Origin of the sequence: Coprococcus eutactus, from assembly GCF_001404675.1 — a bacterium.
Lineage (GTDB): Bacteria > Bacillota > Clostridia > Lachnospirales > Lachnospiraceae > Coprococcus > Coprococcus aceti.
This window is the reverse complement of record NZ_CYXU01000005.1, coordinates 173,015-216,166: the sequence shown is the minus strand read 5'-3', so window position 1 is coordinate 216,166 and position 43,152 is coordinate 173,015. Positions and strand designations below refer to the sequence as shown.

39 protein-coding genes and 1 pseudogene (1 of these 40 running past the window's edge) are annotated in these 43,152 nt (G+C 38.2%); 2 read left to right on the top strand and 38 right to left on the bottom strand.

Translation table 11 applies throughout. From position 1 onward, the window contains the following. On the top strand, positions 1 to 295 hold a 295-nt coding region (locus ARA78_RS14110; RefSeq protein WP_207641801.1), incomplete at its 5' end, for a hypothetical protein. 9 nt (positions 296 to 304) lie between these two features. On the opposite strand, the pseudogene ARA78_RS10985 reads toward ARA78_RS14110, so the two are convergent. The 34 genes and pseudogenes from ARA78_RS10985 to ARA78_RS10820 form a co-directional block, all read right to left on the bottom strand. Further along, positions 305 to 751: pseudogene (locus ARA78_RS10985) on the bottom strand (PCRF domain-containing protein); the annotation flags it as partial. Between the two features lie 23 nt (positions 752 to 774). Then, on the bottom strand, positions 775 to 1,797 hold the full coding sequence (locus ARA78_RS13920) for a DUF6273 domain-containing protein (protein ID WP_172674923.1): 1,023 nt from the start codon (positions 1,795 to 1,797) through the stop codon (positions 775 to 777). A 78-nt stretch (positions 1,798 to 1,875) separates the two neighbouring features. Next, entirely contained in the window at positions 1,876 to 2,403 is a 528-nt protein-coding gene (locus tag ARA78_RS10975; protein WP_055280539.1) for a DUF6273 domain-containing protein, read from the bottom strand. Positions 2,404 to 2,453: 50 nt separating this feature from the next. Continuing rightward, a complete protein-coding gene (locus ARA78_RS10970) occupies positions 2,454 to 2,858 on the bottom strand; it encodes a DUF6273 domain-containing protein (RefSeq protein ID WP_055280538.1) in 405 nt (134 codons plus the stop codon). Further along, entirely contained in the window at positions 2,845 to 3,351 is a 507-nt protein-coding gene (locus ARA78_RS10965) for a DUF6273 domain-containing protein (RefSeq protein WP_055280537.1), read from the bottom strand. Before ARA78_RS10965 ends, ARA78_RS10970 begins: the two co-directional genes overlap by 14 nt. Positions 3,352 to 3,427: 76 nt before the next feature. After that, positions 3,428 to 4,273, bottom strand: a complete 846-nt coding sequence (locus ARA78_RS10960; protein WP_055280536.1) for a DUF6273 domain-containing protein — start codon at positions 4,271 to 4,273, stop codon at positions 3,428 to 3,430. Between the two features lie 193 nt (positions 4,274 to 4,466). Then, the gene (locus ARA78_RS10955; RefSeq protein WP_055280535.1) at positions 4,467 to 5,009 is read right to left on the bottom strand and encodes a hypothetical protein; all 543 of its coding nucleotides are present in this window, start codon (positions 5,007 to 5,009) and stop codon (positions 4,467 to 4,469) included. Positions 5,010 to 5,122: 113 nt separating this feature from the next. Then, on the bottom strand, positions 5,123 to 5,845 hold the full coding sequence (locus ARA78_RS10950; protein WP_055280534.1) for a hypothetical protein: 723 nt from the start codon (positions 5,843 to 5,845) through the stop codon (positions 5,123 to 5,125). A 52-nt stretch (positions 5,846 to 5,897) separates the two neighbouring features. Further along, on the bottom strand, positions 5,898 to 7,244 hold the full coding sequence (locus tag ARA78_RS10945; protein ID WP_055280533.1) for a protein kinase domain-containing protein: 1,347 nt from the start codon (positions 7,242 to 7,244) through the stop codon (positions 5,898 to 5,900). A gap of 15 nt (positions 7,245 to 7,259) precedes the next feature. Beyond that, complete coding sequence (locus ARA78_RS10940) at positions 7,260 to 8,066, bottom strand: PP2C family protein-serine/threonine phosphatase (RefSeq protein ID WP_055280532.1); 807 nt, start codon at positions 8,064 to 8,066, stop codon at positions 7,260 to 7,262. A 33-nt stretch (positions 8,067 to 8,099) separates the two neighbouring features. Continuing rightward, entirely contained in the window at positions 8,100 to 9,644 is a 1,545-nt protein-coding gene (locus tag ARA78_RS10935; protein WP_055280531.1) for a penicillin-binding transpeptidase domain-containing protein, read from the bottom strand. Between the two features lie 30 nt (positions 9,645 to 9,674). Continuing rightward, positions 9,675 to 10,937: an FtsW/RodA/SpoVE family cell cycle protein gene (locus ARA78_RS10930; protein ID WP_172674922.1), complete on the bottom strand. Its 1,263-nt coding sequence runs from the start codon at positions 10,935 to 10,937 to the stop codon at positions 9,675 to 9,677. A gap of 123 nt (positions 10,938 to 11,060) precedes the next feature. Next, entirely contained in the window at positions 11,061 to 11,726 is a 666-nt protein-coding gene (locus ARA78_RS10925; RefSeq protein WP_055280529.1) for a hypothetical protein, read from the bottom strand. Positions 11,727 to 11,831: 105 nt separating this feature from the next. After that, complete coding sequence (locus ARA78_RS10920; RefSeq protein WP_055280528.1) at positions 11,832 to 13,439, bottom strand: helix-turn-helix domain-containing protein; 1,608 nt, start codon at positions 13,437 to 13,439, stop codon at positions 11,832 to 11,834. Positions 13,440 to 13,512: 73 nt separating this feature from the next. Continuing rightward, entirely contained in the window at positions 13,513 to 15,126 is a 1,614-nt protein-coding gene (locus ARA78_RS10915; RefSeq protein ID WP_055280527.1) for a hypothetical protein, read from the bottom strand. A gap of 81 nt (positions 15,127 to 15,207) precedes the next feature. Further along, a complete protein-coding gene (locus ARA78_RS10910; RefSeq protein ID WP_156329458.1) occupies positions 15,208 to 15,873 on the bottom strand; it encodes a hypothetical protein in 666 nt (221 codons plus the stop codon). Between the two features lie 266 nt (positions 15,874 to 16,139). Then, complete coding sequence (locus ARA78_RS10905) at positions 16,140 to 17,378, bottom strand: toll/interleukin-1 receptor domain-containing protein (protein WP_055280525.1); 1,239 nt, start codon at positions 17,376 to 17,378, stop codon at positions 16,140 to 16,142. A gap of 21 nt (positions 17,379 to 17,399) precedes the next feature. Continuing rightward, positions 17,400 to 19,853 carry an ATP-binding protein gene (locus tag ARA78_RS10900; protein WP_055280524.1) on the bottom strand — a complete coding sequence of 818 codons (2,454 nt, stop codon included), beginning with the start codon at positions 19,851 to 19,853 and terminating at the stop codon, positions 17,400 to 17,402. A 13-nt stretch (positions 19,854 to 19,866) separates the two neighbouring features. Next, complete coding sequence (locus ARA78_RS10895) at positions 19,867 to 20,775, bottom strand: hypothetical protein (protein WP_055280523.1); 909 nt, start codon at positions 20,773 to 20,775, stop codon at positions 19,867 to 19,869. Next, positions 20,772 to 21,086 (bottom strand): hypothetical protein, encoded by a 315-nt coding sequence (locus ARA78_RS10890; RefSeq protein ID WP_055280522.1) that lies wholly within the window; start codon positions 21,084 to 21,086, stop codon positions 20,772 to 20,774. The genes ARA78_RS10895 and ARA78_RS10890 overlap by 4 nt, the downstream gene beginning before the upstream one ends. A 34-nt stretch (positions 21,087 to 21,120) precedes the next feature. Further along, positions 21,121 to 22,389, bottom strand: coding sequence for a hypothetical protein (locus ARA78_RS10885; RefSeq protein ID WP_055280521.1), 1,269 nt, complete (start codon positions 22,387 to 22,389; stop codon positions 21,121 to 21,123). After that, positions 22,361 to 24,400, bottom strand: coding sequence for a hypothetical protein (locus ARA78_RS10880; RefSeq protein ID WP_207641800.1), 2,040 nt, complete (start codon positions 24,398 to 24,400; stop codon positions 22,361 to 22,363). The genes ARA78_RS10885 and ARA78_RS10880 overlap by 29 nt, the downstream gene beginning before the upstream one ends. Positions 24,401 to 24,669: 269 nt before the next feature. Next, positions 24,670 to 26,181, bottom strand: coding sequence for a hypothetical protein (locus ARA78_RS10875; protein ID WP_055280519.1), 1,512 nt, complete (start codon positions 26,179 to 26,181; stop codon positions 24,670 to 24,672). A gap of 39 nt (positions 26,182 to 26,220) precedes the next feature. Continuing rightward, the gene (locus ARA78_RS10870) at positions 26,221 to 27,090 is read right to left on the bottom strand and encodes a hypothetical protein (protein WP_055280518.1); all 870 of its coding nucleotides are present in this window, start codon (positions 27,088 to 27,090) and stop codon (positions 26,221 to 26,223) included. 8 nt (positions 27,091 to 27,098) lie between these two features. Continuing rightward, a complete protein-coding gene (locus tag ARA78_RS10865) occupies positions 27,099 to 27,605 on the bottom strand; it encodes a hypothetical protein (protein WP_055280517.1) in 507 nt (168 codons plus the stop codon). A gap of 20 nt (positions 27,606 to 27,625) precedes the next feature. Continuing rightward, a complete protein-coding gene (locus ARA78_RS10860) occupies positions 27,626 to 29,293 on the bottom strand; it encodes an Hsp70 family protein (RefSeq protein ID WP_055280516.1) in 1,668 nt (555 codons plus the stop codon). A gap of 419 nt (positions 29,294 to 29,712) precedes the next feature. Next, a complete protein-coding gene (locus tag ARA78_RS10855) occupies positions 29,713 to 31,329 on the bottom strand; it encodes a hypothetical protein (protein WP_055280515.1) in 1,617 nt (538 codons plus the stop codon). A 23-nt stretch (positions 31,330 to 31,352) separates the two neighbouring features. Continuing rightward, on the bottom strand, positions 31,353 to 32,291 hold the full coding sequence (locus tag ARA78_RS10850) for a DUF6273 domain-containing protein (protein WP_055280514.1): 939 nt from the start codon (positions 32,289 to 32,291) through the stop codon (positions 31,353 to 31,355). Positions 32,292 to 32,357: 66 nt separating this feature from the next. Further along, positions 32,358 to 32,666 (bottom strand): DUF6273 domain-containing protein, encoded by a 309-nt coding sequence (locus ARA78_RS14310; protein ID WP_278319469.1) that lies wholly within the window; start codon positions 32,664 to 32,666, stop codon positions 32,358 to 32,360. Continuing rightward, on the bottom strand, positions 32,641 to 33,090 hold the full coding sequence (locus tag ARA78_RS14405) for a DUF6273 domain-containing protein (protein WP_156329453.1): 450 nt from the start codon (positions 33,088 to 33,090) through the stop codon (positions 32,641 to 32,643). Before ARA78_RS14405 ends, ARA78_RS14310 begins: the two co-directional genes overlap by 26 nt. A gap of 184 nt (positions 33,091 to 33,274) precedes the next feature. Next, entirely contained in the window at positions 33,275 to 33,688 is a 414-nt protein-coding gene (locus tag ARA78_RS10835; RefSeq protein WP_278319470.1) for a DUF6273 domain-containing protein, read from the bottom strand. Positions 33,689 to 33,999: 311 nt separating this feature from the next. After that, positions 34,000 to 34,854: a DUF6273 domain-containing protein gene (locus tag ARA78_RS10830; protein WP_156329451.1), complete on the bottom strand. Its 855-nt coding sequence runs from the start codon at positions 34,852 to 34,854 to the stop codon at positions 34,000 to 34,002. Between the two features lie 168 nt (positions 34,855 to 35,022). Next, positions 35,023 to 35,910, bottom strand: coding sequence for a DUF6273 domain-containing protein (locus ARA78_RS14305; RefSeq protein WP_055280509.1), 888 nt, complete (start codon positions 35,908 to 35,910; stop codon positions 35,023 to 35,025). Between the two features lie 160 nt (positions 35,911 to 36,070). Further along, entirely contained in the window at positions 36,071 to 36,715 is a 645-nt protein-coding gene (locus ARA78_RS10820; RefSeq protein ID WP_172674921.1) for a LytR/AlgR family response regulator transcription factor, read from the bottom strand. Positions 36,716 to 37,165: 450 nt separating this feature from the next. On the opposite strand from ARA78_RS10820, the gene ARA78_RS10815 reads away from it, so the two are divergent. Then, positions 37,166 to 39,184 (top strand): hypothetical protein, encoded by a 2,019-nt coding sequence (locus ARA78_RS10815; RefSeq protein ID WP_055280507.1) that lies wholly within the window; start codon positions 37,166 to 37,168, stop codon positions 39,182 to 39,184. 48 nt (positions 39,185 to 39,232) lie between these two features. On the opposite strand, the gene ARA78_RS10810 is transcribed toward ARA78_RS10815, so the two are convergent. From ARA78_RS10810 to ARA78_RS10795, 4 genes are all read right to left on the bottom strand, one after another. Beyond that, positions 39,233 to 40,558 carry an MFS transporter gene (locus ARA78_RS10810; RefSeq protein ID WP_055280506.1) on the bottom strand — a complete coding sequence of 442 codons (1,326 nt, stop codon included), beginning with the start codon at positions 40,556 to 40,558 and terminating at the stop codon, positions 39,233 to 39,235. Then, on the bottom strand, positions 40,551 to 41,165 hold the full coding sequence (locus ARA78_RS10805; protein WP_055280505.1) for a PBECR4 domain-containing protein: 615 nt from the start codon (positions 41,163 to 41,165) through the stop codon (positions 40,551 to 40,553). The genes ARA78_RS10810 and ARA78_RS10805 overlap by 8 nt, the downstream gene beginning before the upstream one ends. A gap of 279 nt (positions 41,166 to 41,444) precedes the next feature. After that, positions 41,445 to 42,665 (bottom strand): tyrosine--tRNA ligase, encoded by a 1,221-nt coding sequence (tyrS, locus tag ARA78_RS10800; RefSeq protein WP_055280504.1) that lies wholly within the window; start codon positions 42,663 to 42,665, stop codon positions 41,445 to 41,447. A gap of 146 nt (positions 42,666 to 42,811) precedes the next feature. Beyond that, positions 42,812 to 43,152, bottom strand: the final stretch of a protein-coding gene (locus tag ARA78_RS10795; protein ID WP_055280503.1) for an O-antigen ligase family protein. It continues 1,441 nt past the right edge of the window; the window shows 341 of its 1,782 coding nt (coding positions 1,442–1,782); its start codon lies off the right edge, out of view; the stop codon is at positions 42,812 to 42,814.

Genomic DNA, 43,152 nt, shown 5'->3' with positions numbered 1-43,152 from the left:
TCAGCCCCTCTGGGATGTCAGGATACGAACCCGAATGATACAATTCAACACACATCATTTTAAACTCATAACTATAACGCATAAAAATGCCCTCCTTACTGGTTGTCCAGTAAAGAGGGTACATATCAGTGAACTTTCAGCCCATGTCGTTTTTATGTACGTTGAACTATATGGCTTTACATCCAGGACATCATTTGCCAGAAGCAGCACTCTGGTGGCTTCTGTATCAAGGACGGTCCATTCTACAGGCAGCCCGGCACATCTGCCCAATTTTATTATGTCACCTTTTTTGTAATTATGAAGTATACAACATGCCTGCCCAGTCACATGACTCAGTTCCGCCCTCTCCTGAATGAAGTGTGAGAACCGCATCACAGTCATCGAACTCATCCGTAAAAAGTAGACTGATCCTATATTCCTCAAACTCTTTCCTGAATAAATCTATCTGTTCTCCTATCTCCGGAATCAGACTCGAATCATGCTCATCTTCTGCCATCAATATAAGCGTGTCAATGTCAACATAATCATTCTCTAGTTTTCTGTAGTTATCCACAAGATCCTGCAGCCCCTTAAGTTCTCGGGACACTTCTCTCGGCTTATCAACATCATCCCAGAATCCCGGCTGTTCCATCTCGTAATTAAGTTTTGCTATTCTGTCTGTCTTGTTTTCAATATCAAGGGACGACTTGACCTCCTCCAGTGGCTCCCTGTAGGATGCCATCGCTGCCCTGAACTCATCTATCTCTATCACTCAAATTCTCCTGTAAAATCTGATCAGTCAATCTTGGCGCAGCAATTCTTGTACTTCAGTCCACTTCCGCAAGGGCAGATGTCATTTCTGCCTATCTTCTTAGCGTTTCCATCCACCCACATGGCAGGTCTTAATAGCCCTCGAGAACTTCCAGTATAACAGCCACCTTTAACTATAACTCCATCTGCGGATACATAAGCCGCATAGATATCATTCTCACCTGGCGTACGCAGCCACCACCATCCTGTACCTGTATTCGCATCTGCAAATGCGCCATTATTCTTTGCACTTTCAGTCACATGGCATTTTCTAGCTTGGTCACTGTTAAACATCATTTTTACTTCATCAATTGACAATAAGAACAACCGATCGCTCGTATCCTTGCCGCCTGATACTCCTGTTAAAACATTGTCATTAGTTTTAACACTTGTAGTTTGTATTAGTTTCTGTTCTTTTATGTCAAAACATTTACTAAAGAACTCATTATTTAGGTACTGCCGTATTGTACTTGTCTCCCATGTTACAGAACCACTCTTCGAATGATAGGCTTTCGCTTCAATACCACACTTCGACAACACAAGCAGTTCATTTCCTTTAACCTGTATGATCTGCCATTCAATTGGCATACCATCAAAACTTCCAATCCTTATAATGTCTCCGTATCTATAGTTATGAGTAGGCATCTTAAAGCTATTGTCAATCATTTTTTTATTATCTTTTATACTCTCTTTGTTAGTTTCTGCTTTTATTACACCATTATCAGCAACTATCATACCTAACTTCAATGCTGCCATCTTTTCATTTATTGCACATACCGGGCATTTTGACGCAATACTTTTACTGTATTCCACACCGCAAATCTGGCATATAACTTTGTTTCTACTTACTTTGTCGTGGCTATATTTTACTATCTCATTTTCAGTAAGCTTTGATATCGTAGCGTGTAGGATATACTCAGGCACAATTTCTGAAGATGCTATGTTGTTTGCAACATTTTGTTTATTCTGGTTTGTTTTATATATCTTATATCTACTTTTCTTGCTCATATATATATTTGTATGATAAATAGGTATCATACATTTCCTTTCGTTTTATCTTTGTATTACAAAATAAACTATTTTCTACTACAAAACATTTCCATCAACCCACATTGCTGGTCGTAATACACCTCGCAGGCTGCCAGCGTAACAGCCCTCTCTTACTATAGAGCCATTTGTTGTCACATATATCTCATAATTTTTCTTCTCTCCAGGTGTCCTAAGCCACCACCATACATTGCCTGTTGACTCATCTGAATATGCTCCTTTCCTCTTTGCCTGTTCTGACACCGCACACTTTCTCTCTTCATCACTGTTAAACATTGATTCTGCTTCTTCCAGTGATAACAGGAACAATTTATCAATTGTATTATTTTTTCCTTTATTACGTATCTCTGAGTCACATATCTTCCCCTGTTCTCTAGCATCAAAGCAGCTACTAAGGAATTCATTATTTAAATACCGTCTTATTGTGATCGTTTCCCAAGCTACAGGCTCACTTCCAGAATTGTATACTCTTGCCTCAAGTCCTTTTCTGGATAATATCACCGTACTTATAGTTATGCATTTTTTCTGAATTATTGTTCTCACTGTCTTGTTTTGTTTTATTTTCATTAATAGCTTCATTGTCTGACATCAGTTCTTTTTTTTAAAGTAATCATTCATTAAACTTTCATCCACAACGCGGGTCTGATACCGACAGAGGAATCATTCACTTTGAATCCACCAGCATTAATCCAGCCTGTCCCATCGACACACGATGCGAGTTTGCTATCAAAGCCTGGGGATCGCAGCCACCAACTGGCTGAATTAGTTTTATCATTGATAAAAAACTTTACAAACGATTCATTCACACGGGATTTTGCAAACTCTGTTGCTTCCGCCATTCTTTTTTTTATATCATTCTCTAGATATTGTTCTGTCTCATCTATGCTCAGGCAAAATATTCTGTCATACGTATCTTCTCCGCCATATGTTCTATTGTGTTTTCCATAATTTCTATTATCTACATTTACATTTTCTATCTGTTTGCGCTCAAGTGCTGAAAATACGTCTTCAATAAAAGCCATGATTCAGATATTGCCTAAGTGAGCTCGCTTTCCATGTAACAGCTCTATGTACAGAATTATATGGAATCACATCTAAAACATACTTTGACAAAAGCAGGACTTTATCCTTATCTGCCTTTAGAACGATCCATTCTACAGTTTTTCCAGCATATGAACCAAATCTGACGATATCACCTTTCGTATAGCTACCTCGCTGCTCAGACTGATCTAATCCTTGCGTTTCAGTCTTTGTCATTTCTGATAATTTTTGTGTCAAGATTTTATTTGTTTTTTTCAGTTCGCACATCGGACATGTCGAATATTTATTTTTATCATACTCAATATCACAAATGGGACACGTGGCTTTTCTTTTTGAACCACTGCGTTTTTCATATCTCCCTTTATCTGTATCACGCAAACAGGAGATTGTCGGATAACTGACAACCTCTACAGAATTTTGATATTCTATTTCCTGTATATCACATCCACATTTGGGACACTTATAAATCGGCATACTTGTTTCTCCAGTATTGTTTTTATATTTGAATACACTTCCAAATACATTTTTAAATAAAGTCACTTCTCATTCACTAAAACTTCATCCACAGCGCAGGTCTGATGCCACTAAACCAATAAGTATTATTAACGGCGCTGCCAACCTCATTAATCCAACCTGAACCGTCAACATGCATTGTAAAATCTTCATATATTCCAGGAGTACGCAACCACCATATGCCACCGCCTGTTCTACGTTTTACAAAACGCTTCTTTATATCATCAGCCTCAATTACAATCCGATCCGTCGGTACTGCAATTCTATCTTTTTTCCGTGGAAAATATTTTTTCACTTCTGAATAACTCAGACAAAAAATTTTGTCCTCTGTGCTCTTGCCACCGCTTCTGTCATTTAAAGTATTATTCCCACTTTCAACTTTTATTTTCGCTATACCTTTTTTTTCATCATTTGAAAAAACCGTTTCCAGAAAATCGGTATTAAGGTATCTTCGAAGCGAACAGCTTTCCCAAGTAACTCCACTGTTGTCCAAGTTATATGGTTTTATATCCAATATTTTTTTAGATATGAGCAAGGCTTTGTTATTATCGACGTCTAGTACCATCCACTCAACAGGCTGACCTCCATATTTACCGATTCGGATTATGTCGCCCTTTTTATATTCAGCACGCATATTTGCGGAACTCGTAACTTTATTTCGCTTTTCGCTAGCCAGCTCTCTCTCAAGCTCATTATATCTTTTTCTCAATTCACATTGCGGACATGATTCATATTTTTTGCTGTCGTATGAGATTTTACATATTTTACATAATGTCCTTCTCTTTGCCGCCAGACTTTCCTCGTACCTTTTTTTATCAACTGCGCCCAGTGCGGAAACCGTTGGATATATGAAAGTTTTATCTGAATCAGTTATTATCTCCATGTCATATCCCCTCACACCATACATTTATTGCTTTATACACGCTGTTATAAGTTTACTATATTTTCTTATATTTTTCATCACATTTGACAAATAATTTCAAGTAAATTTCAAGTGAATGTACAAATTATATTATTTCAGTTAATTTCTGATTCAACATGTGCCCAACTATGCTTTCTTATCTATATTATAAACTCTACAACCTCATTACCTTTCCGTTTCTGCAGCCATCAATATATTCTTCAAATATGTCACTTTCCAATGTATCCGGCTTACAAAGAACAACCTCGACGTCCGAATCGTTCAATAATTCATTAACCTCAAGCCTGTTCTCTCTCTGTATCACTATACTGTTAACACGTGGCAGATTCTCATCTGTAATATAATACAATCTTTTTTCATCATCACTTATCTCTTCAAGCATCTTAAAACCGATAAAAAAAACGTGACTCATATTATGGTCATCATATTTTTCACACACATCCCTGTAGCAAGGCTGCGTCTCACCATTTAATATTTCAAATTTCCTTACACCCATGAGTCCAGGAGTTTCATAGACATATGCCACATGTATTTCATTGTAATCTGTTATTTCTTCCTTTAACTTTTCAATCGTCTGGTATATCAGGCAGTTGATCCTGCTCTCTGTCCCACATCCTGGTTTTTGATTTATGCAAATTACAGTATAGAGATTTCTTTTCTCCAACTGAAATTCCTGTGAAAAATCACTTAGTGCCATATGTAATCCCTCTCTTCTTCAAAGTTATTCGTCTTTTATTTATCTGATCATATTTTTTAGCTGATTTTGCTTTATACTATTCTGGGTTTATTACGTTTTTCTGTTTTGCTATATTATGCACTTTGAATAATTTTTTTTGCCAGCACTTCTGCCATAATCAGTGTTCCTTCCTCGTCCTTGTCCAAAATATCCTGAATATCATAGTATGAGCACGTATTCACATTATTTTCTGTAAGAGAATATTCTAAGTTCACAATCCGAAGCTGTGGCATATAATCTCCGCCATTCGAAATGATAAATGCCTGCTGCAATCCATGGTTTGTGTAATCACCGTACACACCTGGTTCATTTTGTGTAAAATTCTGAAACTCCTTTCCTACAGCAGCCGCCGAATCTGTTAATATTATAAGCTGCTGAGAAACTGACACATTTTTATCCTGCTTACACACAGAGTCCATGTACTGGTTTATAGTCTTCAGCTGAAGATTTAACGCAGAATTAAGTTCTTCATGTCCATCATCACTTCCACCATAAAATGAGATATCTGCAAGGCTTCTGAGTACCTCATTCTCATCTTTTGAAATTGATCTTTTTCCGGAAAATCTCATATTTTCTGGTTTATCATGCAACAGAACAACACTGTAACTGATATCTATATCACATTTATCTTTCTTTAACTTTTTAAGATTGATAAGCAAATGTTCTATCAGATAATAAATCTGTCCATACACAACTGAAAAAGATAGTGTTGCATCCAGTACCACTCCAAGAACCAAAGCTTTTGTTTTATTTTCACCCGATATAACCTTTGTATGTATTATTTTATTATCACCCATTCCAGTCACCTTCCTGCACTAATCACATTCATTGTTTTCTTCTCAATTTATACTATCTGATCGTAAGCTCAAATGCTGCGCCGTCACACACGACCTTATCTCCGTCTTTTATCTCCATTTTCAAACTTTTATGGCTGTCACTGCCTTTTTCGCTATCAGCTCCGATTTCCTGTCTGCTGCATATATCAATATCTCGTCCCGGCAGCGGTATTACTGTGATTTTATTTTTATAATTACATACTGAAAACATAATTTTTCCATCCCAGATTATATCCCGCACAGAAGCTTCATAAAGCGGGCTTCCTGTTTTTTCGCCATCTGGATTCTTGCATACAACCATAATGTGTTTTCTTTCTTTTACTGACTTTTCTTCGTGAATCAGTCTTGATTTTCTTAACTCAAGCTTTGTTTCCAATAGATCCCATGAGCCATTGCACTGATCAAGCAGAAAACTCTGCATATCCGAGATTATGTCTGACACTTTTGTATAGCACTCATTTGTTTCCGGATTGCAGCACATCTTTGCCAGAATATCTCGCAGTGGCGCATATTTTTTTCCAAGATACTTCTTTTTGAACCTGTCCTTATTTGCCTTAATTCCATAGCCGATCTCTTTATCCATGCAATATATCGTTGAAGAAAGTAAATTCTCATGCTTTGTTTTTAACTGTTCATCGGTAAAATACTCCCGTCCATTTAACCAGAAGAAAAACAATCTTCCAGCAGAATATACATCCGTGGAAATATCCCACTCTGTTATTTTCTTATCTGTGAATATTGCAGGCGACGTATAGCCATTGCTAAAACCTATGTCCCACCCTACGACATTCATCGTTTTTTTACTGCCTGCAATATGTGAAAAATCAAAGTCCACAATGACAACATCGGAATTTCTATCTGAGATCATAACATTTTCCGGCTTGATATCCCTGTGCAGATAAGCCTGCCTGGAATATTCCGTATAATATTTCATTCCATATAAAAATTGCATCATCTGGCGATAAACAAGCCACTCTGCCTGTTCTTCTGTGATCTCATCAAATGCGATCTTTTTTTCCAAATCAAAGCGAAAGTCCTTCAAAGTCTTTCCTTTGACAAATTCAAGTTCCACCCCATATATCTTTTCACCACTTGGAGTTACCCCCGTAAAATTGCCATATACATGCTCTATATAAGGATGATAGAAACAGAAGGCCCCTTCTCTCTGCAGATTGTTCAGTTTATACGCGTCATCCGTAGTTTCCACAAATTTCAGAAGACAGTCCCTGTTTGTCCTGGTTTCTACCGCCCGTACTACATAATATTTGTCATTGTATCTTGCAGGAGTGGCAAGAACATACAGCTGTTTACCATTATCGTCTGTGATGTAATCTCCTGTTTCAAAAAATAAAGTATTCATACGCCCCTCCACCTGCTATTCGGCTATACACAAAAAAGCTGTCTGGTCATCATCCTTGTCCATCCTTGCCAGTGAAAAAATCTGATTGAGCAGAAATCCCTCTTCCTGTGTGCTGCATTCATTCATTATTCTTCCAAGTATTTTCTCATTCATATGTCCAAAACATCCATCTGAACCTGTAAGGATTGCATCTCCACTTTTTAGATTTCCAATTGAACTAACATATATGTCATCTTCCAGTATTTTATCATATTGTCCCAGGCTACAGTATAATATATGATCATTTCTATAGTATTCTGGAGAATACCGTTCATACGCACCTGCAGCAACTGCCTGCTCTGCAACAGTCTGGAGTTTCGACATCATCTTCATCTTTTTGGCAGTTTTTCTGTATAGGTATATTGGAGAATCTCCAACATTTGCAATCACAGCACAGTCATCAATCAGACAAACCGCACTGATCGTAGAACCAGTAGCTTCGAATTCATCCGCTCCATCACACACTTTTCTGTTTGCAGCCTGAATTGCTTTTACCATAATTTTTTTTATATCACCAATACTGTATTTCAGTGAAAATTCCTCCATATCCGAGCTCATATACTGCTCCATAACATCCACGTAAAAAGTATTCATAAAACCTTTTACTGCGTTTTCAGAGGCTCGTCTGCCCTCGCTAAGACCTCCCATTCCATCCGCAACAACGATCAGCTGTATTTTTTTATCTTTCATAAAGGAAAACTGTGAATACATGAAACTATCTTCATTTTCACGATGATTTTTGTCAGCAGCTTTCTCTGTTTCTGAATATATTCTATAATCCATAAACGCTCCTATCTTACATATTTCTATGATATTTTATTCTTCAAATTCCGTAAACAGGTAATTATATATATCTGCAACTATAGGTATCATATCACTGCCTTCCTTACCGCTTACCTTGCACTGATTTGCAACCACAACATATCTTGGATCATCATATGGTGCAAAGCTTATATACCATGCATTCATAGTATTATCAGCATCACCCGTTTCAGCAGTTCCTGTTTTTCCAGCCACACCGTATTCATCAAACACTTCTTTTTCATATTCCAGGCCATGAAGAGAGCAGCACTCCTGCGCAGTGGATCTCATATAATCTACAAGTATTCTTGAAGCCCTCTTACTCGTGGCACGTCCCATTTTCTCTGGTTTTCCACTGTATACTGTCTTTCCGTCTGCATCTATAATTGAATCAACCATGTAAGGCTTCATCAGATTTCCATCGTTTGCAACTGCCTGGGCTATCATTGCAGCCTGAACAGTTGTTATCTCTGTCTCCCCCTGTCCAAATCCTGTCTGTGCAAATATGTCTTCAGCAACATCTGTATTCCAGTTATATCTGACCTCACCAAAATCAAGAAGGAAGCCATCACCATCATTTGTAAGCATGAATTTTTCAGCTGTTTCATTAAGCCGGGCTTCTCCAAGAACCAAGGCAGCCTGTGCAAAATAAACATTTGAAGATATATTTAATGCCGTTTCCAGATCTATTTCATCACCATTTTCAACATCCAGAGTACTTGTCCTGTAACTGTAGGCGTCACAGATCCATCCACCATCCATCTGCAGTGAAGTATTCTTCACTGTGAAATCTTCCATATCATGATCTATAAGAGCCGCTGCAACCAGCACCTTAAATATACTTCCCGGTGCCTGCGGATTCTTATATGTTACCGGGTATCCAGGCTCTAATCCAGTGTTCTTCTGATCCTCAACCATTTTCTGCTGGGCTTCTTCCAGATTGTTAAAGTCATATGTAGGGAAACATACATCTGCAAGAATTGCTCCGGTTTCCACATCCATAACGATTGCTGAACCTATATCATCCGTTGAGCTGATGTAGTTACTCATTGCCTCATACACATGGTTCTGTAACCCATCATCTATAGTTAGAACAGCACTCTCTCCTTTTCTTCCGTCCAGATTAACCGTATTGTATATCGAACCGTCCTCGTCAAAATAATTTTCATCAAGGAATGCCATAAGACGTGCATCATTTCTGCTTCCGACTACATCCTCAGCAGTTTCTGCCAGTGGATAAAATACATGTCTTCCGGTGTACCCAAGCAGTTGTGCATAAGCCATGCTGTTGCTGTATACCGTCTTGACTTCGTTCTTTTCATCGCCGTCTACATAATCGGTAACAGCAAGAGCATTTCCATTTCTGTCATATATATCCCCTGGCAGAATCGATTCGTCATCCTTTTCCACTTTAGCATATACCTTGAGATTATCCGCACGCTTGTTTACCCCTTTTACTACGCCCGAGTTCATATACAGTGCGGCAATTTCCGCAATCAGCATGCTTCCAAGTATCATACATACTGCGCTTATTCTTTTGTTACTCTCATGTTTATTCATCTGGCATCCACCTTTCTATTCCGTCATTTCTTAGCTCAATGTCTCTTCTGATTCCAATTCAATTTTTGTTGAAATAACAAGCAGTATTGCTACCAGGCACATGCTGGTTACAATTGCTGAAAATCCCTGCGAAAGGAAATAAAGCGGTATACCTGTTATTGGAAGCAAAGCCATGTTGTAACCTATGTGAATGATACTCTCTACCGCTATCAGACACGCTATTCCAGCTGTCACTCCCTTACTATAGTTATTCTCGCACTTTTCTGCTATATACGTTGACCTCTTGACGAAGGCCAGAATAAAAATGATCAAAATAATTCCTATCGAAATTCCGCATGTTTCTATAATATTTGCAAATATAAAATCATTATTTGCTTCAGGAAGATCTATCCTGTGTCTTTCTGTTCCAATTCCGAACCACCCACCTGTTGCAATAGACATAAGTCCTTTTGTACCCTGATATCCATAATCATTCATGTATAATTCAGGATGAAAAACAGCTCCAAACCGTCTTACTATCTTTGATACAATGCCCGGCAGGGCACCCTCATTTTGTACCATGATTGGGAACAGGATCTTTGCACTCACTAACCACACGATCACAAATCCGGCTGCAGATACTATCTTCAAAGCTGCGGTCCATCTGTTGTGCGAGCCGAACAGGTGGAGCATGATAAGCCCTGTAATATAAACTATCATCAAAGTTCCGAGCTCACTGCACAAAACAAATACAATGCTGAGAATTGCTGTGTGTACAAACAATATAATGCCTCTGTTAATCTCCCATTTTATTATTTTTATAGTATCGCTATCCTTACACAACAGCCCGGCAGCTACAAAAATATACATGATCTTTACAAACTCAAATGGCGTTGTGCCTGCAATAGAAATTGTTGCCCCCTGGTCGCCTCTGTCACCAACAAGCTGTCCTAAAAACAATACTGCTATAGATATGCCATACTGGAGAAACATCATTCCAATTACTACTTTATCTTCAGATATCCATTTTGATAATCTTGAATATAATGCAAATGCTATAACAGCAGATCCTAGTACCACCACCAGCTTAATCAACGCTGATATCACAGCTCCGTTTCCTCTATCCTGGATATTCTGCACCAAAAATCCAAGATTTAAGAGAACTATTACGATTATGAACAGCTTTTTATCTGCCTTTGCAAATGTTGAACCTATACATCCAACAACTGTAAATAACATCATAACCAGCGAAACTGGAATATAAGAAACACCACATCCTTTATAAAGTGCCACAAGCATCATTCCAAGCTCCACAGCCAGAACTACCACTATGCTTTTAAGGTCAATATAAGCAAACAATCTTGAGCACATGCTCTTCATCCTGTAGTCTGTAAATCTTTCATTGGCATTTCCGTCCATGCTCTCACCTCCAAATCTCTAGTCTGCTTTGTGCATACAATTATACACTCTTGTTGGTTCAATTCTTTTTGTCGGTTCTGGAGCAGGCTTTGCCGATGCCACCTGCGTTTTGTCATTGTTCTCGTCACTCCTGTTTTCTGCTCCGGCACTCATCACAAGTCGCTCCGTTTTACTTGGCTTATGATTGTTCGTCGGGCATGTAACTATTATCTTGCTTTCTCCGATATAGAATACTTCCTTACCGTTAAGCTTCAATCCCCGTCTGTATCCTATCGTTTCATAGTCATTTATATCCTGGTTAAACCACTGAACCGGATTGTATTTTGACATATTTACTAACTCATAATAACTTCCGCTGTCCTGAGCGATTTTTTTTACAACTGCATGAACCGGTTCTGCAAACTCATCATTTAAAACGATTTCATTTCCATTGCCACTTCCAATTCTTGCACTCCTTGTAACAACTTTTATCTGTCTATACTCCACCTCCCCTGGACACTTAACACATACAACCGGACCGTTTGCAATCTTCACGTTCTGAAGATTCTTTATAGGTCCGCAAGAATTCAACGCTTTGTTTTTCTTATTCTTTACGTCCTTCCATACTCCACTTCCATGCGAAAGATACATCACCAAAAGTGCCACCAAAACAAAAAGTCCAAAACCAATTAAATAACCTAACATAAAAACCATCACCTTTCCTTCATTTGAATTTGTTGTTGTAATTGATGGTCTTATTATATGGTTATTTAATGGCCTGGACTACCAACCCAAGTTTTGGCATCGCCGCTACTTCTGATCTGCATTTTCCTGATCACTTAACTCAACAATTGCCTCATATATATTTTCCAGAGTTTCTCCAATATCTAAAGCTCTGGTTTTATTATTTAAAACATGGTTAATTACATAATATTTTCCTTTTTCATTTTCATATATGGTTTCCTCGCCTATAAAAATTCCAAATAATGTCGAGAAAAAGCCATATATAAATTTATTCAGACTTGTGTCTGTTCCTATTATTATCTTTGTTTCAAGCAAATCTTTGTCCATAAGTTTGCCCTCATATTTTTTATTGAGGAGCACGGAATAATACATCGCAACAAGAAAATGCATCAGCTGTATTTCATCTCGCGTTTTTACTCTGGTTATCTGTCTCTCATTCAGTTCCGTATATGCCTCATACCCTTCGCACTCAGTCTGATATAATCTATCATCAAGATAAACAGCGTCATTTTCCATGTCCATATATTCAGCCCACGCCCGATACCTCTCTGTTGCAGCAAACACTTTCCAGATATCTTCAAATTCTACATCCAAACTTTCTTCACCTGTCTTACATGAGTCTAATACTGTGCTGTAAAACATCTCGACAAGAGATGCCCCCTGATCATATATAGAAAATGATTCCAGAATCCGCCTAGCTGATACATATTCCGGCAATTCACCATGATCTTTCATATATCCACCTAAGATTAACATAATTATCAATTTGTCATTAAGGCTTTTTTCAGAAAAACTACGGCTATTATCCGCAACTGCCATCAACCCGCCTTCCGTAAAATATTTTTCTGAACTTTCATACTCCGATAACTGTACCATATGTGCAGATTCCAGCATTAATGAGACCTCTTCATAATTAAACCGCAAATGAACACACAGGTCGATCAGCCATTCTCTGGATATGAATGAACTTGAAAACATCCTTACATAACTATTCCGGTAATTTGGTGCAAGATTAACTATCGCCCGCTCCAAAGACACATGTTTATAATACCTGTCTCGTTGTTCATATATATTTCTGAACCTTACACCTATTGTTCTGTTCGACGATGCAAATGAATTTTTATGTACCACTGTTATCAAATTGATCAGTTCATCAACATTTCTTACCCTATTTAAGTCGGCGCTGATTGAAACAGTATTCCTTTCCATCGCATAAACATTTTTTTCTTCTGTTGAAAGTTCAATTTTACTCAGCTTACTTTCAAGTTCTTTCTCTAACTCCGGGACCTCTTTAAATTGTAAAATGCCGCGTGCGACCTGAATAAGCAGTGCATCATGCAGGTTTTTGCAATATAAATCCAATCGGAGCATTTCAAGGAGTCTTTTCCTCGCATGCTGGTATCTGCGGTTTCCAGACATGTTTTCGTCAGAGTCCACCTCTTCTTCCGCACTATACACAAAATGATCATACTCCCATAATGCAAGAGATAAAAAAGTCTCAATATCTCTTGGCATACTGGTTTTACCGTTTTCCCAGTTTCCAATCGTATTACGGTGTACTGTATCACATTCACTGCCATTCTTTTTAAATACATATATATGTTTACAGAACTCTTTCTGCCGCATCCCGTTTCTTAACTTTTTTACCCATTTTCCCGAATATTCATCCTGCATATATTACAAAATCTCCTCTATATTTCTTCTATGTTTCTTCTATATTTCCTCTATAGTTCTTCTATATCTCCTCTTATGCCCAATTTAATTCTTTTATCCTGCTTATAATACATGAAATAACAGGATCACCAACATTAACCGGCGCATAAGCTCCCAGCAAATGATCATTCTCCACCGCATCACATCCTGTGGAGCTGATACTGTGCCAGCTTATACCCTTTCCGTAATCTTTCTCAAACATATGAAGGCTGCTTCGCCCCAGCATTCCATAAGATTCCAGCATTTTCTCAGCCGCCTTACTTCTTCCGGCAATATCTTCTGCATCCACAGCAGATGTTTTCTCACGGCTGTATAACAATTCATCATAGTCGCTAGATAACTTGCCGCGCAGCAGATCACTTTTTGATACTACGCCTAAAAAGCGCTTATTAGATAAATATTCCGGATCTGCATATCTTCTATACATCGACACAACATGTTCATAAATCTTTAATGTCGGGATATAATTGCCTGCTTTTTCTTCTGTATCTCTATCATACCCTGATTCAAGTATTTTTTTTGCATTAACAACCATATCTCTGTTTTCTTTCTGATATTCAGCTTGCTCTGCCAAGGACATCGCACTGCATTTTTTGAACTGACTGTATCCCTTCATTCTTTTCAGGGATATATTTTCTATTCCCATATCACGGGGATCAAACAGGTACATATCAGCATAAAGATGATTTAGCAGTTGATTTCCACTAACACTAGTTACCGTATCCAACCGGTCAATAAAGCTGACAGGTTCATCATATATTCCTACTATTAATGTTTTACGGTCAGCACCTTTTCCATAATCTGCTCTGAGAAAAACCGGTACATTTTCACCACACTTTTCATTCACTGGACATTTTCCATTCTCAGTGCACATTTTTTCTGACTGTTCTGACACATATGCATAAATTGTATCTTTTTTATCTTTTTCAAAATGGGCTGGTCGTATTGACAATGATTCATTTTTCAGCAATACAGTCTGCGCCAGACTTTCCGCTTTATTGTTGAATAACGAATATAAAAAAGAAGTCTTTCCTGCACCATGTGATCCAAGCAGTGAAATGCCTATAAAGTCATCAGCCTCATTCCACCCTGCCGGCAGTCTGTTATGACAATATGGACAGCATGGTAAAGCATAAAATACCGGATCTGCTGCTTCATTCAAAAACGTACATAATCCATTTTCCGAAGAAAACTGTAATCCTGTTCCTGAAATTTCGCATGTTTTTAATCCTTCTGAATCTGCTTTAGTATCTGCTTTGGTATCTGTTTCATTCAGCTCAAAACGCATGCTATATATTCTTTTCATTTTATCCTCAAAGCTGTCTGAACTATGTTTCAAAATTCCTTCAACTTCTTTTTGCTCTTCATTTTCCCCGTTCTGAACAAGCTCTTTTAACAGCTCCAGGCCATTTTTACCATTTTTTTGTTGACCTGCCAGCAAGACTACATGCTGCTCTCTGTCCACAAACTCAAGATTTTTCTGACGTGAAACATCATTTTCCAATATATATGATCTGATTTTATTTGATATGACAGTCTCGTTCCTTACACGGTTCCAATCCCAACCATCTGCACATATTACCTCGTATGCAAGATTATTTGGATCTATCTTTTTTCCATCATACGGACAAAAATCTAATTTTCCCATAACTTATCTCCATATAATTTTCTCTGTATAAATTTCTTTATACTTAATCTGCGAATCACTCGTCTACTTTGAATATATACATCAGTCTTTTTCACGCATATTAAATAGATATCTCTCTAATCTTTTTCCATACTGCTGCACACTCTTATAAAGATCCTTCATGCTCCTCATATCAGATTTGATGCTCTTTCCGCATGTTCTCATATTCTTCACACTAAAACAGTCTCTCTGTTTTTTTATTTCAGACATCTTAATATATACTTCTGCTATATCTTTGCGCATTGCATGTATCCCCGCACGCTCTTTTTCTGAATAATCATTTTCTTTTTTTAATATTTCCTCAACGCAATAAGCGTAATTGCGTTTATATTTGTCATACTCTCTGTCAAAATTCTCTAACAGTTCACGAAAATACTGTGAATTCTTCTTATCTTTGTAAGCCCTCATAATTCCTATTACACACAACACCGTGAGCAGTACCGCTATAACTGCTATAGGCCAGTTAAGGTTTCGCCCGTTTTCGGTAGCATTTTCAGTCGTTACCTTATCTTCTTTTTCTGTCTTTTTTTCGTCTACAGTATTCTCTTCGGAATCTATTTTCTCCGGGGTTTCCAAGTTGTCAATTTCATTTGTGTCTGTTTCTCCCGAAACATTGTCATTCTGTTTATCTGCATAACCGTCTTCTGTTGTGACAATATTTTCCTGAACGTCTGCATATACCTTATACGGTGTTCCCGCAAGGAACACAAGCAATGCGATCAAAATAGCTGCCTTAAAAATAAAATTATGTTTCATATCAATACCCTCCTGTTCCATTGAACACCAGCCATGCAAAATTTGCCTTCGGCAAATGGCTGGCACTACATGTCAAGTTTTCATAGAAAACTTGACACATCCTAATTAGCTGCTTTCTCAGTTACTATCAGAATGGTATCATAATTATTTAGCATATTATACAAACCCGGAATTGTGCAAAAAGAGATTAAAGATTACCTTTAACCTCTTTTTTATTTTCATACTATCCTATTGTCACACATAAACGCTATCTGTTTTCTTGCCTCTTCGCTCCCTTTATCAGCTGATCTTTGGAAATAGCGCTTTGCTTCCAGATTATTGCCCTGTACATAGTAGATACAGCCTAAAAGATATGATGAAAATGCTGTATCAGTTTCAATCAGTTTTATTATACCTGGCTCATTTTTACAGTCCAGCTGTCTTATATCCATACTTTTTTCCGCGAGCATATTGATCGCATTTTGTATGTTTTCGTCTATCTCTGCGGATTGTACTTTTTCCTCGCGAATTGTATATGTATCTTTATTGATTACACTTCTTATATTTCTCATAAGTTCCGAAAAATGATTTCTTTCATCCAGATCGAAATTAATAGCCTGATAATCTGTTAGTTTTCTTGGAAGATCCTGTATAGACATCCCTTTATACATCGGAACAAGAAGCTTTTCAGTAAGATCCCCCTTCATATATGCAAGAAATCTCTGCCATTCACTTTTTACCCAGGTACTTCTGAAATACTCTGGTCTAGATCCCAATACGATCATAACCTTTGCAGAACTAATAGCATCAAATATAGCCGCCTCGTATAATACACCGGCCCTGTTTCTCAGTGTCTTTTTTGAAAAGAATACATTATATCCTTCTCTTTTCAATGTATAATACAGCATTTCAGCGTCAAAACTGTCCACTGTTACGCCTCTTCCATCAAGTTCTCTCTGCTTGTAGCATATAAAAACATCGTATTTTTTTTCGCCATTATTTCTTAATTTTTTTATTTCTGCCTGTATCTGTGAAAACCGCTCCACATCACTTATCAGACGCCTGTATTTTCCCAGCCAGTGTACTGTCTTAAGCATTAAGTAATCTTTATCCTCAAAAATATTTGTATCCACTAATTTGTGGCAGGTTAAAGCGCCATTTCCATTTTCGTCCTCTACATATACTACCCCATATCTGCAACACAGTCTGCCCCATATTGCATCGTAGTTATCTGGAGAGATCTTCAATATATCCTCATACAGTTCTAAAGCCGAGTTAAATTCATAACTATCACGATACTTAACTGCTGCTTTCAGCCATCTTTCTACGTCCTCACGCTGTCTTTCTGTGTCGTCACCAATTTCATTGACTGCACCACAGTATTCGCATCTGCATTTTCCATCATGCTGCGATGCCAGATTAAGTGGTCCGCCACAAAGTTTGCACTTATTATCTATAATACCTTTTTTTTCATTCATGAATACAATCCCAGCCTTCTATCAATCCTGTTGATCATCCAAAGGAGCTCGCCTTTGCATCATTCGTTTTGTCATAAGTTTTGCACACTGGAACAGTTGCTCTTCATCCTTGTTCCCCTTTATCATCTCTGAAATAAGGTTGTCAATCTTTTTATCAGCATTTCCTGTTCCTGCCACATTAGTATCAATACAGTTTTCACATCTGCTGCATACATTTCTCGCAACAAAATCTGCCTCATTTCGGATATGAATATCGCAGCCTTGTGTACAGGCACATTCAGCAAACGGCAATATATATGCATCCTGCATTTTTTCTCTTACAAATTCGTCACTTATATCACTTGAAATCTTATAATTCTGTCGTATGTCATCCATCTGTACCAATATAGGCTTTGGCAATCGCTCACAGGAAATGTAAAACTGCCCAACTTTCAGCTTTGAAATTCCGTTATAAACATTTTCTGATAAATTTAAATTGTTTTTCAAGAACATTCTCTCTTCGTACGATTCCAGATGCATGACTACTTTTATATTGGAATTATTGACAAAACTCTCTAATATAGCCAGTGACTGATCCGCAAATATCATTCCTGTTCCATACACTCTGTTTACCTTCACCATATCCAGCAAATAGTCTTCTAATGTATCGACCGAACTCACCTCACCAATACCCGTCCGGGAATGTGTCTGGGCTCCAAGCAGGACATGGGCCTCGTCAACAAGTATGAGATTCTTAAGTCTGCTGTCTTTAACCTGTTTCTGGCGAATATATAGTTTGATCTGCAATAACAACATAGACATAAACAACGTCTTCTGTTCCTGGTTATCTATCGCATCCAGTTCAATCAATGTACAGCCAGTCAGCATTTTATCTAAATCCACCGTCTTGTCTGTATCAAACAAGTATGGATTGTTATTGATAAGATTCTGTAATCTATATACTCCACCGCTGTTCAGATTCTGCTTGGATTCATAATCATACGAAGACCTCTTTATCTCTTCTTTAAATTCACAAATAAACTCATGAAGTCCAAAGTGCCTTACCCCAGCACAATCTCTGGTACTGTCATTACGCCACCCGTATTTTGCATAACAATTTCTGACAGATTCTGAAAATATGACATCAAGCGGTGTCGTCATAGAGAATGCAACCTGAAAAGAGGATAACAGACTCGGCAGAAACTGTTCAAGAGTGACTCCTTCCGGTGGCAGAAACGGATTAAACATAATTGGTGAAATTTTAGTATTTCCCGGCGTATAAATATTCATATCAGGAATAACATCAACCAATTCCCTGTATTCCGTCTTTGTTGGCTCTATTATAAGAAATGGTATCTTTTTCTTTTGGCATTCAATCAGTATATTGAATAATAGCGTCGTCTTTCCTGCCCCCGACATACCAGCTATTGTCATGTGTTTTGTTATCTGTGGCAATGGTATATATATCGACTGATTCTTCCTGTCTTCTGTTCCGATTTTTATACCTTCTCCATCGAGAAATTCCTCTGGTATCTTTATGTCATTTACTTTTCTTTGACCGTCTTCACTCTCCTGACTGTCTGCGCTAAATATACAATCCAGCATATCCGCAGTCATCAGATAATCCAGCCTGTTAAACCCCTGCGGGATAACTATATTAAAATTAGACCTGTAATGTGCAGCTGCCGTTGCATATCCCGGCAGCATCTGTCCTCCATCCAGCAGATAATCTCTCTTATAAATCAGTTCATCAGGCACTCTCTGTATCCCATAACCTTTACCTCTGAAAACGTATGCGATTTGGTCAGAGGTCTCATCGTCACCCCAAAAACTCAGGCATGTGAAGAAAATATTCTTCATCGCCATTGATTTATAAAGCTGATACATATTTATCGCATACCCGATTTCATCTGAATTTGTGAATGTTTTCTGTATCCAGTCTAAAATCTCTTCAATTCTATGATTTTCAATCTCTAATATACGTGTGGTAGTAAATTGAATACTAAGTCCTGCATTTTGACTTGATTTTATAATTGACATTAAATACATAAAATCAACCGGTTCAACGCGGATATATCCACCTGGAATATAACACAGCCTGAAATCTTTTGATTTGTCCCCAGGAACACACAGATACAGTCTTCTTCTACTGTTAAGTCTTTCTATCAGTTTTTTTGTATCTTCAGGTTTCTTCAGTGAAATTTTATAGTTTTCGTATGTTAGTCTATCGATCAGCAGATTTACAAAGCTCTCAAAAGTATTTCTGAGTTCTCCCAGGTTGAAGCTATTCTCTCTAACCAGTAAACTACAGACTTCTTTACCATCACTGTCCGTTTCAAATATCATTTCATACGAGCATCCCGATCTGCCAAATTCTTTTAGAAACTCTGACAGCTGTTCATTCGTCACAGCATCAACAATTTCTGAAATATCCAGCACTGTAGCAAACATCCAGCTTTTATCAGGCATTTTCTCACTATAAAATTCCACTTTCATTCATCAAACCCTCTCACTTAAATTTTTTAGTTCCACGATATCTGACCCTCGGCTTATTCAAAGTATCCCGTTCTTTGAAGGAATCAATTTTTTCTTTTTCGCTGTAACCACAGACTTTCTGTATAGGTTTTCCTTCAACAAAACTGTACTGATCTTTGGTCCTTAGAAACTCCAGCGCATCATCAAACATCGAAAGTTCCGGATCGTCAAATGCATCAATTCCCGTCTGCTTTTTAAAACTTTCTTTAAAACTCTGTTCTAATTCCGCTAAATCCGATTCTTCAAAATACTTTAATAAACGTACTGTCTCGTTTCGTTCTCTTGCTATACACTGTCTCACTGCGTGTTCGAAAGTCCTATCCTTCACTCCCTTTTTCTCTTCCATTTTCTGGGAAATGTACTGCAATACCTGTTTTTGGAACCGTCTTGCATCAAGCTCAATCAACTGTGCTTCGTACAATGTGTGACTGATATCAAGTAGTGGCTCATCTTCATCATCGGATGGACTACAATACATTACAATATTCATCATAATTTTATTTCTTGTTTTTTCATCGACAATATTTTTTTCCGGATGATCAACAACATAATGCTGCCATGCATGCCTTCCCTCATGTGCTATTGTCCCAAGTGCCTTGGCAATGCTGAAATTGGAAATTGTACCAGCAACCATACCTTTGCCTATAAGGAATCTTGGATTAATATTAATACTTTTTCCATCAAAATATCCCATAGTTCCTGGTGATTTTCTATATTCTTCTTCAGATATAACATTTATTTTAAGCGCATCTCTCTGCTCTGATTCAGCCATCACATTCTCAAACCTCTGCAATATTTCAAGGCGTTTGTCTGGCGGCAGATTATCCCATCCTGATACATCTATTTCCTGTATGAATGCATCTAATTTACTTCCATTCGTCATTTCCTAATATCATCCTTTTCAAATTGTAATATTGCGTCCATATAAATATCTATATCCTTTGTAAGTGCATTCATAAAGCACAGTGCCTGAAATTCAGAGCATGACAGTTCATCTGCTACATCTGAAACAGTAGACTCGTTTAATACGAATTTTGATACATCCATGCCCTCTGCCCAGTCGATTATTGTATCTCTGATTTCTGGATTATAACAAGTTAATATATTTGCTGTTGTAATTGCTGAATCCAAAATACTGTATTTTTCATCCAGAATCAGCTTATTCTGGATTTTGCTAAAAACCTCATCATTCACGTTTTGTAAACCCTCCTGTTACACATTTTACAAATTATTTTGAACCACATCTTGGACAGCAAAAGCTTCCAACAGGAATTAGAGCACCACATTTGCTGCACCAGGAAGCTCCCGGCTGGCTTCCCTGATAAGCAGATGACGAACTACTCATTCCATCTGTTGTCTGTCCATCATAAGGAGATACTCTGCTGCCATTATCGCTTCCATAACTTGGAGATGTGTAGCTGCCACTGTTTCCTAAGCCGCCATAATTAGTGTACGGTGAGCCGCCATTATTTCTTGAATCCCCGTAGTTTGGGAATGCCGAGCTACCATAATTAGGATACGATGAGCCACCATTAGTCCTTGGATCTCCATAGTTTGGAAATGCCGAGCTGCCGCTGTTTACTGAGCCGCCATAATTAGTGTACGGTGAGCCGCCATTATTTCTCGGAGCTCCATAGCCTCTATCTCCATCCTCTCTACTGTCTTTTTTGCGGGAAGATTCCTTAATAGACTTTATATTCTTCTTCATCTTCCTCATCATTTCTTCCATCTCTGCAATTCTTGCCTGCATATCATCGCAGAACTTTTTGCTGTTCTCATCAGCCATTGCAGAATGCTGTATAACCGACTGTGCAACGTTTGACTGTGCTTCTGCTGCAGCTTTCGCCATCTGGACATTTGCGCTTGCATGAATAGCTTCTTTTTCGTTTATAAACGAATACTTCTTTACCGCAGCATCAATTGCCAGGACCTGGCTCAACAGTTCATCCAGCCTGTCCATATATTTGTTTTCAAGGTCTATATCTGCCTGATGCTTTTTCTCCTCCAACGAGGCAACCATGTTGTCATGCGATGCCTTATACATGTTTTCAGACTTTTTAATCTCAACATCAGCTGATGCATATATAGAAGCCTTTTGTACATCATTATCATTCAGATGTGAATTGTATTTTAACTTCTCTCTCAGTTCCTCTATCTGCTTATCCTTTGTTTTAAGCTCATATTCCATATCCGATCTGTGTCTGTCACGCTCATATTCCATTTCGGATTTGTATTTATCCCGCTCATACTCCATCTTCAGGATAGTCATCCTGTATTCATTATCCCGCTCCTCTACCTGCATTGCGCGGATAAAGTCTGCATTTTTTCTTTTTTCCATTCTGGCATCTGCTCTGCTTTGAAGTTCTTCCATCAGATCATTCTCTTCTTTTGTGAGAATATTTTTTAAATGAGCTGCATTATATTCAAGGTTTGCTGTAGCATTTCCCTTATTAATCATATGTCTCAGCTCATCCTCCGCATCCAGATTTTTCAGCATACGATTTATATGCTGCCTTCTTTTCAGCCAGTTCCAGATCGCTCTCTGAAATTTTGCGCATAATGCTGTTTATAACCCGCTCGTTTTCTGTAGCTGCCTGCTCCAGCTCATGTTCAAGCGCCGACTGCTCACGGGTGAACTTCTTTTGCGTATTCCACTTCATTTCTTCCATCTGAATGGCACTGCTAAGCTGGTCGTGCTGATTTCTGTTGTCTGCCTCCCATTTTGTCCGGAGTTCCTTTGCACGATTTTCAATTTCCTGCTGATTAAGATAATGTAATTCCTGTTTTTCCTCTTTGTTCTGACGGATATTCTGAACGTTCGCATCATGAACCGCTGATGATATCTCTGACTGATATCCATAATCCTGCATCTTTGAATTATGTGCTGCACCTGCAAGTTCAGACTGATACTGATATCCCTTCAGTTTCTGGCTATGCTGCCACTCATTTTTCGACTCAGCATCCTCTCTTGCCCAGGATTCATACTTAAGCTTCTGCTGTCTTTCAATATCATCCTTCGCATTGACAACATTGTTCTGTATGTACATATTGTCAATGGTATTCTGCGCTCTGCCATGATTATTTCTGGTTATGGCAGCTTCGGTGTTTACCGCCTGGGTATCAAGATCTATTTTCGTCTTGTTTTCAATCGCAGATTTGTCCACCTTCATCTGCTGATCAAATGAGTACAAATCTTTATTTATATTCTCAACGGACTTGTGTTCTTGAGCACGTCCCAGCGTCATGAGTGCCGGTGACTCCATGCGCTCTTTCTCATGCATAGTGAACATTTCTACCGCAAGTCCATATCTCTCAAAGAATATCGAAAGTGCCTTTTCTGCATTATTTCTCATATACTGGTGATATACAGTCAGATCTCTGATGTCTGCATCAACATCATTTATCATCTGCTGAAGAATATCCCCAAGCACTTCCCCTGCTGCCTGCTTTACAAGATCAGTAGCATATTTCTTTATCGCCTGCTCGTCAGCACCCCTTTTAATCCAATACTGAACCTCGGAAATCTGGCTAAAGAGCTCCTTGTTGTTGATTCTGAACTTAATTGTTCCGCCATACTTAACATCTGCAGACAAGGTAATATCATTCTTCATATGAATCGGAACAATCGGAGACTCCCAGTCAAATAAAGTTTCTATATGCCTGTCTATCATTTCGGCTGTTTCAACATGTGCCTTGTTCTGCTCTTTTTCCTTTATGCGTTCTTCATCTTCCTCAAAGCGCACAAAATCCAAAGAGAACAGACTTATTTTCAAACCAATTTCATTAAGCAGTCTGTCTATTTCCGGCTGTGCTAGACCCTTAAAATACGAACTATTCTGATCAAGTACCGTAAATGCAAAGCCATTAGTATATACTGCTGATTTCAGCACCTGTTCCACTACATCTGCACAGATCGACTTAACCTTCTCATACAGTTTTGAATTGTTACCATCCTCTGCCTGCGTCACTATAAGCTTATCTGCTGAAGCATTTTCGTATCCTACAAATTCAACAAAACGCTTTGCATCACTAACTGAAACTGTAATTCCACCGCCAAAGCTGAGTGAACCAGCAAGTTCGCCGTTTGGATATGAAACCGGCTGCTTTATAACTACCCATTTCATTTGCTTGTCTATATTTTTACGGACATAAAATATCTGTACCGAAACCTGAGCATTCTTCTCAAGCGTTGCATACTCAAGCTGTTCTGTAATAGTTCTTATAGTATCCGATAATAAATATTTACCCGTTCCGGCTGGCGATGAACATATTCCGTCGCGCAGTATCAACGCACTGTACCCTTCCGGAACAACAACATGACTGGCAAATGGGAAATATGTCATAGGATGTTTCCATATGACATCTGTGTTATTATCCGGAACTGTTATAACTGTTGCAGCTCCGCTTTCAGATGCATTCTTGACACCCTTTAATTTTTCAACATTAAACGTGAAATTACAAATAGGGCACGTATGGGTAATCTCATTGTATTTCACTCTCTGATTCATATGACATGAGGGACATGTAAGCTCTATATCAGAAACATTATGCTGTGAAAGTGAATATCCACACGCCGGACAGTTCTGATCAGATCCTACTCTCGTGTCATGTATTACAGTATTTCCGCAATGTCTACATACCACAGTTTCATACGAATCATTCTTTGGATTTATTTTTTTTGAACAGCCAGGACATGTAAATTCCTGTTTTAAAAATCCATATTTTCCTTTTACTATTGTACCGCAGTCTGGGCACTTCATTATGACTTCTTTACTCATCATACCCCTCCATAAATCTCATCTGTTTCTAATTTTCTTAAAGTATCTGCAAAGACATCCTTCTCATGTCTTATCTGATCATTCGTTTGTTTTCTCACAGTTTCAAGAGCTGTTCTGAGAGTTCTTACCATCTCATAGCCATTATTGTTGTCATTGTTTTCATATATCTTTTGCAGATTCGAATCCTTTACCAATTCAAGTAACGGTTTTATCTGATCCGCCAGCTGCAACTGTTTCTTTTCCAGATTTTCATGCTGAATCTGGGAATTTCTGATAACACGCTCCAGATCCGCTTTCAGAATATAGAACTCAATCCTGGCATTCTCCATTCGCTTTTTCTGATTATCTATATCCTGACACTTATCTTCCTGCTCCTTCTTTATTTCAGCATACCGGCTCTTATACAGCTCACGCATCTCACTGCTATTGGATATCTTATCCTTTTCTTCTTCACATTGTTTTTTTAAAACATCTATTTCGTTAGAGAGCTTTCTAGATTCCGTTTCATATTTTTCAGCATTGTTTTTTGCTTCGGCATGATCCTTTAAAATTCTGTCATATTCCGCCTGAGCTCTGTCCTGTTCCACCTCCCAGTAATTCTGGTCGGCCAGTACTTTCCGAACAGCATCATCCAGACTCATCTTTTTGTCTTTTATGATCTCTATCTGCTTTATAGCGTCATTTTTCTGTAGTTCAAGAGCTTCTATGTCTTTTCCTATCTGTTCTTTCTCTGCACTCAGATTCTTCGACTCTTCCTGTAAGCCCGTCTTTGTCTTCTCCGCCTCAAATATCTTCTGCCTGTAATTATCACGCTCTAATTGGGCGCTCTCCATGGCCTTTTCCTTATTTTCAATTTCCAGCTGTACTTCACGGTTCTTCATAACAGCCTCATCATATGCACTGCATAGATTCAAATACTCCTGATTCAGTTTACCACGCGTTTCTTCGCACGTCTTTATCTGATCTTCAACATTTGGTATCTGAATCGAAGTGTAGTTATCTATCTCCTGCTGCATCGTATCGACTCTGGCAAGCATATCCTCGTACTTTGATTTCATTTCCTCTAACTGCCTACTTTGAAACTCTATAGAGTGCAACTCTTCTTTTTTCTTTTCCAGATCATTTTTTCTGCTTTCCAGTTCCTGCTGTTTCTCTTCTGCTTCCTTTATCTGCTTATCCAGAATAACTGCCTGTGCCTCAACTTCGCTCAAAGCATCTATTGCCTTTCGTTCAATAACAGTCATGCTGTTCTCGCTAAACAAATCCTTATTGTTGTTATAAATACGCCCCATTGAGATAGACATTTTGCACAGGTTCCTGATAAATCTGTTATCATCCTCGACTCTGATATCCTCGACTTTACTTACCCCCTGAATATTTGCGTTCTTGAAACTTCTACCTGCAGCATTAAACATATCAACAACCAGTCCCAGCAGATCCTCCATTGTAAATTCATTTTCACTTTTTTCCTGATTTGCTTCTACAGCCTGTATAACTGTACCAAAATTCATATTTTAATCTCCTGTATCATCCAGTTCTTATTTTCAACTCTACTCTATCCTGTGCCGCATAATTTTATGCATATACTCCGGATCCTGGAAAATCTGGAATAGATCATTTTGGTCACTCACTTTTAATTTAAATAGAGTTGACTTGCCATCTTCTACCAGTCTTTTGTATAATAATCTTGAAACCACATCTATCGCACTGTTATCGTATGTTTCCGAAGAACTCAGCAATGCACGCTGTATCATCCGGTTTATCTGTTCTACGCTAAATGCCTGCCACGTCTCACAGTCCACATTGACCGTCTGTAGTTTCATTAATAGAGATTCAAAATTACCGCTGTTTTTTATCCTTTTTACAATCTCTGTTGAAAGAACAATCTCCGGAAAGAAAGGCAGTGGACCTGTATAATTTTCATCTACTACAATAAGAAAAAGTATTCTGGAGTTGTTTGCCTTATTCTTTTGGAGTATTCCATTTATCTTTAAATTATCATCCACTGATATGATATCGCTGTAACTCCTAATATAAAATACAAATGCACAAGACTCTGATATTGAAGTAAGCGATGCCATATTCTCCAGAAACACCTTCTTGGGATGTTCATATACATACATTGATCTTTGCGAATTTGTCCGCATTCTCTCCTTTTTGTATGCTGGCACATCTGCAGTTTTTTTAAAAAAACTCTTTTTGGTCTTTTCACAATACAGCCTGAGTTCATAATAATTCTCGCAGTTTAAGCGTACCATTTCATTATTAGTTTTAGGCTTATTAAAATAATAAATGTTCTGGAAGTTTTCATTTTGCAGTTTTAAATGAACGTATTGCTCAAAATCAAGTTTTAGCAAATGATTTGAGAAATATATATCTTCCGTATCGGCAAAAACAAAGCGAATATCTACACTCCCCATTATCCATTCTAACCTTTCAAATTGATTTCTTCTGAATCTGAATATGTCTGTTCATTTCCAACTCGGATCGCTATTCTAAGTCCTGGCTTTAAAACGCATCCCACTCTCCAGAGTCCTGATGTTCCTGGTGCAACAACTTTTGCCACTTCTTCATGGCTGTAACCATTCGCATATTTTATAACAACATTAAGTGTTAATTCCTCACCTGCTGTCTGTCTGGCATATTCAGTATTTCCCCAGACAACATGTCCAAAATCAAGTTCGCCCATATTCTGAACAATAGGAATGTCCTGTCTTGATCTCTCAACAAGTTCACCATCGACATCTTTCCAATAATAACTTCTCAGTTCTGCAGATACACTGCTCAGCATTATACGGCGCTTATTGCTTGCCATTGCAGTAAATTTCTTCTGCAGTTCATCAGTCATGTCACCTACTACTGCAACAACCTTTTCACCACATACCGGGCACACAGTCATCTGATTGAGTTCATTTCCACACACTAAACATTTCATATTATCCTTATCCTCCTCTTTTATCTCGTTATCTTCTCAAATACATCTTCAAACTTGCCTATCTCTTCAACAGTATCACTTTCAGCAAATTCTCCCTGTACACAGTCATACTCGCGTATATGAATCTTCAAAATATCAGATTCACCAAATGACACGCCAAAACAGCATGTCTTTAAATCGTTCTTTACAAGGTTTGCCAGTTTCTCTTTAAACTTCTTTTTTGCTTTAAAACGGATTGCCTCTCCATTGCCCCTTCCATAATCAATAACAAACTCTTCAGCCCAATTGCTTGCCAGACACAGCACTTTATTATCACCATTATCATCTGTTATGTAATATGGCTGATTCATCTCTATCTCCTCAAGATAATGAATCATATACTCTGTTTTCAGCTGACCATTGATCGCCGACCTGATGCCTATAGAATACGGAGCAGTCTTACACGTTTCAAATACTCCCGATGCGATCAGTGCTGCGCCATAGGATATTGCGCGCTCTCTATCCTGTTCGTTATGTATGATACCTTTTTCCCTGTCATCACTGTCTGAAAAACCAAATTTCTCATGCATCTGCTCACGCACAAGATAAAAGTTTCCAAAACCACCAACTAAGGCTATTTTCAAATTGCCATCTTTTATCTTGGACACGTCAATACCATGGTCTTTCTTTGCCCACTGTATCATTTCATCCATTTTCTCATCAAAAACAGGTCGTATCACATTGTTATATGTTCTTACCAGATCAGCATAGCTTATCTCAAAATCTTCACCACCACATTGAACTGTTTCTTCAAGGACACAGTCCTCCAAGGAATCCAGATCATCTATACCCATCATCTCAAATGTATCTTCGATCTCTCCTGCTTTATGCCCCTGCTTTAAAATCTTCTCTAGCTCATTTACTCCGGCATAAAATGTGGAAGTACCTATAAGTTTTTCAGCCTCTTCTTCCGGAAGTTCCTTGCGTATTAAATCTGCGAGCAGTGTTTCCATATATACAATTCCGGCGTTGCCTATGTGCTTATCTGTATTCTCCCCAGCACCATTGCTTTCAAGCATCTTTATCTCATACGCAGAGTTCCTGCCTTTTCTTATCTCTGTAAGGCTCAGGTCAAGCGTTCCGCCGCCATAATCAATGATCAGTATCGCTCCATCAAACGGTTGTCCTGTGGCCTTCTGAAAATTATAAGCGAAGTAAGCACTTGCAAGTACCGGTTCACTTACTATTTTCACATTCTGGACTGTATCTATAGAATTACATATATCGCGAACCATCGCCCTGCCACTGAGCGTTTCAAAATTGTGAAACCAGACATCCGGAGCTCCCACAACAAGCTGCTCTACTGTATTCTCTCCAAAAGTTTTCTCGGCCTCAAAAACAACTTCATTCAAGAATGTCTCAGCTGCCCACTTTGGAGTGAATGTATCATCATACTGTCTGTATTCCACAAGCGATTTGTCCGACTCCATCATCAGCATCTTAAAAGCCTTAAACGATCTAAAGCCATTTTTCCCAGTTCTCGCCTTGGCCACAAATCCTGTTGATGTTTTGTTATTATTCGAATTTACTGCCACAACAGACGGGATGGCAACTCCATCACCAGTGTCATACGCTTCAAGTACCTCATGATCCGTCCTGTATCTTGAAACCGTTGTATATGTACTTCCAAAATCTATTCCTAAGTTCATTTCAAGTCCTCCAGCATGATTGTTAATAATTATAAAATCATTATAAAATTATACAATACATCCAGTTTTTTCTCCATATAATAATTAAATTTATTTGATTTTATATAATCCTGCCCACGCAACGTAATTTTTTGACCGATTTTTCTTTTCTTATTTTATCCTTCATCCAATATCTGCCCTGCAAACTTTTGAAATAGTTGGATATTCTAAGTATTGACCAGTTCGATGTTCAGGCTATCATTGATGTTGAAACCTGGATAAATAGCCTTCCAAGAAAGCTTCTGGGATACAAAACCTCAGATGAACTATTCGAAGAAGAACTAGATAAAATCTATCATGTGGATGCTGCATAGCCAGTGTCCAACTTATTATTGCAATTTAGAAAGAATATCTTTTCATCCAAAATTATTGCATTTTTTTCAATTATCAAACATATCAAAAAATAGTTTCCCAAAAATTGTAATTATTGCTATACTCTCGAAAAATACTATCATCGTCATTGTAATGCTATCTTGATATTTTTCCTCTTCAGTCATATTCATATAATAATTCAATAATATAAAAGCGACTCCTTGCGCATAATATCCTCCCATTTTTAACCATGCAAAATACGGCAAAAATGGAGAACCATATACAATTTCAACCGTCACAAAAGCAGCCAATTGCAAAAGCCAATACGCAACTCCAATTAGAATTTTTTTACAATTATTAGAGAACTTAAAAAACACAATTGAGCTAAGAATTATCCCAAGTATCCATAATAATATAAATAGCCACTTATATTTCAATTCAACTGTCCTATAATATTTAGTATACGATATAAGCATCATTATTAGCAAACCTACAACTTCACTAATCGTTATTACTATTCTAATCCGTTGCGATATATTTTTATTACAATGTATTTTCTTAACATACCTAGCATTGTCACTGTTTTTTTCGGATCTTAATTTTGTTCTTTTATTTTTCTTTTTTTCAATATTATCTATTTCCGCCTTTTCCTCTAAACTTGTTGTTACAGCTGTGAGTTCCTTTTTCTCTATTTTATCTACTTTCTTCTTTTTTCCATTTTTCCCCTTGACTTGCGATTGCGCTACATTTTTAATTTCTTCTTTACCCTCATTTTTAGCATTTTTCTCTGAAACAACAGTATCTGTTATTATTTTTTTATCAGCCTGCCGTTTGATCAGAATCCTCATATCATTTCTTACATCTTCTACAGTAACTTCACCTATAAACTTTTTATCAAGTCTTAACTTATCTAACTCAGATTGAATAAAATCATCTGATACACTTCCTTCTTCCTTTTCTTTAAAATAAGCTCGATTTACAACTATTTTATAATCTATGCTTTTCTTAAATTCGCTTACAGATAACTCTTTACTTTGTAGTTCTCCTTTATTATCCCGAGGTGTTTTACCAACATCTCTTTTACTATCATTTTTCTCTGAAACCACGGAATCTGTTGTCATCTTTTTATCTGCCTGTCGTTTGGTTAGATTCCGAATATCATTTCTGACATCTTCTACAGTAATTTTACCTATACACTTTTTGTCAATTATTAACTTATCTAACTCAGATTGAATAAAATCATCTGATACATTTCCTTCTTCCTTTTCTTTAAAATAAGCTCGGTTTACAACTATTTTATAATCTATGCTTTTCTTAAATTCGCTTACAGATAACTCTTTACTTTGTAGCTCTCCTTTATTATCCCGGGTTGCTTTACCAACTTCTCTTTTACTATCATTTATATTTGATTCTTGTTTTCTCTCAGTTTTACATATTTCTTTATTCAGTCTCGCATTTTCTGTTTTTATATTTTCTAGATACTTTTCCAATTCTAAATTCTTTTTTCTTGATTCACATAAAGGACATGTCTTATAAAGTTTTCTGTCGTATTTCATCCCACACGTAGAACACACCGTTTCTTTACTACTTGTCTGCGTTCTCGTATATTTTTTTCTGTCTTCCATTCCAACAGAGGAAACTGTTGGATAGATAGTTATTTCACTCGCATCCACTATTATTCTCATCCTCTCCTAATAAAGATTCGACCTTAGCTGGTACGCAACCACAAAGCTGGTCGCACTCCAATCTGATCACTATCTAATCTAATTCCTGCAGTGCTTTTGCTTCCGTCCTCGGTAACCAAGGCAGCAAACGTATTGTCGCATCCCGGCGAGCGCAGCCACCAACCAAGGCATTTAATTCTAAGTCTACCAAGTTTTTCATCAACTCTTCTTGTTACAGCTGCTTTTATATAATCATTATCCTTCAAATATGTGTCAACTTCCTCTATGCTAAGACAAAACACCTTATCATTGGTTTCATTTCCACCTGATGTACTATATAACTTATTATTGTTATTCTTTACAATACTTGATTGTACCCTTCCTTTTTCTACGTCTGAAAAACAATTTTTGTAAAACTCCCCATTCAAATATTTTCTCAATTCACAAGTTTCCCAAGTCATTGATATTCTATCAGAATTGTATGGCATAATGTCCAACACATTTTTCGACAATAACAGTGTCCTATCATTCTCTTTCGCCAATACTATCCAGTCTATTGATACACCTGCGAAAGTTCCAAATTCAATCGTGCTGCCTACTCCGATATTATTATTTTCAACAATATTATTTGTATTAAGATATTGCGTATATTTAACTAGCAGATTGTTTATTTTTTCTTCTAGCTGTAAATTTTTGTTTCTTAGTTCACATAAAGGACATGTCAAAGAAATTTTCTTATCATAACCCATTCCACAAGTAGGACATGTTGTTTTATTACCAACACTCTGTTTCACATTACCATTTATAGTTTTTTTCTTATCCTCTGTACATATAAATGAAATAGTTGGATAACTAGAAATTTCAATTCTTTTTTGCTCAGTAACAGTATCCTCTATTTCTTCTTTACTTAACCCACAACCCGGACATTTGGAAACCCTAGACGATATTTCTCTTCCACATTCTGGGCATTTAATTAATGACATATTCTCTTATTCCTCCCTACATCTCATTTTTTAACTGATGACATTATACATATCACCGAATGTATATCAACAATACTTTATCCACATCGCAGGTCTGACAACTCCACGTTCACTGGTGACATTATTTCCTCCAACAACAATTGTGCCATCACCACTGACATAGGATGCATAGTAATCATAATTTCCTGGCGAACGAAGCCACCAGCATCCCGACTCAACCTCACCATTGAAAATCCCATTGTTAAGTGCATATTCCGCAACAGTACACAACCGCTCTGTATCACTTGTGAACAAATCTCTTGCTTCCTCCAAAGAAAGTAAAAACACCTTGTCCTTTGTGTCACCACAACTACCTAAAATTTTCTTTATTTTCAACGCTTATTTCTATAATTCTTGATTGCTCTTTTTCGCTAAAAAAATAGTAAATAATTTCATCATTTAGATATTTACGCAAACTACTTTTCTCCCAGCTTACTGACCACATTCTATTGTTATATGACATATATGACAGTCCATATTTTGCCAATAGCAATGCCTTGTCCCTCATCGTGTCTAATACAATCCACGCTATAGCATTTCCGTTAAGTTCACCCAACTCAATCTCATCGCCTTTTCTTAAATAGCTTACAGTGCGATCCTGATTTCTTTGCAACTGCTGCATGCTTTCTTTTGTTTTATCCAACAATTTTCGTCGCATTTCACATAGTGGACATGATGAGTAAATCCGTCTGTCATATTCTATTCTACACTTCGGGCACTTACCTTTTTCTTCAGATCCCATGCTATATTCTCTATCCATATTTTGGAGTACTGCAATGGTTGGTCTACTGCATCGTTCTTTATGCTGCAGTCTTTCTATATCAGTCTTCGTAATTCCGCATCCAGGACAACTTAATGCAAAATATGAAATCTCACACCCGCATTCTGGGGCATATAAATAAAGCCATCCTTACACCTCTCTGCTAACAAATACCTCTTATCACTTATCCTTCTACATATGACATGTCCACCCATAATGCTGGACGAACAGAGCACAAATCAGTTACCTGGCACCCACTTTCATCAATTGTCCCATCAAAAGTCACATCCGCTGACACTTTTCCGTACCCAGGATTACGAAGCCACCATCTGGATGCTTCTCCACCTATCCCCAGCGCACTTCTGTAACTGTCTTTTACAAAATAACCTTTTGCCTCATCAGCAGTTAAACAAAATACAAAATCCTCCGTGCATTTATGTTTCGTGTTTTGTCCCACACTATTTACAACATTTGTAAACTTGATAACTTTTTTCTCCTGTGTATTAAATGCTATATCAAAAAAGCTCTCATTAAGCCAATTTATCAACGTACATTCTCTCCATGTAACATTCTCAAAGCTTTCTTTGTACTGAACCAGTCCAAGCGTTTTTTTCAGATATCAACAGAACCTTAACATTCATACGGTCTGTACATAAGATAATCCAGTTTATTGGGAATCACCTATATCTTCCTAGCGTTACAACTGTTTTCTTAAACTCAAAATTAGCTAATTGAACATCAATAATATGTTTGAAACGTATCCCCCCCACTTCCATTGCTACACTACAATCTATTCTAGGTGAAAGTAACCGCCAATCACCATTAGAAAATGTATTTTTTCCAATACGAAACGCAACGCTAATGCACAGACAATCCTTACTATTTATAATATAACTTTCACTACTAGATTTAACAATTTAATTTGATCCATAATGCCGGTCGGATACCACAATAATCACTATCCACGACATTTCCAGATTCTTTAACGAAGCCATTCCCCGAGACAAACGCAGCCAAAAAACCATTCAAACCCATTGATCTCAGCCACCAACTAGCGCCTTTAGTTCTTATTCCCATAAATCTTTTCATACTTTCTGCCGTAACTTTACCTTTAGCATAATCTGTTGGAATAGCCATTCTATCTTTGTAACATTCAAAATATTCACACACCTCACTTAAGCTCAAACAGAATACTTTATCTAAAGTCTCATTATTATCCATTGTTCTACATACCTTGTCTCTTGATTTCTTTATAAAAACTTGATCTATGCATAATTTCTCTTCTTTAGAAAAACTTTTTTCAACGAATTCGCTATTTAGATATCTTCGCAAATAGGATTCTTCCCATTTTACTAATTGTCTTGTTTTATTATAAGGAATAATATCAAGAATATTTTTAGATATAAGCAGAATCCTATTATTCTCTTTTTTCAATACAAGCCATTCTATCGGCTGATCCGCATATTTTCCAAACCTAACAACATCTCCTTCTTTGCATGTATCATATTCAGACTTGCCATCTTCCACTCTGCTCTCACCACATATTCTTTTTCCCCTAGCAACCTCACTTCGAGGATAATCTATTTTATCCGAATCGAATACTAAGGATAATGTTGGGTAAGCAACAATTTCTTCAATACTATATTCTTTACTATTGATTTTCTCATTATCTATATTCGGCTTTGCATCACATATCGTTTCCTTCACAATTTGGATGTTCTTTTGTTTTTTTTCAATCATTACTTGTAAGTCTTCTTTTACCATACCACACCCAAAACATTTTAATGCCCGATCTGATATTTCTCGTCCACACTTTGGACATTTTATTAACGACATACCTCTCCCACTTTCTACTAATAATCAAATTCATTACAAATTATCACTATTTTATATACGTACTACTCGATAATTTAAAATAAACAGTAACTATTTTCACTTAATGCATATCCATAACGCTGGTCTAACACCACACGAAATGCTATTCACTAAATTTCCCGGCTCCATAATGAAACCGTTCCCCCCCACAGCTGGTGCTAGAAAATCATCAATTCCCATTGAGCGCAACCACCAGTCACCGCCACCATGCTTTTCATTTAAAAGATATCTTATATTATATTCCGAAGCTTTTCTTTTAACATATTCTGTCGGAATCGCTACTCTATCCTCACAAAACTCAAAATATTTAAAAACTTCACTTAAACTTAAGCAGAATACCATATCTACTGTTTCTTTTTTTCTAGACATTTCACCACTTCTATTACTCGTATCCTTTACACAAACCTGCTCTATTAGTAGTTTTTCTTCTTTTGAAAAACTTTTTTCAACAAATTCATTATTCAGATATCTTCTCAACGAGCATTCTTTCCATATTGCATCTTCTCGTTTCTCATTATAAGGTAATAAATCAATAATATTTCTTGATATAATTAGAGCTTTATTATTTATAATTTTTAATACAATCCATTCTATAGGCTTATTCGCATAATTTCCAAATCTAATAATATCGCCTTCTTCACAAGCTACATATTTAAACTTACCATACTTCATTCCACATGCACTTTCACCGTTAACCCATTGGTTTTTAGCATAAAGTATTTTATCTGAAGTGGGAACAATAGATATAGTTGGATAATCAGCAATCTCTCTGAAATTAAATTCTTTCTTTTTAAGTTTATCATAGTCTATATGCAATTTTGCATCATTAGCATTTTGCTCTACAAACATTTTTTGTATATCATCCTTTGCTATTCCACATCCCGGACAACTTAAGGCTCTATCCGATATTTCTCGTCCACATTCTGGACATTTTATTAATGCCATTGCGTTCCTCCACTCATCTTCTACTACATTTCTATAACTTAGATTCTTAAAATTTATATCAATTACTGTTATATTTTATATTATTTTATAAAAATATGCGATAGAATTGCATAACAACATAACATTATTTTGGATAATTCAATACAGGATGAATAACAAGCTATCCTCCCACCACATCACCATACCGTCTTCCAATCTTTATCACCGCACCATCCATCATTGTGACAGTCTGATGATTATATTGCTTTATATGATTCTTATTAACCACAGCTGATGCGGAACATCTCACGAAATTATCCGGCAATTCTTTAATTATCTCACTTAATGGTCTGTATTCACAGAACACTCTATTTTCATTCTCTTCAGTCCTTGCGGTATAGAATTTGGTTACTCGATTTTCTATCTTTATATACATTATCTCCTGGCAATCCAATATAATAATATTTCTGTCAAATCTGATTTTGATAAAAGCCTTACTCTTCTCACTCATTAAAGCTTCAATTAGTCTACCGGTAGTCATAACCAACCTGCCATCATGACGACCTTTGAGCATACAGTTCACATGTCTGCTTTCGTATATATCAAGTTCATTAGGGATTTTATTTGTATAAAAAATGATATTGCAGGATGGCGCTGCTTTATTGATACGTTTTGCAAGCTCTACGCCATTTCTGCCGTTATAGAATGACAATTCAGTTATAAATATGTCATAATCAAATCTCTGATCGTCCAGATCTAACATTATCGACTCAAGGGAATGTGAAGCAATCGTCACATTATCCTTATCAATAACAGCGTTTTTCATTTGAGATTCCAAAAGATACACCGTTCGACGTGTTTCGTCCTCATTCACGTCACACACTCCGATTTTCACCATATTGAATTTTCTCTCCCCTCATTTATCTATGCGGTTCTCCGCCTCATTACCATCTAAATGTATCGGATTATGAGAATATATTCAATTATTACCATACATTATAAAGTCTGAAGTAATATACCTTTTAGTCATTCAAACAGGTATAGCAATCAGTGCATTGCCTATTATTCATTTTTCAGTGTCTATTCTGTTTTAGAGGATTTTTCATTAAATCAATGGGTAAAAAACATATTTTTTATGACCAAATCTTGTCTTCTTCTGTTGAATCCGACAAATATTTATTATATATTCATATATAATTGGAAAATCATTCTATAATAACTGGAATCACAGTTGAAATATCACGCCTAAATAAACACCTGAGGGGGGGAATGCAATATGAATTACCGTACCAAACCGGCTGAAAACGTATATTCTTTAGAGGAATTATTTATAAAATATCTTGGTCTTGATATACCAATCGTTCCACAGACATCTTCATATTCGAATAAGCACACATTTAGCCAACTATTTTTCACACGTAATCCTAACCAATCTGACGATATTGATGTTATCCTGTCGTATTCTGTATTTAAAGAGTCGTCCATTGATGAGCTTAAAAAGGTTGCCTCATCACCAAAACTGCCTCTTTACTATCTCATCCACCCAAATGAGAGTTATCCTACAGGACAGAAGCTTGGATCGTTTTTTTCTAATCTTGCTACTAAGAATTACAATGGCAGCATGCAGCCGGCTCCTGTACGTGAACTTCTAAGTTCCATAGACTATGATAAGTTATGTGACCATTTGGATACTATGATCGAAAAAAGATGTGACATAGATGACTCTTTCATAACCAAACTTCAGACCTACCTGAGTAATGTCATATCAACAGACAGTCATCTGCCACATTACTGTACTATGTTCAAGTGCACATCACCATCAGAATATCTGGCCACCATACTGCTTTATTCCCTGTTTGATGATGTAAACTTCCCTGCATATGCTTCAGGAGTCGCCCTCACAAGAAAAGATTTTACCGACAAACGAGTCAAAGAAAATGACCTCAACAACCCACACTTCCAAAAACTGATGAACGATGCCAGCAGAGTAAATAAACTCCAGGCATTTGCCACATACACGCTCATAGTGTTGTACTCGGCCCAGATGCTGGCAACCATATTCTCATCAGTGTGGATAAGTAACTATGATGAGACGAGCTTTAAGGGGACTCTGTTCAGTATCGTGATGCTCTGTGCCTCCATCATCCTGACAGCGCTGAGATTTATCCCTTTCTCGCTCCACAAGAAATATTCCGATCTGAGTCTCGTACTGGAGCACTCCGTGCTGGATGAGAAGAATAATACTTACAGCATTACATATAACCATTTTCAGAACTGTTCGGAGTCATTCAATGCCATACAGAGAAATCGCAGACTGATCATCACTCTATTTTGCATAGCGGGCGTACTTTTTGTCGTGATATCATTTGTGTTCAACAGCTTCCCGCTTCTGGTTGCTCTGGTCAGCGCGTCATTTGGCGGAGTGATGCTCATAGACAGCATGCTGTATGACCACATTGCATACAGGAAATACGATTCCTACTTTTCCGATCAGACCTCCGGACACTCGCCCTCATCTGGATATGGGGTGGCGCGCATGTGCTCGTGGGATTACGATTCCAAACTGGATTCATTCAGACATACCGGATACAACAGGCTCACCAATTACAGTGAGGACTGCATACGACATATATACGACCAGGTATCCGATTGCTCCAGATATAGCTGGGCGACCCTGACCGCATTTATCATCACCCTGTCGTCCCTGGGTGTGATCGCGGAGATCCTGCAGCTTGTAAAACCGGATTTTGGATACTTTCGTATGCCAACAGCCTCCATGCTGTATTCAGTGTCCATGATCCTGATCCTGTTAAATGGTATCCTGAACATACTGATACTTCTGAGGGCCAGAACCCACTATCAGAAAATGGCTGATTTCTCGTTCTATGCGGGCAATCCGGATTCTGATAACCTTGCCGTGAGCCAGCTGTTCAGGCACCACCTGTATGCGGGCAATATCTCAGATCTGGCGATCGCAAGGGGGATATATAACTATAACTTCTGCAAATTTGAAGAGGGCGTATGCACTTCAGACATACAGCCTCCGGATGACAGATATCACCCGATGTACATTGTAAATCAGAAGATCCATCTCATCACGGATGTGGCTCTATGTATATTTGTGGCATATTTCAGCGTAGCTGTGTGGCATACCAACAAGCTGTCGAACATTATCGCACTGCTATTTCTGACTGGCATCTATGTCATATGGGCATTTCTCCTGTATCCGCTGCTCAAATACAGGAAGATAAAGAAAAAAATTAGAAAACTTTTAAATGAACAGAAACAGGCATAATAAAACTCCCGGAACGGCACATTCATCTGTACCATTCCCGGGAGTTTTTCACGCCTGACGGTCTGATCTGATTTTCAGATGTCTATTTATCACTATCATCGCTGCCACGAGCGGTATGCCGAGGAACATCAGTTTTGTCCACCGCATTCCGGCTATCCCCACCACAATGCTGATGGCAAATATTCCAAGCTGATCTCCTATTCCATAGGCAAATGTGGACATAGCCGAGGCTCTACCCCTTACCTCCGGAGCAGCACTCTCCATCACCATCATATTGATGAGCTCCTCTGAGGAGTAATAAGATCCGCTCATACTTCCCCACAGGATTCCCATCAGAACAGGGGATGCCATACGCCCTGCTCCAATTATGAATACGCAGCCTGACACAAGGCTCAATGTGATTCCGGCTGCAACCACGTATTCGCGGCGTGTTCTGTCAGCCGCTATTCCTGTGATAACATTCACCGCGAGCGCTGTCATCGGCTGCCACACCAGGACTAGATTGACATTTTTCTCACTCATTCCGCCAAATGCCAGAAGTGGCTCATTGTAATACTGTATGCCAGCCGTGGCAAGTCCGACAGCACAAATAGATATCAGCAACGCCTTAGTTCTATTTTGTTTACATAACGCTCCAAGTGTCTGTATAAAATGAATATTTCCATCTTTTACAGATTCCCTTTTTATTAATGTTTCGTTTGTGGCCGTTTCATTTTCTTGTATTTCATCACCGCCGCAACTGCCTTGTCCCGCTGCAGACCTCACCACCATGTATATTCCCATGCACGCAAGTATTACAACACCACCGGCAATTCCCACAACATATATCTCCTGCCAGCCATGCCCGGATCTATTGGCAACCAAAGATCTCATCAGCGGAATACACATGGCCGCTGCCATGGCTGTTCCACCGCATATTCCCCTCACTGTGGCACGCCTGTTTGCGGGCAGCATATCCACTATGTATATCATATGTATATCCAATGAGTAGCCGAGTATCAGTATTCCATTTCCAAGGAGATAGATTATAAGGCTGTCCGCCAGCATACATATGACACTGCCCACCGCCAGAAGTGCAACATTTATGAACAGCATCACCTTTCTTCCAATTATGTCCGCGTAAGATCTCACAAATGGCGTGAGCATCCCGATGAGATAAAATGGTAGCATCATCCTGCTCATGTAAGCCACACCTTCATCCGCACTCATTTCACGGGCATCTATGAGGAATGTAGTAACCGACAGTGACTGCGTTCTACCGAATATCTCTGTGCAGTAGGAGTCTATGAACTGGACTAGTATTATTAAGGCGGCAACTGCAATAGCAGTTCTCCCCAGATTTTTCTTATTGCAATCTACTGTACTGTTATTCATCCAACTCTAGTTTCTCCTGTATCTCATCTTTAAGATATTTCAAGTTGTCTATATCACCATAAGTCAATATATGATATTTTTTCTCACCTGTTTTCTTTTTCAACACATGTGATACTGAATATATCTTATCTGATTTACTGTTTTCTATTCCCTCAACTCTGAACGAATACGGGACTTTACAATTACCCTGTATCTCGCCTTGCGAATTTTTGTCATCCCCTAAACATACTGTAAACTCCAGATTTGCAACTCCTAACTTATAAGAAAATGTCTTCGTTTCTATATCTGTGATTACATTGGCATCTTTATCGATAATATCCCCTATGTCAACCAACATGTCTGTTTTCTTGTCTGCAAGATCATACGGATGCTCTTCATTGAAGAATATCTCTCCCGGCCTTAATCCTCGCTGCATCAATGCATGATTATAAAAATCATCCGCCTTTAGGCATGATGCCACTCCTGTTAAATGCATAAATGAAGATTTCTTAAACATAACCTCAAAATAATCATTATTGAATACAAACATAAATGTATTTCCAACAAATACCTCTTTATATTTTAATGCCGCTCTATGTATTCTCCGTATTATCTGTGACTTCCCCAATATTTTCCTCCTTATAGTACATAAAAAGGGAAGCTCATCGCTTCCCTTTTTTGAATAACCACTGGCCGTTCGCCTTGATATCACTCAAAGCATCTGCGTATGACCTAATCCTCATACTGGATATGATATTGTACTTTAAGTACCTTCGTATCACCCGAATCATTATATTGATATCATCGCAATAATATAGCCACGGATTCTTTGTTGCTCCGTGTGCAACCCAGTGCTTTCTTATTTATTATACTATACTAAACATATACATATGTCAATGTATATCTCTTACTTACTAACCTTCCTGAAGTTCTTCTTACCACGTCTCACAACAACGCCCTCTCCGTCGAACTTCTCCTCTGGAATTGTAGTCTGGACATCTGTGATCTTCTCGCCGTCCACAGCAACACCGCCCTGCTCTACGGCACGTCTGCCCTCGTTACGTGATGTAACAAGACCTGACTTAACGAGAACTGACACGATATCGATCGAGCCGTCCTTGAAGTCATCTGCTGTGAGTGTTACTGATGGCATGTCTGCTGCAACACCCTTGGAGAACAGTGCTCTTGCACTCTCCTGAGCCTTCACAGCCTCCTCCTCGCCGTGTACAAGCTTTGTAAGCTCGTATGCAAGGATCTCCTTTGCCTGGTTGAGCTGACTGCCCTCCCAGCTATCCATCTTATCTATCTCCTCAAGTGGAAGGAATGTGAGCATACGGATGCACTTCAGAACATCTGCATCTGCCACATTTCTCCAGTACTGGTAGAACTCAAATGGTGATGTCTTGTTAGGATCAAGCCATACAGCACCCTTCTGTGTCTTACCCATCTTCTTGCCCTCTGAGTTGAGGAGAAGTGTGATGGTCATGGCGTATGCATCCTTGCCAAGCTTTCTTCTGATGAGCTCTGTACCACCAAGCATATTGCTCCACTGGTCATCGCCGCCGAACTGCATGTTGCAGCCGTACTTCTGGTACAGTGCGTAGAAATCGTAACTCTGCATGATCATGTAGTTGAACTCAAGGAAGCTGAGTCCCTTCTCCATACGCTGCTTGTAGCACTCTGCACGAAGCATGTTGTTGACTGAGAAGCATGCTCCAACATCGCGGAGAACATCTACATAGTTCAGGTCGAGAAGCCAGTCTGCATTGTTGACGAGAAGCGCCTTGTCCTCTGAGAAGTCTATGAACTTGCTCATCTGCTTCTTGAAGCAGTCAACGTTGTGCTGGATAGTCTCCTTTGTCATCATCTGTCTCATATCTGTACGGCCTGATGGATCACCGATCATGGCTGTACCTCCACCTATCAGCGCGATAGGCTTGTTGCCTGCCATCTGAAGTCTCTTCATCAGACAGAGCGCCATGAAGTGGCCTACATGCAGGCTGTCAGCAGTCGGATCAAAGCCAATATAGAATACTGCCTTACCATTATTTACTAAATCTCTAATTTCATCTTCATCTGTTGTCTGCGCTATAAGCCCTCTGGCTACAAGCTCGTCATAAATCTGCATGTCCCTCTAGACCTCCTGTATTTATTTATTCAATGTGCGGTTCACTAGCACCACACAGGCAAATATTATAACATTTTGCTATGCACTGTGGCAAGTATATACACACAATTCCCTGTATTATTTTCTTATAAATCGTCCTTCACACATCATTTTCTGCCGCCATCTGCAAATTGACATATATATCTCCGGCACAGCCCTCCTGCCATGGCTATGAGCAGGAATATGTATGGCGTTGTGAGCGACTGGTTAAGATTGACAAATGCCTGAACGGCATACCCGGTTATCCCGAGCAGAACAGCTATCATACTGCCCTCATCCTCAGCATATCCAAGCAGGCACTCCAAGCCAGTCCCTGTCTTTGAACCTCTTACAGTTCTTGAATCTCTCGAGGCTGCCTTCTCCTTCGATCTTTTTCCTGCGGATTGACTGCTCATGCTTTCATTCTCATTCATCACAGCTCCTGATACCGCAGTTCTCACAAGCACAC

Bases quoted from the DNA above. Each gene is read 5' to 3' on its own strand.
- ARA78_RS14405 (WP_156329453.1), bottom strand. From the start codon at position 33,090: ATGGATAGAGAATATAGCATGGGATCTGAAGAAAAAGGTAAGTGCCCG.
- ARA78_RS10815 (WP_055280507.1), top strand. From the start codon at position 37,166: ATGAATTACCGTACCAAACCGGCTGAAAACGTATATTCTTTAGAGGAA.
- ARA78_RS10970 (WP_055280538.1), bottom strand. From the start codon at position 2,858: ATGGCTTTTATTGAAGACGTATTTTCAGCACTTGAGCGCAAACAGATA.
- ARA78_RS10950 (WP_055280534.1), bottom strand. From the start codon at position 5,845: ATGGGTGATAATAAAATAATACATACAAAGGTTATATCGGGTGAAAAT.
- ARA78_RS10885 (WP_055280521.1), bottom strand. From the start codon at position 22,389: ATGCTGAAAAATCTGGATGCGGAGGATGAGCTGAGACATATGATTAAT.
- ARA78_RS10880 (WP_207641800.1), bottom strand. From the start codon at position 24,400: ATGAATCAGAGAGTGAAATACAATGAGATTACCCATACGTGCCCTATT.
- ARA78_RS10895 (WP_055280523.1), bottom strand. From the start codon at position 20,775: ATGACGAATGGAAGTAAATTAGATGCATTCATACAGGAAATAGATGTA.
- ARA78_RS10870 (WP_055280518.1), bottom strand. From the start codon at position 27,090: ATGGGGAGTGTAGATATTCGCTTTGTTTTTGCCGATACGGAAGATATA.
- ARA78_RS10955 (WP_055280535.1), bottom strand. From the start codon at position 5,009: ATGGCACTAAGTGATTTTTCACAGGAATTTCAGTTGGAGAAAAGAAAT.
- ARA78_RS10945 (WP_055280533.1), bottom strand. From the start codon at position 7,244: ATGAATACTTTATTTTTTGAAACAGGAGATTACATCACAGACGATAAT.
- ARA78_RS10935 (WP_055280531.1), bottom strand. From the start codon at position 9,644: ATGAATAAACATGAGAGTAACAAAAGAATAAGCGCAGTATGTATGATA.
- ARA78_RS10920 (WP_055280528.1), bottom strand. From the start codon at position 13,439: ATGCAGGATGAATATTCGGGAAAATGGGTAAAAAAGTTAAGAAACGGG.
- ARA78_RS10855 (WP_055280515.1), bottom strand. From the start codon at position 31,329: ATGAGAATAATAGTGGATGCGAGTGAAATAACTATCTATCCAACAGTT.
- ARA78_RS10830 (WP_156329451.1), bottom strand. From the start codon at position 34,854: ATGGTAAAAGAAGACTTACAAGTAATGATTGAAAAAAAACAAAAGAAC.
- ARA78_RS10925 (WP_055280529.1), bottom strand. From the start codon at position 11,726: ATGTTAGGTTATTTAATTGGTTTTGGACTTTTTGTTTTGGTGGCACTT.
- ARA78_RS10860 (WP_055280516.1), bottom strand. From the start codon at position 29,293: ATGAACTTAGGAATAGATTTTGGAAGTACATATACAACGGTTTCAAGA.
- ARA78_RS10975 (WP_055280539.1), bottom strand. From the start codon at position 2,403: ATGAAAATAAAACAAAACAAGACAGTGAGAACAATAATTCAGAAAAAA.
- ARA78_RS10810 (WP_055280506.1), bottom strand. From the start codon at position 40,558: ATGAATAACAGTACAGTAGATTGCAATAAGAAAAATCTGGGGAGAACT.
- ARA78_RS10965 (WP_055280537.1), bottom strand. From the start codon at position 3,351: ATGCCGATTTATAAGTGTCCCAAATGTGGATGTGATATACAGGAAATA.
- ARA78_RS10940 (WP_055280532.1), bottom strand. From the start codon at position 8,066: ATGGATTATAGAATATATTCAGAAACAGAGAAAGCTGCTGACAAAAAT.
- ARA78_RS10820 (WP_172674921.1), bottom strand. From the start codon at position 36,715: ATGAAAAACGCTGTTATTGATAAGGATAATGTGACGATTGCTTCACAT.
- ARA78_RS13920 (WP_172674923.1), bottom strand. From the start codon at position 1,797: ATGAGCAAGAAAAGTAGATATAAGATATATAAAACAAACCAGAATAAA.
- ARA78_RS10915 (WP_055280527.1), bottom strand. From the start codon at position 15,126: ATGGGAAAATTAGATTTTTGTCCGTATGATGGAAAAAAGATAGATCCA.
- tyrS (WP_055280504.1), bottom strand. From the start codon at position 42,665: ATGCAGATTTATGACGAGCTTGTAGCCAGAGGGCTTATAGCGCAGACA.
- ARA78_RS10905 (WP_055280525.1), bottom strand. From the start codon at position 17,378: ATGAATGAAAAAAAAGGTATTATAGATAATAAGTGCAAACTTTGTGGC.
- ARA78_RS10850 (WP_055280514.1), bottom strand. From the start codon at position 32,291: ATGTCATTAATTAAATGCCCAGAATGTGGAAGAGAAATATCGTCTAGG.
- ARA78_RS10960 (WP_055280536.1), bottom strand. From the start codon at position 4,273: ATGGAGATAATAACTGATTCAGATAAAACTTTCATATATCCAACGGTT.
- ARA78_RS10900 (WP_055280524.1), bottom strand. From the start codon at position 19,853: ATGAAAGTGGAATTTTATAGTGAGAAAATGCCTGATAAAAGCTGGATG.
- ARA78_RS10865 (WP_055280517.1), bottom strand. From the start codon at position 27,605: ATGAAATGTTTAGTGTGTGGAAATGAACTCAATCAGATGACTGTGTGC.
- ARA78_RS14305 (WP_055280509.1), bottom strand. From the start codon at position 35,910: ATGGCATTAATAAAATGTCCAGAATGTGGACGAGAAATATCGGATAGA.
- ARA78_RS10875 (WP_055280519.1), bottom strand. From the start codon at position 26,181: ATGAATTTTGGTACAGTTATACAGGCTGTAGAAGCAAATCAGGAAAAA.